We start from the raw sequence: 53,748 nt of genomic DNA on the forward strand, positions 1-53,748 counted from the left end.
ACTACGACCACGGCGAGGTCGTCGACGTGGCCGCCTCCGCGCGATCGCTGTCGCGTCAGATCTTGGTGACCTGGTCGAACGAGAGCTCGACGGGGGTCTCGCGCTCGAAGAGCGAGACGAGCACCGTGAGCTTGCCGCTGGCGGCGTTGATCTCGCTGATCGACCCGGGAAGCCCGGCGAACGAGCCGTCCTTGATGGTGATGGTCTCGCCCACCTCGAAGTCGACCTCGGCCGGCATCGAGCGGCCGGACGTCGCGGCTTTCGCCTTCTCGTCGCCCGCGGCGGCCTTCTCGGCCTCCTTGAGCTCGGCGAGCGGCTTCAGCATGGTGAAGGCTTCTTCGAAACGCAGCGGCGTGGGGTTGTGGGCGTTGCCCACGAAGCCCGTGACACCCGGCGTGTGGCGCACGACCGACCAGGTGTCCTCGTTGAGCTCCATGCGCACGAGCACGTAGCCCGGGATGCGCACGCGCGTGACCATCTTGCGCTGGCCGTTCTTGATCTCGACGACGTCTTCCATCGGCACCTCGACCTGATAGATGTCGTCCTCGACCTCGAGCGTCGACTTGCGCTGCTCGATGTTGGCCTTGACCTTGCGCTCGAAGCCCGCGTACGAGTGGATCACGTACCACTTGCCCTCGAGCGAGCGCAGCTCGGCGCGGAAGGCCTCGTACGGGTCCTCCTCGGCGGGCTGCTCGTCGGCGGTCTCCGCCTCGGCGGCGACCTCCTCGGCCTGCTCGGCCGCGTCGTCGGCGAGGACCTCGGCGGCGGCCTCGACCTCGGCCGTCTCGTCGATGTTCAGTGCGTCGTTCACGATGGCGTCTGCCTCCGGATCCTGGATGGAGATGTCTTCGCTGTCGGCGAGAGCTCCGTCGTCGTCGACATGCATCGCCGAGTGCTCGGCGGCGTCGCTGGCGCGCTGCTCTTCCGAGAGCCGGCTGCCGGTCTGGGCCTCGTCGTCTTCGCTCGACTGCTCTGCCGAAGGGGCCCAGTCGGCGTCGTCGAGGTGCTTCTCAGACACGTGCTTCTCCTTAGCTGGGAACGCCGAACACGATGTCGATGACCCACGAGGAGACGGTGTCCAGCCCGAAGATGAGCGCCATCATGACGACGACGAACCCGAGCACGACGCTCGTGAACTTGACCAGCTCCTTGCGGGTCGGGGTGACGACCTTGCGGAGCTCGGCGATGACCTCGCGGAAGAAGATCACGATGCGCGCGAAGAAGTTCGGCTTCTTCGCCGCGCCCGCGGCGGCCGGGCCACCTGCTGCATCCTGAGCCAATTCGTCACCTTTCGTGGGTCAGCACATCGCGCTGACGCGCAGGGCGGACAGGAATCGAACCTGCAACCTGCGGTTTTGGAGACCGCTGCTCTGCCAATTGAGCTACCGCCCTAGAGACCCGGGGGTCTCTGCGCTGTTCGCAGCCCCTCTCCGCGACGGGCACGGCGAAAGAATGCAGCGAACAACGGCTCTATCGATCATACGGCATGCGACAGGAGGGCGCGAACCGGGCGGAGCCCCCGCGCATGTCGGATCGAGCCGCGCGCTCTCCGAAGAATCCGAAAAGTATCTTGACATCAAGATAAATCGGGTGTCTCGTGGGAGCCAAGCAAGGGCACCCTAAGTACGAGTGCGCGACCCGAGGAGGATCACGATGACCGAAGTGCAGCACCTCGCCCGGTTCGTCGCAGACGCGACGTTCGACGACATCAGCGACGAGGCGGTGGCGCAGCTCAAGATCCGCGTGCTCGACACCATCGGGGTGGCGATCGGGGCGCTCGACGCCGCGCCGATCGTCGCGATCGGCGGCCTCGTCGACGACCTCGGGGGCACGCCCATCTCGACGCTCATCGGCGGCGGGAAGACCTCGCCCGACCGCGCCGCCTTCTACAACAGCGCGCTCAGCCGCTACCTCGACTTCATGGACTCGTACCTCGCGAAGGGCGAGACCAACCACCCCTCCGACAACTTCGGCGCCGTCCTCGCCTCGGCGGAGTCCGTGAACGCGACGGGCGCCGAGCTGCTGACCGCGTTCGCGATCGCCTATCAGGTGCACGCGCGACTGTCCGACGTCGCGCCCGTGCGCGCCCAGGGGTTCGACCACACGACGCAGGGCGCCTACGCGGCCGCCGCCGCGAGCGCGAAGGCCCTGCGGCTCGACGTCGACCAGATCGCGAACGCCATCGCGATCTCGGGCACCGCGAACAACGCGCTCCGCGTGACGCGCACCGGCAGCCTCAGCCACGGGAAGGGCCTCGCCTACGCCCAGGTGTCGAACGAGGGCGTCTTCGCGGCGCTCCTCGCGATGCACGGCATCACCGGCCCCGGGGAGGTCTTCGAGGGCAACAAGGGCTTCAAGCACTCCATCGCCGGAGACTTCGAGATCGACTGGGCGGAGGAGGACCTCGAGCGCGTGCGCCTCAGCATCATCAAGAAGCACAACGCGGAGATCCACTCGCAGTCGGCCCTCGACGCCGCACAGGACGTGCGCGCGCAGGACGGCTTCGACCCGAGCCGGATCGCGCGGGTGCGGCTGCGCACCTTCGACGTCGCCCACGCGATCATCGGCGGCGGCGAGGAGGGAGACAAGCGCACGGTCCGCACGAAGGAGGAGGCCGACCACTCGCTGCCCTGGATGCTCGCCGTCGTTCTGCTCGACGGCGAGCTCTCCCCCGCCCAGTACGCGCCGGAGCGCATCGTCGCCGACGACGTGCAGGGCCTCATGCGGGTGGTCGAGATCGTCCCCGACGACGGCTTCTCGGCCCGCTTCCCCGCGGAGATGCCCGCCGACCTCGAGGTGACCCTCGACGACGGATCCGCGCTGCGAGCGGAGCGCAGCTCGTACGAGGGGTTCCACACGGATCCCCTGAGCTGGGAGGGAGCACGCCGCAAGTTCGACGCGCTCTCCGCGCCCTTCGCCGACCAGGCCCTGCGCGACGAGATCGTCGGGCTCGTGGAGAACCTCGAGAACGAGACGGTCGGCGCCCTCACCGCCGCCCTCGCCCGCGTCTCGAGCATCCGCCGGAGCTGACCCCCACCAGAAGAGAGATAGAGAGAAGAGGACCCCTCATGACGAACGCCGTCCCGCACGACGTCTCCTTCAACTTCGTCCCCCGGGCTCACCGGCCGGCGAAGCCGCGCACCTTCGGGATCACCGAGATCCGCGCACCTTACTACGACACCTTCGGCACCCGCCGTCTTCAGGACGTCTTCGACGTCGCCGGCCCCTGGGTCGACGGCATCAAGTGGGCGGGCGGATCCTTCGCGCTCCTGCCCGCCGAGCAGGTGCGCGCGTTCAGCGACATCGCCCACGAGCACGGCTCGTACGTGTCCTCCGGCGGCTGGATCGAGACGGTCCTCCGCTACGGGGACGACGCCGTCGACCACTACCTCCGCGAGGCGAAGGAGGTCGGCTTCGACGTCATCGAGATCTCGACGGGCTTCATCATGCTCAACACCTCGGGCCTGCTGCGCCTCGTCGACAAGGTCGTGAAGGCCGGTCTCAAGGCCAAGCCCGAGCTCGGCATCCAGATCGGATCCGGCGGCGACTCGAGCGAGGAGGAGCTCGCGTCGGAGGCGAAGAAGGACGTCGGCGACCTCATCGACCGCGGCCGGCGCGCCCTCGACGCCGGCGCCTCGATCATCATGATCGAGTCGGAGGGGATCACGGAGAACGTCCGCGACTGGAACACGGGAGCCGCCTCGATCATCAACGGCTTCGGTCTCGAGAACGTGATGTTCGAGGCCGCCGACGGGCCGGTGTTCGAGTGGTACGTGAAGAACTACGGCAACGGGGTGAACTTCTTCGTCGACCACAGCCAGATCCTGCAGCTCGAGGGGCTGCGGCAGAACATCTGGGGCAACAAGAGCACCTGGGGCCGGGTCATCAACCCCGCGCCGTGAGCACCGAGGGGAGGGCGCCCCGCCCTCCCCTCGACCCCGCGCGCCGTCGCGCCGCGACTTCGAGAACGAAGACGAAGGACCATGAGCACCCACATCCCCTGGAGCGGCGATCTCGCCGCCGACGCCGTCGACATCCTCCGAACGGACGGCGGCATGATCGTCAGCCCGACGAAGGTCGGCTACATCGTGATGGTCTCGGACCGCGACGGCCTCGAGCGCAAGTTCGCGGCCAAGAGCCGCAGGCGATCGAAGCCGGCCGTCGTGCTGTGCGGATCACTCGATGAGCTGCGCACGCTCGCGCGGCTCACCCCCGAGATCGACGAGTTCTTCCAGCGTCACTGGGACGACGACATCCTGCTCGGATGCATCCTCCCCTGGTCCGACACCGGCCTCGCCCTCCTCGACGACGACGCGCGGGAGCTCGCGACCGATGCCCGCGGCACGAGCTGCTTCGTCGCCCGCTTCGGCGCGCCGGGCGAGCAGATCGCCCGGGCGCTGTGGGATGAGCGGCGGATCGTCTTCGCCAGCTCCGCGAACCCCTCGGGGCTCGGCAATCGCGGCCTCGTCTCGGGGATCGGAGACGCGATCGACGACGCGGCCGACCTCGTCATCGACGCCGACGACTACGTGCGCTCCGTGCAGCCGGACGCCTCGCCCGAGACCCGCTACGAGCAGGGCGTGATGGTCTCGTTCGTCGACGCCGAGGGACGGCTGGTGTCCGAGCAGCGCGGCGAGCGCTCGGTCACTCCCGCACCCGTCGTGATCCGCGCGGGCCTCGACATCGACCGGATCATGTCGCACCTCGCCCGTTCGTTCCCCAGCTGGGACTTCCGACACGGAGAGTGCTACTGAACGCCGGCGCGGATCCCTCGGGAACGGCTCACGACGGATCCGCGGCACCGGGGGCCGCGCGACGCTACCCTGGTGGCGTGACTGAACGCGCACCGCTCTCCGACAAGATCTCCGCCATCGCCGAGTCGGCGACCCTGAAGGTCGACGCGAAGGCCAAGGCCCTCAAGGCGGAGGGGCGCCCCGTGATCTCGTTCGCGGCGGGCGAGCCCGACTTCGCCACGCCGCAGACGGCCGTCGACGCGGCGCGCGCGGCGCTCGACGACCCCGCGAACTTCCGCTACTCGCCCGCCGCGGGGCTGCCCGCCCTCAAGCAGGCCATCGCGGAGAAGACGGCGCGCGACTCGGGGCTCGAGGTGCAGCCGAACCAGATCGTCGTCACCAACGGCGGCAAGCAGGCCGTCTACCAGGCGTTCCAGGTCGTGCTGAACCCGGGCGACGAGGTGCTGCTGCCCGCCCCGTACTGGACCACGTACCCCGAGGCGATCCAGCTCGCCGACGGCGTGCCCGTGCCCGTGTTCGCCGGCGCCGAGCAGAGCTACCGCGTCACCGTCGAGCAGCTCGAGGCGGCCCGCACCGAGAAGACGAAGGCGATCGTGTTCGTGTCGCCGTCGAACCCCACAGGCGCCGTCTACACGCCGGAGGAGACCGCGGCCATCGGCCGCTGGGCCGTCGAGCACGGCATCTGGATCCTCACCGACGAGATCTACCAGAACCTCACCTACGACGGCGTGCGCGCCGTGTCGATCGTCGAGGCCGTTCCCGAGGCCGCCGCGCAGACGATCCTGCTCAACGGCGTCGCGAAGACCTACGCCATGACGGGCTGGCGCGTGGGCTGGATGGTCGGCCCCGCCGACGCCATGAAGCTCGCCGCCAACCTGCAGTCGCACCTCACGAGCAACGTCAACAACGTGGCCCAGCGCGCGGCCGCCGCCGCGCTCACCGGCCCTCAGGACGACGCCGAGGCGTTCCGCGAGGCGTTCGATCGCCGCCGGCGGCTCATCGTCGCGGAGCTGCAGAAGATCGACGGCGTGACGGTCCCGACGCCCGAGGGCGCCTTCTACGTCTACCCCGACGTGCGGGGGCTGCTCGGCCGCGAGTGGCGCGGTCGCCGCGTGGAGACCTCGCTCGAGCTCGCCGACCTCATCCTCGACGAGGCGGAGGTCGCCGTCGTGCCCGGCGAGGCCTTCGGCCCCAGCGGCTACCTGCGCCTGTCGTACGCGCTCGGCGATGACCAGCTCCTCGAGGGCGTCCGGCGCCTGCAGCAGCTGTTCGCCTGACGACCCGCCGACGAACGAGAGGCGCCCGCCCGGGGATCCGGACGGGCGCCTCTCGCGTGCGGGCGCGCTACAGCTCGACCCCCACGAACACCGGCTCCGGGTTCAGCTCCAGCCCGTACTCGGCGGCGACGCGGGCCCGGACGAAGCGCGCCAGCTGACCGATCTCGGCGGCAGACGCCCCTCCGCGGTTCGTGAGCGCGAGCGTGTGCTTCGTCGAGAGGGTCGCGCGCGAACCCGGCAGGCCGAAGCCCTTCGTCAGCCCCGCCTGCTCGATGAGCCACGCGGCGCTCACCTTCACCCGGCTGGGCGCGGTGCTGACCGGCGCGAGCGTGCCGTCCCAGGTCGCGAGCGGGATCACCTGCACGGGGTCCTCGTCGGGGTCGACCGGCCAGCGCGGGCACCCCTCGGGCAGCTCGCGCGCGATCTCGGCCGCGATGATCGGGTTGTTGAAGAACGACCCCGCGCTGCGAGTGTCCGGATCCGAGGGGTCGAGCACCATGCCCTTGGACGCGCGGATCTCGAGCACGGTGCGCCGGATCCACGACAGCGAGACCGCGCCCGAGCCGTCCTCGCCCGCGCTGCGCGCGCCGTCGAGGCCGAGCGCCTGACGCAGGCGCGGATCCTCCAGGGGGCGCGGATCCGTGCCGGCGCGTGCGAGGTCGAGCGTGATGCCGAGCACGACGGCGCTGCGCGCGGGCGCCGACCCGTAGTGCCGCTTGAGGTCGGAGGTGCGCGGACCGAGCCCGAGCTCGGAGGCCGCCACCTCGCGCGCCTCGCCCGTCGACTCGTCGAGGAGATCGACCGAGACGAGGGTCTGCACGATCTCCTGGCCGTAGGCGCCGACGTTCTGGATCGGCGCGGCGCCGGCTGTTCCCGGGATGCCGCTCATCGCCTCGACGCCTGCGAGCCCCTGCTCGACCGTCCACGCGACGAACGCATCCCAGTTCTGTCCGGCCTCGATGCGCACGCGCTGGAAGCCCTCCGGCGCGCCGTCCACGGGCGAGAACCCGGTGGTGAGGATCCGCACGACCGTGCCGTCGAACGGCTCGTCGCCCGCGAGCAGGTTCGAGCCGCCGCCGAGCACGAGCCAGTCGTCGCCCGACGCCCACACGTCGCGCAGCGCCTGGACGAGCTCGTCGCGCGAGGCCGCGTCCACCATGCGGCGCGGGGCGGCGCCGACCCCGATGGTGGTGAGCTCGGCGAGCAGGATCGGGTCGATCTCGGTCACGCCGCCTCCGCCTGGACGACGACCTGCGCCTTGCCGAGCACCTTCGTCTCGCCGTGGGCGACCGTCAGGTCGATGCGCGCCGATCCGTCGTCGTTCACGGCGCCCACCGTCGCGGTCACCGACACGTCGGCGCCCTCCTCGGGATCCACGACGACGGGCTTCGTGAACCGCACCGTGTACGAGGCGATCCGGCCCGCGTCGCCGATCCACTCGGTGACGACCGATGCGCCGATGCCCATCGTGAGCATGCCGTGGGCGAGCACGCCCGGCAGGCCGACCCGCTCGGCGACGTCGTCGCGATAGTGGATCGGGTTGAAGTCGCCCGACGCGCCCGCGTAGCGCACGAGCGACTCGCGGGTGAGGTGCACGGTGCGGGTGGCGACGACGTCGCCCTTCGCGAGGTCTGCGAGAGAGGTCATGTCAGTCCTCCGATCCGATGAGCAGGGTCGAGACGGTGGTGACGACGGGAGAGCCGTCGGCGTCGACGACGTCGGTCTCGCTCGTGACCATCGCGCCGTCGCCCATGGCCCGCACGCGCGTGACGCGCAGCCGGCCCGTGAGCTCGTCGCCCGCGACGATCGGCCGCGTGTACCGGAACGTCTGGTCGACGTGCAGCGCGCGCTCGAGCACGACCCCCGTGGTGGGATCCCCGAGCAGCTGCTGCAGGGTGAGGTCGGCGATGACCATGGCGAACGTCGGCGGCGCGACGACGTCGGCGTAGCCGGCGGCGCGGGCCGCGTCGACGTCGACGTGCTGCGGGGCGTCCGCGAACACGGCGCGCGCGAACTCGCGCACCTTCTCGCGCCCCACGAGGTACGGGGGCGTCGGCGGGAACTCGCGGGAGGCGAGATCGGGATCGACGGACATGTCAGTCCTCCTTCTTCTTGCGCGACGCCCTGATGGCCTTCTGCGCCATCTGCGCCGCGATCACGACCAGGAAGCAGACGAACAGGATGTTCGCGAGGAACGGATCCACGACGCCCGCGACGATCGCGCCGAGCGGGGTCGTGACGACGGTCGCGAGGGCGACGACGCCCGCCGCGACGACGTCGATGTTGCGGTTCTTCGCGTTGCGCCACGCCCCCGAGAGGGTCGTGGGGATCATCATGAGCAGCGAGGTGCCCTTCGCGACGAGGTCGCTGGATCCGAACGCGAGGATGAGCACCGGCACGACGATGACGCCGCCGCCCACGCCGATGAGGCCCGACAGGATGCCCGTGACGACGCCGACCGCGACGAGGGCGACGCCCGTCCACACGGTGATGTCGACGCCCGCCGAGCGGTCGGGGACGATGAAGAACAGGCTCGCCATGACGACGACGAGGAAGCCGACGAACACCCAGCGCACGACGGACTCGCTGAGGCGGTGCAGCAGCTGGGCGCCGAGCGGAGCGCCGACGACGCCGCCGATCGCGAGGAGGAGCGCCGCGAGCCAGTCGACCTGGCCGTGCGCCGCATAGCTGATGACGCCGACCGCGGCGGTGAGCACGATCGACGCGCCGGAGGTGCCGGAGGCGAGCTTCTGGCCGAAGAGCGCGAACGTCATGAGCAGCGGCACGATGACGGTGCCTCCGCCCACGCCGAACAGCCCCGACATGAAGCCCGAGACGAGGCCGATGGCCAGGAAGACGACGAGGGCTCGCGGGCCGCGGGCCTTGAGCGCCGAGATCATGCGCGAATCACCCGCCCCACCTTACTCCGCGCGCCGGGGCGGGTCGGGGCGGCGCAGGCTCGCGGAGCGGGCGCGTCAGGGCGCGGAGGTCCAGGAGGCGTGCACGGCGCGCCTGTCCTCGACCCGCTCCGTCGCGTAGAACGCGAGGCCGCGCACGACGAGGAACACGGCGGCGCCGAGCGCGGCGATGCCGGCGCCCAGGACGGGAGCGGAGACGGAGCCAGGCACAGCGGCCTCGTCGGCCAGCAGCCCCGCCTCGAAGGAGAAGACCGCGCAGACGATCGTCAGAGCCAGCGCTCCGGCGGAGAACAGGAAGAGCGACGTGCTCCGTTGCATGGGTGCTCCCTTTCAGATCGCCTCGGCGCGACCGTCCCGCATATTGTGCCGGGTGGATCGCGATCGCACCAGTGCCCCGACGATAGCGGGTCGCAGATGTCCGGCGTGTGACGCGGGCGATCCCCTGGGGCTGGCCGGCTGATCGGCGCCGCCGCCGATCCGCGTCCCCGCGCGCCTCGCGGCCGAATGTATGGATCCGCTCCGAGTCGGCGCGCCGGGCGGGTCGCGGCGCCGCGCACTCGCTGGTCAGGACAGCGGCAGAGGGACCTCCCCGGAACCCGGGCGATACCGGAACCCGGGCGATACCGGAGCCCGGGCATCACTCCCGTGCGATGCCCGCGTCAGCTGTGTCGACCACGGCGCGTACGCCGCCGATCCCCGCCTTCGCCTCTTCCCGAACGCTCGCCAGCGCATCCGCGTCGGCGAGCGCAGCCCGCACCGACAGGCTCGCGGCCGCAGCGGCGTACTCGTGGATGTCCGACCGGTGCGGGCCGCTCACGTGGAACCGATGCTGGCTGCCCTCGTTGAGGCTCAGCGCCGCCCGGACGAACTCCGCGACGGGGACGTCGTTCCGCAGCTCACCCGACGCCACACCGTCCTCGACGATGCTCGTCAATCCGTTGAAGAGCTCCTCGTAGTCCTCCTGGAAACCCGAGAAGACAGCGGGCTGCTGCTTCGCCGCCTCTTCGAGGTCGTAGAAGTTCAGGGGTGCGGAGCACATCTGCACGACGTCCCGATACAGCACGATGTACAGGCGGACGGCCGCCGGCCCTGTGCCCCCCGCAAGCCGTCTGGCTGCCGCCAGCGACACGCGATTCTGGTCCATGATCGCGCGGAGGATGTCATCCTTCGAACGGAACCAGTAGTACAAGGACGATTGGCGCAAGCCCGCCGCACGCGCGATGCCCGTCATGCTGGTGGCGCTGAAGCCCTCCGCGGCGAACAGGTCCGCCGCGACCGCGAGGATGTCTGCTCTCGGATCATCCGTCACCACGCCGCTCCTGCGCGGGCGACCGCCGAACGTCGCGGTTCTCCCCATGCCGTCGATCATATCGTTCGCGATGAAATGCCCGTCGCCTTGGTATTGTGGGAGCCTCCTCCGCCAGATGCGGCGAAGGAGGCTCCCACCGTCTCATTCCCCATCGATGAAGAGCGCCTCGTAGTCCTCGGGCTCGCCATCGATGACCTCGTATTCGGCGGCCGCCGATCCGTATTCCTGAAGACCCTCGACGTCGCGCTCGACCGGAAACTTGGGGAGGTTCACCTCGGCGATCAGATCGAGGTCGTAGCCCATCTCCTCCGCAGCGATCCTCCGGACGTCGTCGGGGTTCTCCTCCGAGAATTCGTTGACCTCGGCGAGCGCATCGCGGAATGCCTTCACGACTTCCGGATTCTCCTCCGCGTACTGCTGCGAGGTCGAGTAATAGCCGGAGACCACGTCGGGGAAGGACTCGACGCCCGGGCCGAGGATCTGCGTCCATCCCTTCTGCAGGCCCGGTGTGCGATCCGGCTCCGAGACCCAGATCGCGTCGACGTCCCCGCGTTCGAGCGCCTCGCCCATGTCCGAGAAGGGGATCTGCGTCCATGTCAGCCCGGAGTGATCGACGCCCAGCTTGTCGAGCGCGCGGCGGATCTCCACCTCGCCGATGTTCTTCAGGGTGTTGACCGCGATGTTCGCCCCTTCGAGGTCCTCCGGCGTCTCGATCCCGCTGTCGGGCAGGACGAGCACGCCGTGATCGTCCTCGTCGGGTTCGCAGCACGGCGCCCACGACGCCTGCACGAACCGGAGCGGGAGCCCCTCGTCGATCGCGGCCAGCTGACTGACCACGTTCGAGTAGCCGAACTGATTCTCTCCGCTGAGCACGCTCGGGATCACAGCCGCCCCTCCGTCGGCGAAGTTCACCTCGACATTCAGCCCATGCTCTTCGAAGATCCCCTCCTCGATCCCGACGAACAGGGGCGCGCTGAGGATGGCGGGGATCGTGCCGACCTTGACGTCGACGAGCTCTCCGCCCTCTCCTGGCGAAGCGGACTCTTCGCCGCCGCCGCTGCTGCAGCCAGCGAGAAGAAGCACGGATGCGGCGAGCGCGCCGATGACGGTGCCGGCGCGCGACGTTCGAATGTTCATCGTTCTCTCCAGTTCTCGGTGTGGTGTTCAGGCGCTGGCGAGCGCGGAGTCGCGGACCATCGCCCGGATGCGCCCGAAGACATGCGCGCGGAGTTCTGCGAACTCCGGGAGCGACTTCGTCGTGATCTGATCTCGCGGGTGAGGGAGGGGGATGTCGACGATCTCGGCGACTCGGCTCGGAGAACGCGTGACGATCGCGACGCGGTCGCTGAGATAGACGGACTCGTCGACGTCGTGGGTGACGAAGACGACCGTCGTGCCCGTCTCCTCGCGCACGCGGAGCAGGAGGTCCTCGAGGTCCGAGCGCGTCTGCGCGTCGACCGATGCGAACGGCTCATCCATGACGAGGACGCGCGGGCGGTAGGCGATGGCACGTGCGATCGCCACCCGCTGCTGCATCCCGCCCGACAGCTGGAAGGGCTTCTTCTCTCCGGCGCCAGCCAGCCCGACTTCCTCGAGCGCCCTGGCGACCCTCTCCTTGCGTTCCGCCGGTTCGCTGCCCTTCTTCATCAGCGGCAGCTCGACGTTCTTCGCCACCGTGATCCAGGGCATGAGGGAACGCGCGTAGTCCTGGAAGACGACCGCGAAATCCCGGGGCGGGCCCGCGACGTCCTCCCCGTCGAAGACCACGGATCCTCCCGTGGCGTCGTCCAGCCCGGCGATGCACCTGAGGAGGGTCGTCTTCCCCGCGCCGGAGGGGCCCACGATGGTGAACATCTCCCCTTCATTGACGGTGAAGGACATCCCGGAGACAGCAGTGAAGCCCCCGTTCTTGCCCGGATATGTCTTCTCGAGATCGGAGATGACGAGCATGGTCGATACCTTTCCGCATCTGTTTTCGATGCATTATCGAAACTTTAAATGCAGCACGTTCCCGGTGAACGTCCGCGGTGCTACGAACAGGTTTCATCTCGGCGAGATGGGAATCACGCTCCCCCGTGCTGCCCGAGAGGGTCGCTCCACCGGAGGAGACGACGCTCGACAAGGGAATAGAGGAAGGTCAGGAGGAATCCGAGCAGACCGAGCACGAGGATCCCCGACCACATCGTGAGCAGCTTGAAGGTCGCCTGGGCCTGGGTGATGACGAAACCCAGCCCCTGATGGACGCCCACCATCTCGCTGGTGACCATGAGGATGAGGCTGAGCGGGATCGCGAGGCGGATCCCGACGAGGATCCGGGGAAGCACCGAGGGAAGGACGACGTAGAGCTGCTTCTGCATCCCGGCGATGTGGAACGTGCGCGCCGACGCACGCAGCGTGCTGTCGATCCTCCTCGCGCCATCAGCGGTGTTCAGCAGGATCGGCCACACGCAGCCGAGTGCGATCAGGAAGATCTTCATCTCGCTGCTCACGCCGAACAGCATCATCGCGAACGGCAACAGCGCCGTGGCGGGGATCGCGCGCACGAACTCGAGCGTCGGAGAGACCGTGCGCTCGACGAGAGCGGACTGGCCGACGGCCAGACCCAGGACGATTCCGCAGAGGACCGCGATCCCGAGGCCGGCGCCGAGGGTGCGCAGGCTCGCGCCGATGTGCCCGATCCCCTCCGGAGACGTCCACGTGGACCACGCCTCGGCGAGGATCGCCTCGAGGGGCGGGAAGTAGGGGTTCTCGCTGCCTCGGGAGAGCAGGAACCACGCGGCGATGGCGCCGACGGCCCCGATGAACGAGAGGATCGCCCGGGATCGTCGCCCTTCGAGCGCGGTCAGGATCCGTCTCATCGTTCCTCCTGGAGTCCATGGGTGGCGAAGAGCCGCTTCTCGACCCGTCGGACCACGGTGTTGAGCACGATCCCGGCGACGCCGCTGAGCATGATGTAGGCGTACATCCGCGGCGGGTTCCCCGTGGTCCGCGACATCGTGATCTCCGACCCGATTCCGGGCATCTGGATGATGATCTCGGCGGTGACGACGAGGATGAGCGAGGTCGACGTGGCCAGTCGCGTCGCGGTCGCGAGGTGCGGGAGCATGGCTGGCAGCCGGATCCACCGCACCCGCTGCCAGGCGGTGAAGCTGTAGGACCGCGCGGTGTCGAGCGCCGTCGGGTGCACGGCGCGCACGCCGGCGATCGCGGGGATGAGGACCTGCCAGAAGGCCGCGAAGACCGCCAGGAACAGCGCGCCCTCGGAGCCGGTTCCGAGGGTGAGGACGACGAGAGGGATCAGCGCGACCGACGGCACGGGGCGGAGGAACTCGATCGCGGGGCGAAGCAGCGCTTCCAGCGGGACGACGAGCCCGAGGATCACGCCGCACACCGTCCCCAGCACGAGGGCCGTGACCAGCGCCATGAGCCACGTCGTGAGGGTCGAGAAGAGCGCTCCGTACAGCGTCGAACCGGTGAGCTCCGCAGCCAGTGCGGCCAGCGTCGCAGAGACGGGCGGGAAGTAGCCGGCTGGCAGGATCCCGCCGCGGGTGAGCAGCTCCTGCAGCACGAGCACGATCAGGATGAAGCCGATGGGCAGGAGGATCCGCCCCGGGACCCTCATCGCGCGGGTTCCCCTGGTCGCGACGGCGATGGCAGTGGTCGTCACGACTCGAACTCCAGATACCGGTCGATCTGCAGGTTGCTCCCCGCCGTGCGGTACTCCTCGCGTGTGCGCTCGAAGTCGAAGTGGAGCCGCGAGTACTCGACCATCTTGTTCGTGACGGGGATCCGCTCGCGCTCGAACGCCTGCAGCGCTCCCGGAACGTCCGACGCGGACTCCAGGTGCGCGGCAAGCGCCTGGCCGTCGATGAGCGCTTGGTTCGCGCCCTGGGCCATTCCCGGATACATCGGGTGAGCCGAGTCGCCGATGAGGGTGACGCGACCGTCGACCCACCGCGAGAGGTGCTGGCGGTAGTGAGCGATCTCGCGCCCGATGATCGTGTCGGGCTCGCTGCTCGCGATGATGGCGGGGACCGGGGTGTTCGTCCAGGTGCCGCAGATCCCCGAGAACGCCTCGACATCGGATACTCCCCCGAGCGTGCCGTACCAGTAGGCGTGCGTCGCGTCGATCGGGATCCACCCGAAGTGCCCCTCGGCCCCGAACACGTCAGCCTGCACGTCGTTCGGGACCCCGGCCGCTGCGCATTCGAAGACGCCGCGCCAGCGGACGACGCCCCGCTCGGTGAACTCAGGAGGCCCGCCCCGCATCGCGTTGCGGATCCTGGATCCGATGCCGTCGGCCCCGAGAAGGACATCTCCCGTCTCGCTGCTTCCGTCTGCGAAGTGAACGGTGACGTCGTCGGGGGTCTGGCTGTATCCGACGGCGTTCATGTCGTAGACGATGTCGCCGGGGTCGAGCGCTCCCGCGAGCATCGCGTTGAGCCGGCGCCGACGCGCGCCGGTGATCGGGGCGCCCAGTTCGGTCTCCCACCCGCTGACGTCGATGTCCGCGTCGACCGTGCCGTCGCTGTCCAGCGCCCACCATCTGCGCATAGAGGCGGCGAATGAGAAGAACTCGTCTCCGAGCCCGAGCTCGTCGATCACCCGGACCCCGTTCGGCCAGATGTTCAGCCCGACGCCCGCCGTCCGCAGCTCCGACTCCTTCTCGAACAGGCGCACGCGCCAGCCCTTCTTCTTCAGGGAGAGCGCGGACGACAGCCCCGCGACCCCTCCTCCGCAGATCAGTGCGGTGCGCATCATCGTTCCCTTCGTCTCTGCGTGCTGCGTCGTCGAGCCGGTGCTCATGTCAGTGCCCATCGGCCGGGATCGCGCTGAGCCGTTCGACAGCCTTGATCAGCGCGGCGTGGTCCTCGCCGCCTTCTCCCGCAGCGCGCAGCGCCACGACGAGCTGGGCGACGACGCCCGTGACCGGCGCGGCGATGCCGGCCTGATCGGCGGCGGCGAGAGCGATGCGCAGGTCTTTGTAGTGGAGGTCGATCCGGAAGCCCGGCGCGAAGTCACGCTCGAGCATCTTGGATGCCTTCGTCTCGAGCACACGGCTCGAGGCGAGGCCTCCGCCGAGCACCTCGAGGGCCGCGGGCACATCGACTTCCGCGCGCCCGAGCAGTGAGAGCGCCTCGCCGACGAGCGCGATGTTGCCGGCGACGATCATCTGGTTGGCGGCCTTCACCAGCTGCCCCGATCCGACCGGCCCGACGTGCGCGGCAGCGGCGGCGACGGGCTCCAGGACCTGCAGCGCCAGCTCCACGGCGCGGCTCTCGCCTCCGAGCATCACGGCGAGGTTCCCGCCGATCGCCCCGGTCTCGCCCCCGCTGACGGGAGCGTCGACGAACAGCACCCCGCGTTCAGCGAGCCGCGCGCCGATTCGGGTGGCCGCCTCAGGCGCGATCGTGCTGCAGTCGATCACGAGGGAACCCGCGGGCAGGGATCCGGACGCGCCGTCCTCGCCGAAGAGCACCTCCTCGACCTCCGGGGAATCCGGCAGCATGGTGATGACGACGTCGACGTCGCTCATGTCGCGCGGCGCGTCGACCCAGACCGCGCCGGCCGCGACCAGCTCATCGGCCTTCTCCTGCGAACGCGTATGGACAGTCAGGTCGTGGCCGGCGCGCAGCAGATGTCCCGCCATGGGCCCGCCCATGACGCCCAGCCCGATGAATCCGATCTTCATGTTCCTTCTCCTTCGCTCGGGGGCGGTCAGTACCCGCGTGCAGGGTCGATGACGTTGCGGAGCGGCTCGCCGGCGACCATGCGGCCGAGGTTGTCGACGAACAGATCCACCTGCCGGTCTCCGAGGAGCTGCGACGCGTGGGAGTCGTGAGGGAGCACCACGGCTCCCGGTGCGTCCCAGAGCGGGTCGTCGGCGGGGAGCGGCTCCTGCACGTGGCAGTCGATGAGGGCTCCGCGCAGGTGGCCGCTCTGCAGCGCCGCGACGAGCGCATCGGAGTCGTGCACGGCGCCGCGAGAGACGTTGGCGACCCACCCCCCCGCCTTCATCGCGTTCAGCGCGGCGGCGTCCACGATCCCGGCGGTTGCGGAGGTCAGCGGCGCGGCGATGACGAGGTAGTCGGACTCCGCCAGAGCGTCATGCAGGGCACCCGCCGTCGCGATCTCGTCGAATCCGTCGACGGCGTTCCCTCGTCGGTTGATGCCGAGCGTGCGGATGCCGAAGGCCTGTGCGAGCCGCGCCGTGCGCGCGCCGATGTGACCGGTCCCGAGGACCGTCATCGTGGATCCCGTCAGCTCCCGCGCGGGGAGCTCCTGCCACCTGTGCGCGTCGTGGTTCGCCCAGCGCTCCCGGAGCATCTTGGCGTCGGCGAGGATCTCGGAGATCACCGTCTCCGCGATCGCGTTCGCGGCGACGCCGGAGGCGTTGGCGAGCGTCACGCCCTCGGGCACGAGACCGACGAGGTGCTCGACGCCCGCGCTCATGGACTGGATCAGCCGGAGCTCGGGGGTGATCAGCCGTTCGAGACCGGGGAGCCGCAGGATGCCCTGCTCCCCCTCGATCCCCGCCTTCTCGCCGCTCGTCTCCACCATGATCGCCTGCGGCGGCCGCTGCGGCCGGCGCCCCGCGTGAAGCTCCGAGACGGGGATGTGCTCCAGGTGGACGTCGGCTGCGACCCCCTCGATACGCGCCCTCTGATCTTCGGTGAGCCAGATGCCTTCGTCAGGGTCCCGCGCATCCTGCACCGCCTTCGGCAGACCGGCGACGACAACGTTGAGCGACATGCTCTTCCTCTCTTCCGTCATGGTGGTGTCGGTTTCCGTCATCCGTCGACGAGCTCGCGCAGGCACTCGTCGACCTGCTCCTGCTCCTGCTCGCGGATGCCGGGTCTCCCGGCGATGTGGCCGAGCGGCGAGTCCAGCGCCCGCAGAAAGCCGTTCGGCAGATGCTCCGCCTCCCAGCGGTTCTCGGCGACCGTGAAGTATCGGTCGGTCGTCGACGGCATGAGGATCGTCCGCGCGTCGAGACCGGCGAGCGCCCTCTCCGTGCCGCCGCGCGCCGCCCCGATGTCGGCCTGCCGCCACATCCGCAGACTCGCCAGAAGATCCCCGGCGTGCATCCGCTGATGATCTCGACCCCACTCGGCGAGGACGTGGCCCGCGTCGGCGTAGCCGAACTGCTCGTAGATGCGCTCGGCGAAGAACTGCTCCGAGTAGGCCCACCCGGCGTACACGCGCCCGAACGCGTCCAGCCCGGCGAGGGGAGGCCGCTGCGGATCCGCGACCGCGAGGTCCGGATCCGCGGCGAGCGCAGACTCGACCCCGTCGAGGAAGACCCTGTTGATCGGCGCGCACCGCGCGGCGGAGCAGACCGCGAGAACCGACGAGACGAGACCGGGGTGGCTCGCCGCGAACTCGAGGGCGTGGATGCCGCCCAGTGACCATCCCGCGGCGAGGGCCACGTGCCGCACCCCGAGGTGCACGAGGAGAGCGCGTGCCGCGGAGACGGTGTCGGCGACGTCGATCCGCGGGAAGGCCCCGGCGTCCGCGACGTTCGACGGCGACGAGGAGACCCCGCCGCCCAGGTGGTCGACGACGACGATGAAGTGGCGGTCGGGATCCAGCGCCCTCCCGGGACCGATCCACGGCTCGTAGCTCGCATCGGTGCCGGTGTAATAAGTGAACAGCAGGACGCAGTTGTCTCGCGCCTCGGAGAGCGCACCCGCGCACCGGTATCCGAGGACACCGCCCGCGAGGGTCTCGCCGGACTCGAGGACCACGTCTCCGAGCGCGAACGTCTCGGCCGTTCCGTCGTTCCGATGCATCTGCTCGTCACCTCGTCTCGTCATGCACGCGGATCAGAAGAACGTCAGGTAGCGCGCGCGCTCCCAGTCGGTGACGGCGGTGACGTAGGACTCCCACTCGCCCCGCTTGTAGTCGATGAAGGACCGCCGGAACTCGGGACCGCAGACGGCCTCCGTCAGCGGGTCGGCCTCGAAGGCGTCGATCGCCTCCTCGAGGGTGCGCGGCAGCAGCTTCAGACCGCGGGCCTCGTAGTCCTCCTGGTCGACCTCGTACAGGTTGTCGGTGTGGAAGTGCTCGAGCTCGAGCTTCTCCCTGATCCCTTCGAGTCCCGCTGCCAGCAGCAGCGCGGCCGCCAGGTGCGGGTTGCAGGCGGAGTCGACGGCGCGGCACTCGACGCGTCCCCCGCCGAGCGGGATCCGGAGCATGTTGGTGCGGTTGTTGTTGCCGCAGGATGCGAAAATCGGCGCCCAGGTCGACCCCGACATGCTGCCCTGGCGCACGAGGCGCTTGTAGCTGTTGACGGTCGGGGCGATCACGGCGGAGATCGCGGCCGCGTGCCTGACGATCCCCGCGGCGAAGTGATATCCGATGTCGCTGAGCCCGGCCCCGCGCGGGTCCTCGACCGATTCGAACAGGTTCTGCCCGCTCTCGGGGTCGGCGAGCGACATGTTGAAGTGCGCGCCCGAACCGGTGCGGTCGGCGAATGGCTTCGGCATGAAGGACGCGAACGCCCCGTGACTCCGCGCGACCTCGTTGGCCATCGTGCGGAACGTGACGACGCGATCCGCCATGGTCATTCCGTCGGAGTACGCGAAGTCGATCTCGAACTGGCTCTGCGCATCCTCATGGTCGAACGAGTAGACATCCCACCCGAGCGTGTTCATGTGATCGACGAGCTCGCCGAGCCAGCCGAGGTTGTCGAGAAGGGACGGGATCGTGTAGCACGGCTTGCCCAGGTCATCTCGGTCGCTGACGTTCTCAGGTCCGTCGTCACCCTGCCGGAAGACGAAGAACTCCGTCTCGACGCCGAGGTTGAACGTGTAACCCATCTCGGCGGCGTCCGCGATCTGACGTCCCAGGATGTTCCGAGTCGACGCCGGGAACGGCACGTCTCCTACGAAGAGCTCGGACGGGAACAGCGCGATGTCGGGCCGCCACGGCAGGACGACACCGCGGTCGAGGTCGGGGTGCGCGGACAGCTCCTCCTCGTTGACCTCCTGGGGAAGTCCGTCGAGCGCCGCACCGGTGAACAGCTCGGATCCCCCGGCCATCTGCACGAAGTGGTCGATCGGAACGACCTTGCCCTTGAGGTTGCCGTGCAGGTCGGTGTAGCCGGCGATCGCGAAGCGCACTCCGTCTTCCTTCAGTCGCCGACCGACTTCTTCGGCCTGTGAGTTTCGAGTCGTCACTGCACACCTTCCTTCGCATGTTTCGATGTCGTATTGAAACCATAGGAAGGCGAGGTTTCGATGGATCATCGATTCCATTAAGAGGGTGTTTCGCCTGCGGAAGCGCGACCGGTCCCCTCGAGGCCGCCGCCGCAAACGCCGCCGCGCCCGCCTCGGAGCGAGGCGGGCGCGGCGGTCGGACCGAGGGCGTCAGCGCGAGGAGAGATCCACGTATCCGGCGGCGATCGTCACGTCGACGAGGTGCGGCGAGCGCGCGTCCTGGCGGAGCGCGTTCTCCATCCCGCCCGCCGAGACGTCCTGCACGAGCGCGTACTCGTCGTCCGGGAGGACGAGGTCGAGGTATCCGGCCGACAGGTCGATCGTCACCTCGTCGGGCGCGTCACCGCGGATCTCCGCGTCGACCTGCCCCGCCCCCATGGTGAAGGACGCGGTGCGCACGCCTTCGAGGTCGAGCTCGGCGTAGCCCGCCGACACGTCGAGGGCGAGCGCCTCGGCTTCACCCGTCATGTCGAGCACGCCGGCTCCGAGCGACGCGTCGACGTCGCCGAACTCGCCGTCGAGCGTGAGCTGCCCCGTGCCGAGGTCGATGTCGATGTCGAGCCCCGCCATCGAGCGGGGCAGCGCGAGCACGGCGCCCGCGTCGTCCCACAGCCCGCCGAGGTTCCACCAGCGCACGCCGCCCCACGGTTCGAAGGGCGTCTCGACGACGATCTCGTCGCCGTCCTGGTCGAGCCGCCACTCGGCGCTGCCTTCCGTGGTGGTGAGGGTCGGCGCGTCGACGTTCTCGTACGAGACGCGCAGGTCGCCGCGCGCCATGTCGACGCTGAGGGAGGATGCGTCGCGCACCCCGTCGAGGGTCTGCACGCTGCCCTCGCCCGGGCCGACCGCCACGTGCACGGTGCTGAACGCGACGCCCGTCCCCGAGACGACGAGCGCGATGCCGCCGAGCACCCCGATCGTGATCGAGAGCGCCTTCGAGCCGATGCGCGCGGTCTCGCTGGGGCCGGAGGGCTCGGAGCCGTCGCCCGCGGGAGGAACGGATCCCCCGCCCGCGGGCGGGACGGATCCGCCGACCGGCGGTGCGGGCGGCGTCGGAAGGGTCGGGGTCTGGCCGCCCGGCAGAGGCGTCGTGGGCTGGGTGTCGGTCATCGGTTCGTTCCCGTCTGCGGGTTCGCGGGCCCGACGGGGCCCGGTGCGGCTGTGGCGTCGAGGTGGGCGAGCGCGGCCAGCACGCGGCGGTTGCCGTGCTGATCCTGCTCGAGATCGAGCTTCGAGAAGATCGACGTGATGTGCTTCTCGACCGCGCCCTCGCTGACGAACAGCAGGCGCGAGATGGCGGCGTTGCTCCTGCCCTCGGCGATGAGCGAGAGCACCGTGCGCTCCCGCTCGGTGAGGCGCTGCATCCGCTCGTCGCGGGAACGGCGGGTGAGCAGCTGGGCGACGACCTCCGGGTCGAGCACCGTCGCACCCTCGCTGATGCGGGCGAGCGACTCGAGGAACTCGGCGACGTCGGTCACGCGATCCTTCAGCAGGTAGCCGACGGCCCCGCCCGGCTGGGCGATGAGCTCGGCCGCGTAGCGCTCCTCGACGTACTGCGAGAACACGAGCACGGCGAGCGCCGGATCCTGCTGGCGCAGCGCGAGCGCGGCGCGGATCCCCTCGTCCGTGAACGACGGAGGGAGCCGCACGTCGACGATCGCGAGATCGGGGGCGGTGCGCTCGGTCTCCTCGAGCACGCGGGTCGCGTCGGGCAGGGCCGCCACGATCTCGTGGTCGGCGTCTTCGAGGAGGCGCACGAGACCCTCCCGCAGCAGCACGGAGTCTTCGACGATCAGGATGCGCATGGCACGGTCACCTCCAGGGACGTGGGACCGCCCGCGGGGCTGTCCAGGCGGGCGGTGCCGCCGAGGGCGAGGATGCGGTTCTGGATCCCGTCGAGACCGCCGCCGGGCACGACGCGGGCTCCGCCCAGTCCGTCGTCTTCGACGCGCGCCCAGAGGATCCCGGCCTCCGGCCGCTCGCGCACCGTCACCCGAACGGCGGCGGCGCGGGAGTGCTTCGCGGCGTTCGTGAGGCTCTCGGCGATGGCGAAGTAGAGGGCGGCCTCGGCGTCGCGGTCGACCCGGCCCGTCATCCGCACGTCGAGGAGGACGGGGATGTGCGAGCGGCTCGCGACCGCGCTGAGGGCGGCGTCGAGCCCGCGGTCGTCGAGGACCGAGGCGTGGATCCCCCGCGCGAGCTGACGCAGCTCGGTGATGGCGGCCTTCGTCGAGGTGTGCGCCTCGGCGACGAGCTCCTTCGCCTTCTCGGGGTCGGTGTCGATCTTCTGCTGCGCGAGGCCCAGGGTCATGCCGACCGACACGAGCCGGGGCTGGACGCCATCGTGCAGGTCGCGCTCGATGCGCGTGCGCTCCACCTCGCTCGCGCGGATCGCGCCCTGCCGCTGCGAGGCGGCGTCTCGGGCGCGGGCGGCGAGCTGCGCCTCGCGGATGGGGGCGACGAGCACGCGGGCGAGCACGCCGTGCAGGGCGGCGACGCCGACGACCGCGGCGAGCGCGAGCAGCGCCATGGCGGATCCGGCCAGCGGCGCCCACCCGAGGTCGATCGGGATGCCGATCATCCGCATGAGGTCGTCCGACGCGTACAGCGGCGCGAAGGCGGTGACGACGCCGAAGACGACGGCCATCACGAGGGCCACGGCGATCCAGCCGAGCACCGTCGCGATGATGACCTGGGCGATCGCGCGCCACATGCCGCCGTCGGAGAGCTGCAGCCAGAGGGTGTGCAGGAAGCCGACGAATCCGGGCTTCGGCGAACGGCGCGGCCGCAGCATCGGCAGGCCGAAGCCGTACAGCCCCTCGACGCGCGCCGTCTCGAGGAAGGCGACGCCGTAGAGCACGTAGAGGAGGATGAGGAGGAGGATCACGCCGACGCCCGCGAACACGAGGCCCGCGACGCCGAAGCCGAGGAGGAGACCGGCGACCGTGAGGACGGCCGCGCCCCAGAGGCTCATGAAGGCGAGGTGGCCGACCGCGGCGAGCAGCCGCAGCGGCGTGCTGGTCGAGCGGATCGCCGCCGGGGGCGGATCCGCGACCGTGATGCCGGATGCCGGCAGAGCTGTCGATGTCATGCTTCCACGCTAGGGAGCGGCGGGACGGGGCGCAGCGGGGACGACCGCCGGATCATCCGGGGGATATCCCGACGGCGCGCGGCCGGGGTCGCCGCGACGCGAGCCCCGCGGGATCGATCCTCTCGCATCTCGCGGCGCGCGGGGAGCCCCCTCCGCGGCGGCGCCGACGTCTCCCGGGAGGCCGGCGCGTGGGGAGCCCCGGACAGGGGCGGGCCGGAGCGTGTCTCGCCTTCTGCGGGAACCGGATCCACTTTCCCGCCGTTCGCGAGACACGCCGCGCGGCGCGCCCCACCCGCGTCTCGCGTTCCGCGGGAATCGGAGCCGCTTTCCCGCGGTTCGTGGGACGCGGTCGGCTCCTCGCGGGACGCCGGCTATGCGATCGCGCGGCGCACGAGGTCGCGCAGGCGGCTCTCGACGGCGTCCGTCACCTCGGCGACGGCGTACGACACCGGCCACATCGGGCCGTCGTCGAGGGCGGCATGCTCGTCGAAGCTGACCGTGCCGTAGCGCGTGCCGAACTTCGACGCCGGCTGGTAGAACACGATGTTCTCGCCGTCGCGGTGATAGGTGGGGAAGCCGTACCAGGTCTTCGCATCGAGGTCGGGCGCCTCCTCCGAGACGATCACGTGCAGGCGCTCGGCGATGGCGCGGTCTGCGCCCTCCAGCGCCTCGATCGCCGCGAGGCACGCCTCGAGCTCCTTGGCCCTCTTCGCGGCGCCCTTGACGCCCCTCGTGGCGCGCAGCTCGTCTGCGCGCTGCGCCATCGCGGCGCGCTCCTCGGCGCTGAAGCCGCTCTTCGTCTCGCTCATGTCAGCCCTCCGTCGGCAGCTGCTGGATGCGGATCAGGTTGCCCGCGGGATCGCGCACGGCCGCGTCGCGCACGCCGTAGTCCTGGTCGACGGGCTCCTGCACGATGTCGGCGCCGCGCGCCTCGAGCTGCGCGAACGTCGCGTCGAGATCGTCGGTGGCGAGGTTGACGCCGAAGTACCCACCCTTGGCGACGAGCCCGGTGAGCGTCGCGCTCTCCTCCGCGGAGAGCCCGTCGCCGAGGCCTGCGGGGTGCAGCACGATCGCCGTGTCCGGCTGGTCGACGGGGCCGACGGTGATCCAGCGCAGGCCCTCGTAGCCGACGTCGAGGCGCACCTCGAAGCCGAGGACGTCGCGGTAGAAGGCGAGCGACGCCTCCGGATCCGTCTGGGGCAGGAAGCTGGAGTGGATGCTGATGCTCATGGGTCCACGCTACGAACCGGCGGCGTCTCGCGCTTCTCGATTCCTGACCGGTCGCGTGACCTGCTTCGCGATGCACGGGAGCATGCCGGGGCGGACCTCCGCGCCCCGCTCGCGGTAGACGCGGGGAGGCACCCCGACGAGCTCCGCGAAGCGCGTGCTGAACGTGCCGAGCGATCGGCATCCGACGGCGAAGCAGACCTCCGTGATAGTGAGGTCTCCGCGGCGCAGCAGCGCCATGGCGCGCTCGATGCGCCGCGTCATGAGGTGCTGGGTAGGGCGACTCTCCGTAGACGCGGCGGAACTGCCTGCTGAAGTGCCCCGTCGACATGTGCGCTCCGCGGGCGAGGGAGGCCACGTCGAGCGGCTGCGCGTACTCGCGATCCATGCGGTCGCGCGCACGACGCAGCAGCGCGAGGGTGTCGAGGTCCGGCCTCGTCGCAGAATCGGCCACCCGCCGATGGTCGCACGCCCGGGCCCGTGGCAGGGTGAGCCTGACCTCGTGCACGACGACGCCATTTTTTCCGAGAGAGGCGCGACACGCCGTGACCCGGGGCTCCGCTGCGAAATCTGGCGTCGTCGTGCACCGGCGACGGGGCATGCTTTGGCGAGGCATGTCTCACCTTGGGCGAGAATCCACGCCCCAAACCATCCCGAGGTGAGACACACTGACGCGCACACCCGAACTGTGTCTCACGTCCGGCGGGAATCCGCGCTCCATACCCGCCCGACGTGAGACACGCCTGGTCGCGGCCGAATGCGCCCCGGCGCGACGCGCCCTACGCGGCGAAGAGGTCGAGCGCGCGGTGCACGCGCGCGTCGAGCGCGGCGGGCTGCGGATCGTCGGCCACCGCCCAGTCCATGAGCGCGCGGCTGAGGCCCGCGATCATGGCAGCCGCGAGCACGCGGGCGTCCGCGGAGTCGGCTCCCCGGGAGGCGAGGGCGTCTTCGAGGTCGCCCTCCGACTCGGCGCTGGAGCGCTCGAGCCCGCCGCGCAGGGTGGGCGTCGACGCCGCGATGCGCAGGATCCCGCGCAGCACCGCCGCCTCCTCGGGCGCGAGCGTGCGCCAGGTGTCGCGGATCCCCTCCGCGAGGGCGGCGAGGGGCGTCTCGTCCTCCGGCCGCACGCGGACCGCGTCGGCCATGTCGGGATCGAACGGGTCGGCGAGCAGCAGCGAGTCCTTCGACGGGTAGTGACGGAAGAGCGTCATCTCGCTGACCCCCGCGCGCGCCGCGATCTGCGCCGTGCCCGTCTTGTCGTAGCCGCGCTCGGAGAACAGCTCCAGCGCGGCCCAGCGCAGCGCCTCGTGCGTGCTCTCCCATCGACCCATGGTCTTGATGTTAGCCGCTCACACGGGATCCGCCCCTCGCCGCGCCGCCGGCGAAGAAGAACCCGCGCCCGCGGTCTCCGGCCGCGACCCCGCGATCACGCCCAGAGGAGAGGCCCGCCCGGCCGCGCAGGGCGCGATCTAGGATCGACGTGCAGGTTGCATCCCTCTTGCACTTCCCGCCCGAAAGGCGCGCCATGACCGAGCCCTCCTCGCTCAGCGCATCCGAACGCGCGTACCGCGCCGTGCGCGATCGCATCGTGGAGGGATCCTTCCCGCCCGGCACCATGCTCGGCGAGGCGACGCTCGCGGGAGACCTCGGCGTCAGCCGCACCCCCGTGCGCACGGCCCTCGCCCGCCTGCAGGACGAGGGGTGGATCACGATCTACCCCAAGCGAGGCGCCCTCGTGCAGGGCCTCACCGAGCGCTCGGTCGCCGAGCTCGCCGACGCCCGCCTCGTGCTCGAGACGACCGGCGTCAAGCGCGCCTCGGAGACGCAGCGCGCGCGGCTCGCGGATCGCCTCGACGCGGCGATCGCCGATCAGCGCGAGGCGTGCGCCGCCGAGGACGTGCGACGGTTCGTCGCGCTGATGCTGGCCTTCCACCGCACCTTCGTCGAGGCGGGCGGCAACGGCGTGCTGCTCGAGCTCTACGATCGCCTCTCGGACCGGCACTCCTTCGTGCTCTTCGCCTCCGGCGAGCGCCTGCTGTCCCGGTGCGAGGAGATCATCGCCGAGCACGAGGCGCTCGTGCGGCATCTGCGGGCGGGAGACGCGGCCGGCTTCGCGGAGGCCCTGCGCGACCACATCTCGGAGACGGGCGCGACGCCGGTCGCCGCGTTCTCGGTCGAGGGCGTCACCTCGCGCGGCTGACGCCCTCCCGACCGCGGGGATCCGCGATCTTCCGGGCCCGCGACGCCCGCACCCGTCCGCCATGTCTCACGCCCTGCGGGAATGCGGCACCCATACTCGCTCACCTCGAGACACGGCCACCCCCGGCCCCGCCATGTCTCACATCCAGCGGGAATACGGCCTTCATACCCGCCCAAATCGAGACACGGTCAGCCCCACCCCGCCACCGCGTCCCGCCTTCTGCGGGAATACGGCGCCCATAACCGCCCGAATCGAGACGCGGCCGGCGGCGGGAGCGCGCGACGCGGCGGGCAGACGCAGAGGGCGAGACCTCCTCGCATCCCTCTAGGATGCAAGATGAACACCAGATCGATCCCGGAGGATCCTGTGCCCGTCTCCCCCTCCCCCGCCGCCGTGCAGCGGCGCACACTCGTCGTGCTCGTCGCCATGCAGGTCATCGGCACGGTCGGAGTCGGCGTGGCCCCGTCGATCGGCGTGCTGCTCGCGGGCGAGGTCGCCGGCGACGAGGCGTGGGCGGGCCTCGCCCGCACGGCGAGCACCCTCGGCGCGGCTCTCTTCGGCCTCCCGCTCGGCACGCTGGCCGCCCGCCGCGGGCGACGTGCGGCCCTCTCGACGGGGTGGTGGACGGCGGCCTCCGGCGGCGCCCTGCTCGTGCTCGCCGCGCAGCTGAGCCTCGTCGCGCCGCTCTTCGTCGGCCTGCTGCTCATCGGCGCGGGGTCGGCGGTCAGCCTGCAGGCGAGGTTCGCCGCGACCGACCTCGCGGAGCCCGCGCATCGCGGCCGCGCGCTCGCTCTCGTCGTGTGGGTCGGCACGCTCGGCTCCGTCGTCGGCCCGAACCTCGGGGTGCCCGGCGAAGCGATCAGCCGCGCGACGGGGCTGACCGTGTTCGCGAGCGCGTTCCTCGTCGCGGCCGTCTGCCTCGCGCTCGCGGGCGTCGTCGCGTTCGCCTGGCTGCGCCCGGATCCCCTCTCGTTCGTCGCCCACGAGGCGGATGCCCTCGACGCCGCCCCGGCGGAGGCTCCTCGCGGCGGACGCATCCGCCTGATCCTCGTCGAGCTGCGGCACAGCCCCGGCGCTCGCTACGCGGTCGTCGCGATCCTGACCGCCCAGATCGTGATGGTCGCGGTCATGACGATGACGCCCGTGCACATCGCCCACGAGGGCGGTTCGGTGACGGTCGTCGGCGTGACGATCAGCCTCCACATCGTCGGCATGTACGCGCTCTCGCCGCTCGTCGGCCTCCTCGCCGACCGCCTCGGCGCGCGGCCGACGATCGGCATCGGGATCGCGGTGCTCCTGGCCTCGCTCGCGATCGGGGCCGCCCTGCCGGACGACATGGGCGCGATCGTCGCCTCGCTGATCCTGCTCGGCGTGGGCTGGTCGTTCGCGAACGTCGCCGGCTCGGCGCTCTTCAGCGCGAGCGTCCCGCCCGCCGCGCGCGCCTCCTCGCAGGGCGGCGTGGACGCGATGGCGAACCTCTGCGGGGCGACGGCGGCGCTCGCCGCGGGTCCGCTTCTCGCGGCCACGAGCTTCGCGACGCTGTCGCTCGTCTCAATGGCGCTGCTCGTGCCGCTCGCGGCGATGACGCTCCGACGCCCGCCCTCCTCCGGCGGGCGCGAGGCGGCACCCGAGCAGGCGTGACCCCCGCAGAGCACGAGGAGACATCGCGGCCTCTCGATGCGGCAGGGTACGGTGCCCGCATGGGATCGTCGCAGGCGCGCCGGGGCCGACCCGGGTGGCTCGTGCCCGCCGGCATCGTCGCCGTCGGCGCGACCCTCGTCGGCGTCGCGCTGTGGGCGGGCCCCGACCGCGGGGAGCAGGCCGCGCCCGCGCCTTCCGAGAGCGTGGAGCCCGCGCCGTCGCACCCGGAGGTCGAGCGGCGCGATCCCGCCGATCCGCTCGCGTGGGGAGAGGTCGACGCCCCGGTGGGCCTCGTGGTGTTCTCGGACTACCAGTGCCCGTTCTGCGCGACCTGGTCCGAGGAGGTCCTCCCCGAGCTCGAGCCCCTCGTCGACGCCGGGGATCTGCGCATCGAGTGGCGCGACGTGAACTTCTCCGGCCCCGTCTCCGACCGCGCCGCACGCGCCGCTGCCGCCGCCGGGAGGCAGGACGCGTTCGCGGCATACCACGATGCGCTCTTCGCGGGCGGCGAGCCGCGATCGGAGAGCGCGCTCACCGAGGAGGCGCTCACCGCCCTCGCCGAGGAGATCGGGCTCGACGTCGACCGGTTCGCCGAGGACTTCGCGGCCGAGACCACGGCGGCCCAGGTGGGCGAGAACGTGCTGCTCGGCTTCGCCCACGACGTGCAGCTCACGCCGACCTTCTTCCTGGACGGCGAGATGATCGCCGGAGCCCAGCCCGCCGAGGTGTTCCTCGCGGGCGTCGAGGAGGCGCTCTCCGCACGCGGGTGAGCAGCCGGGCCCCGCGGATCCCGGTTTGCATTCAGCTTGTATCCTAGGCGGGTGCAGCCAGCCGACATGACCCGCGACGCGCTCGAATCCCGCTACCGCCTCTTCCGACGGCTCACCGTCGTGCTCGGAGCGGCCTGCGCCTTCCTCGTCGTGGTGGTCGCAGGTCAGCTCGCGATGAGCGGCGGAGACGACCCCGCTCCGCCCGCCGCGGGCGAGGAGACGCCCTCCGCGGAGGAGGGAGCCGCCGGATACGCCGACTCCCAGGTCGTGCGGCGCGACCCGGAGGATCCCCTCGCCATCGGCGACGTCGACGCCCCGATCGTGCTCACCGAGTGGACCGACCTGCGATGCCCCTTCTGCGCCGCGTTCGGACGCGACACGATGCCGGAGCTGGTCGAGGAGTACGTCGACGAGGGGCTCGTGCGCATCGAGGTGCACGACGTGGCGTTCTTCGGGGAGCAGTCGGAGGACGCGTCGGTCGCCGCGCGCGCCGCGGGCGAGCAGGGCCGGTTCTTCGCGTACCTCGACGCGGTCTACGAGGCCGCCCCGTCGAGCGGGCACCCGGACCTCGAGCGCGACGACCTCGTCGCCTTCGCCGAGGAGGCGGGCGTCCCCGACATCGCGCGGTTCGAGGCGGATCTCGACGACGACGAGCTGCGTCAGGCGGCCCAGCGCAGCACCGCGACGGCCCAGCAGCTCGGCGTGAGCTCGGTCCCGTTCTTCGTGCTCGGCGACCAGGCCCTCTCGGGCGCGCAGCCCGTCGAGGTGTTCCGGCAGTACCTCGACGAGGCGCTCGAGAAGGCGGAGTAGCGCGTGGAGATCGGCCTGCTCGGCGCCCTCGTCGGCGGGGTGCTCACGCTGCTGAGCCCCTGCTCGGCGATGCTGCTGCCGGCCTTCTTCTCCTACGCGTTCGCGCGCCCCGCCACGCTCCTCTCCCGCACGGGCGTCTTCTACCTCGGCCTCATCACGACGCTCGTCCCGCTCGGCGTCCTGGCCGGCACGCTCGGCGCGTTCGTGAACCGCCATCGCTTCGCGTTCGTCGCCGTCGCGGCGGTTGTCGTGATGATCCTGGGGCTGCTCATGCTGCTGAACGTGCCGCTGCCCTTCCTGCGCTCGCGCGGGGCCGCCGAGGGGATCTCCCCGGCGTCGGTCTACGCGCTCGGCACCGTCTACGGGCTCGCTGGCGTGTGCGCCGGCCCCCTGCTGGGCGCGGTGCTGACGGTCGCGGCGGTGAGCGGCAGTGCCCTCTACGGCGGCGTGATCCTGCTGTTCTTCGCCGCCGGCATGGCACTGCCCCTGCTGATCCTCGCCCTGCTGTGGGGCCGGCTGCCGTTCGTGAGGCGACTCGTGCGCCCGCGGGAGGTGCGGATCGGCCGCTGGCGCAACACGTGGACGGGCATCGTCGGCGGATCCCTCACGCTCGCGCTCGGGGCGTTCCTCCTCATCACGAACGGCACGGCGTCGCTCGGCGGCGTGCTCGGCGCGTCGGAGCAGATCGCCGTGGAGAGCTGGGCGCGCGAGGCGACGGCCGGGGTGCCGGACTGGCTCGTCGCCGTTCTCGTCGTGGCGATCGCCCTCGGCGCCTGGCTGGCGGTGCGGATCCGCGCACGGCGGAAGGCGCCGGTCACGGATGACCGCTGATCCGACCGACGATCTCGCGCGCCTCGCCCGGGAGTCGGTCCGTGCGACCGAGGAAGCGATGCGACTCGTGCGGGCGGTGGACGACGCCGTGCGCAACAGGGTGGCCACAGGTGCAGATGCCCACCGCATCGCCGTCGCGCTCGGGGTGACGCTCGACACCGCCCGCGACATCGTCGACGGACGGCTGCGCTTCTCCGAACTCGTCTGGGCATCGACGCAAGCCGACTCCCTCCCCTCCGAGGAGGAAGCCGAGCGGCGCCGCCGAGCGTTCGCCGCGGCCCGGCGGGATCCCGGCGAGGCGTCTTGAGGGCGATCCTCATCGCATATCTGCGGTGTTCTCCACGCTACGATCAGGCGGTGAGCTTCGAACAGGCGAGATTGCAGCGGGTCGCCCGCCGCATGCAGCAGATCGCCCCGAGCGAGCGCGAGGACATCGCCGTCTTCGATGGCACCGAGGCACCCCTCTCGCTCTGCTGGAGACTCACTCAGGTCTCGCTCGATCGACTTTTCCTCTTCGTCATCCCAACGGCGTGGGGCCTCGAGACATCCCTTGTCCGCGACCGCAACGGCCAGCTCGAGACCGTGAATGCCGATCGCTCACGCCTCGCGAGCCCCATCCATACGGATGACGAGATCGCCCGGAAGATCCTCGCGCAGGGCGCCGTGCTGCTGGAACGCATGCAGACCGCGAGCCAGGCGCTCGGCGCCACCGCGAACGCCGTCGCCTACGAACGACGCCGCGATTCCATCCGACAGGATCTCGCCGCCTGGGCCGCGGGGAGCAGCGGGGGCCAGCCGACGCACGCCGCGACGGGGCCCAGCCCCCACCCATCATCCGCACACCCCCGAGCCGCGAACTCCACCGCACCGAGCAGCGGCGACCCGACCTCGAACCGCGCCCCCGAACGCGGCCCTCAGCTGGACCTCGAACGCGACCGGATCCGGGCCGCGAAGGACCGCAACACCGGCTGGCTCCTCCTCAACATCGTGATCCCGGTGCTGATCCTGCTCAGCACCATCGGGATGTTCGCGTCCGCGGGCCCGGGCGACCGCGTCGCCGTGTGGTGGGGACCGTTCGTGTTCTGCGCGATCAACGCCTTCCGCCTCGGCGCGAAGAGAAGGTCCCTGTTCGTCGCCGAACGCGCGCTGAGCTGACGCGCGGGACAGGGCCAGCCGGAAAGCCCGCGCGGCCGCACAGCCCCCTTCAGGCGAGAACCCCCGGAGACGAGAAGAGCCCCGGCCGAGGCCGGGGCTGATCTGTCGTTCTGTAGCAGGAGCGGGGCTTGAACCCGCGACCTCACGATTATGAGTCGTGCGCTCTCACCAACTGAGCTACCCTGCCGCACGGCATCCTTCGATGCTGCGAGCCCCGAGTCAGGATTGAACTGACGACCCCTTCCTTACCATGGAAGTGCTCTGCCACTGAGCTATCGGGGCGTGATCGTCTTCCGACGACAACCAGAAAAGAATATCAAACCCGAGCGCGATCCTCGAATCACGCGCAGGCCGGGCGTTGCGCGTCAGCCCTCGTCCGAGAGGTCGGCTCCGAGCATCTGCTGCGCCTGCTCCGCGACCGCCGCGCGCTCCTCGTCGGAGTAGCGGGTGTTCGCGTGCTCCTCGAGCCACGGCAGAGGATCGATCGCCGTGCCGCCGATGATGACCTCGAAGTGCAGGTGCGCGCCGTACGAGCGGCCCGTGTTGCCCGTGAGCCCCAGCACGTCGCCGACCTCGACGGTCTGCCCGTTCGTCACCCGCAGGGATCCGTACTGCATGTGCGCGTAGTGCGTCGTCACGACCTGGCCGTCGATGACGTGATCGAGGTAGACGTTGACGCCGTACGCGCCGCCGGCCTCCGTCGCGACGCGGACCACGCCGTCGGCGACGGCCTGGATCGGCGCGCCGTCGCCCGGCGTGAAGTCGACGCCCTCGTGCATGCGACCCCAGCGCGGACCGAAGCCCGAGCTCATGCTCGTGCCGACCGCGAACGGCCACTGGATGTCTGCACGCGGATCGTTGTCGAAGAACGCGCCGGAGGTGCTGATGCCGTCGGCCTCGGCGAGCGCCTGGAAGGTCGACGCCTCGTAGCCCTGGACCGCCACGAGCTCCTCGTTGTGCGCCCCGCTGCCCGAGACGAACGCCTGCAGCTCGCCCTCGGCGGCGTCCGACGTCTCGAGGCTCTGCGCGGCCTCGGCGACCCGGTCGGTCTCGACGACCGACACCTCGGCCGCCGCGAGCGTGCTCGTCGCGAAGGGCATCGTCGTGCCGAGCGCGATGAGCCCAGCGGTCACGACGGCGGCGGCCGACGCGGTCGCCGCGGCGAAGCGGCGGAAGGGTGTGGTGAGGCGCTTCGAGCGGGCCTCGCGGCGACGCACGGGCTCCCGCTCGGCGGCGGTCGCCGCGGCCGGAGGCATCTCTCCGGTGAACTGCAGCGCCTCCGCGGCGGCGGCGAACGCGTCGCCGGTGCTCTCCTCGGCGCGGTCCGCGAACAGCGACGCGGGAGCGGTCTCGGGCTGCGGCACGGGCGGGAGCGGGCTCGACGCGCGGCGCGTGCGACGGGATCCGGCGGTGGCGGCAGGTGCCGCGGACGGGGTCTCGCGGATCTCGGACGTCGACGGCGCGGCACCCTGTCGTGCCGCTCGGCGCGAGCGTCGCGTAGGCGCGGCGTCGGCCAGCGGGGAGTCAGAGGTCACGTTCGGGCGCACTTCCGTTGCTGCTCCGAATGGAGCGGAGATGGGGGTGATCCGTCACGTCCGGGGGACAGAAGTAACGAACAGGTAACCACGATAGCGGCAGAATCCTCCGAGCGCCATCCGAAGCCCGGGGGCGGAGCCTGTGCGGGAACCGTGCAGACCCGGGGCGGCTGCGAGCGCCGCGCCGCCGCCCCGGGTCCGCGTCGCTCAGCGCCCGGCGTGAACCGCCCGGCGACGGGTCAGCGCGAGGATCGCTCCCGCCCCCAGGAGGGCCGTTCCGACAGCCGCCGCGACGGTCAGCCCGGTGGAACCGCCCGTCGGGGCGAGGGATCCGTCATCCGCGGCGCCTTCGTTCTGCTCGGCGGCGCCATCCGCGGATCCCGTCGCGCCGTCTTCGGAACCCACCTCAACGGATCCCTCGGCGGCGTCGGAGACCGACGCGTCGGCGTCCTCCGCCCCGGCCCCGTCCTCATCGGCGCCGGACTCGGCCGCGTCGGATCCCTCATCAGCAGTCGCGTCGGCAGCGTCGTCGGCACCCGCCTCGTCGGCGGCGCTCTCGCCGGCACCGGACTCGTCGGCGCCGGCGTCGCCTTCCGACCCGTCGCCCTCCGACCCGTCGTCACCCGACTCCGCGCCGTCCTCGGCGCCCGCGTCCGACTCGTCCGCGCCGCCCTCCGCCGCGGCGTCGCCCTCCGCCGCGTCACCGGACCCGTCGTCGCCGCTCTCGCCGGCATCCGCACCGCTCTCGTCACCCGACTCGTCCTCGCCGGGCGTCTCGTCGCCGGCGGTGCGCACCACGCCCTCCAGGGGCTCCGAGGCGTTCTCGAAGTCGTCGAACGCCGTCACCGTCACGCGGTAGGTCGCGTCCGGCTCCAAGCCCCCGATCGCGAAGCCCATGTCGTCGGGGCTCATGTCGTAGCGCGAGAGCGCCCGGAAGGATCCCTCGACCTCCCGCGGCTCGTTCCCGCCGAAGTTCGGCACCTGGTTCGCTGTGAACGACACGGACTCGCCCGCCTCGTCCGCGATCTCGACCCGGTAGTGGCTGACGAGCTCGTCGTCCTTCGCGTGGTCGAAGCCGAGCACGAGCGCGGTCTCCTCGCGCTCCGACGCCGTGATCGCAGCGCGCTCCCACCACGGCGCGACGGTGCTGCGGTCCTCGTCGCGGTACGTGAATCCGTCGGTGCCGTTCGTCGTGTCGACCACCCAGGGCATCCCGATCCGCCGGTCGCGGGTCACGTCGTAGCGGCGGATCACCGTCTCGCCCGAGTCGAGCACCGTCACGAAGTTGGCGCTCCGCATCCACGGGGTGCCCGCCTCGGGGTCGCCCTGGTTGCCCTCCATGTAGCCGCCGCCGAGGAAGTCGCCCGCCACGTCCTGGTAGACGTAGTTCATCGACGCGTTCTCGTAGACCGTGAAGTCCTTCTGGTAGATGCTCGTCTCCGGCGCGGACGAGAAGTGCGTGTGCGCGGATCCGAGCACGACCTGCGGGAAGTCGCCGAGGATCTGCGGGAGGTCCGGGCCGGCGAGGTCGTAGTCGGCGTGGAACGGCCCGCCGAGCGAGGTGCCCTCGTAGCCGCTGTGGATGTCCACGAAGATCGGCTTCGCCGGGTCGTAGTCCGGGCGCGCGGCGATCTCCGACAGCGTCTCGCGGAGGAAGTCCTGGTACCCCGTGCGCTGGCCGGCGTAGCCGAACGTCTCGGCGCCGTTGTAGTCGAGGCCGATGAAGTCGATGCCGCTGATCGTCGTGTGGAAGTTGCCGACGCAGTCGTCCTCCTCGCGCGGGTAGAACCACGGCACGTCGGCGCCGGCATCGGCGCGCGCCTCGTCGAGCGTCGCGCCCATCAGGTCGGCGATGTCGTGGTTTCCCTGCGTGAGCAGCACCTGCGCGTCGGGGAAGCTCTCGCGCGTCACCCGCTCGAAGGCGCGATACCAGCCCGCCGCGTCCGTGTCCTCTCCTGCGAGGTGCTCCTCGTACTCCGGCTCGTTCGCGCCGACGACGTCGCCGTTGTCGACGAGCGCCTCGACCGTGAAGTCCTTGGTCTCGGCCCACGCGCGGATCCGCTCGAAGAACGGCGCGTGCCCGTCGTACGCGACCTCCTCCGCGGTCCTGTCGCCCTCGGCGCGACCGGAGAGCTCCGTGTCGGACATCGTCACGCACTCCAGCACCGCGCCGGCGCCGTTGTAGGCGTCGTTCGCCGCGTCGATGCGCTCCTGCGTCATCGCCTCGGGAGGCGCCTCGGCGGCGTGAGCAGGAAGGCCCACGGCGAGCAGCGCGGCGACGCCCGTCGCGGCGGCGGCCGCGCGGCCGCGCGATGCCCGGAGGGGGCGGACGACTCGGATCCTCTTCTGCGGTGTGCGAACATGCGCGCCACGCTAGGAGCCGCGCATGGCGGCGCCGTGGGCTCCCCGTGAACAGGCGCACCCCTCGTGTGAACCCGCGGTGAACGACCGTCCCTTCCGCACGCGTTCGGCACGGAGAGCGGCGCCGGACGACGACGGCCTCGCCTCGGACCCGATGACGAGGCGGGAGGATGCGCCGAGCCGGACCGATCGGGCGCCGACGACTTCCGCCGCCGGCCCCGCCGCCCGGGGCTCAGCCCGCCTCGACGCGCTCCGCGATCCGGTCGACGAGCCCCGCCTCGCCCACGATCGACATGTGGCGCCCGAACGCGTCGGGGGCCAGCCAGCGCAGCACGCCGCCCGCCTCCTCGACGATCAGCGCGCCGGCCGCGATGTCCCACGGCTGCAACCCGCGCTCGAAGTACGCGTCGAGCCGACCCGCCGCCACGTAGCTGAGGTCGACCGCGGCCGCGCCGATGCGACGCTGGTCGCGCGCGAGCGGCATGACCCGCTGAGCGGTCGCCGCGTCGCCCGCGTGCGTCGCGGGGTCGTAGCCGTACCCCGTCGCGATGAGCGCCCCGGCCGGGAACTCGGTCGTCACCGCGAGCGGCGCGGATCCGTCCTCCCCCGTCACCGTCGCGCCCTCGCCGCGGGCCGCGGCGAACGTCTCGCGCAGCACCGGCACGCGCACGGCGCCCGCGAGCGCGCGCCAGCTGCGCGGATCCCGTCCGTCGGTCACGGCCGCGATGCTCACCGCCCACGTCGGCATGCCGTAGGCGTAGTTGACGGTGCCGTCGATCGGATCCACGACCCACGTGATCCCGGACGCCCCCTCCGCGTCACCCGACTCCTCGCCGAGGAACCCGTCGTCGGGGCGCTCGGCGGTCAGCCGTCGCCGGATGAGCTGCTCGACCTCGCGATCGGCGTCGGTGACGATGTCGGCGAGCGTCGACTTGCTCGCCGCGATGCTCACGCCCTCGCGGCGCCGACGATGGGCGAGCTCGCCCGCCTCCTCGGCGATGTCACGGGCCAGGTCGCGCAGGTCGGTCTCAAGGCTCATGCCGTCCACCGTAGCGGGACGTCCGCGCCTGCTCGCCGAACCGCGTCTCGGTTCCGCAGAGAGAGCGCGCCGTCAGCGCGGCGATCGAGCGGAGTCCGACGGTGATTCCCCGGTCCGCGCACCGCGCATCCGCTTCATCAGGAGCATGTCCCGCGAGACGTGAGACGAGCGAGTTCCTCGGGCGTTCGCCCGCTTCAGCGCCGCAGCGCGGAGGGGCGCGGGAGGCCGAGCCCTTCCAGGAGATCGCCGAGGGCGCGGTCGAGCTCGACGCCCGCCTGGGTGATCTTGTTGAGCCCGAAGCCGCCGAGCAGGGCGCTCGGCACCTCGAAGCCGAGCGTCGTCCCCGGCCGGCGCGAGGTGTGCGCCTCGATGCGCAGCGGCGAGGCGAGCGCCGTCGCCGGATCATGCCGGAAGAGCCGTGCGGCGATGCCGTGGTGGACGACCGACCAGACCACGCTGCGCGCGTCGCTCCCCGCACGCCGCATGAGCTCGTCGGGGCGTGTGGCGCTCACGCGCACGAAGCCGTACGGCGCCGTCCACTCCAGGCCGCGCACGAACCCCGCCCAGTCGTCGCCGCGCAGCTCGGTCAGCGCCTCCTCGTCCGGGAGCGCGGGGACGGCCTCCTCGAAGGCCCCGACCAGCGCGTCGAACTGCGCGTTCGTCTCGATCCGCACTCGCCGCCCCGGGTGCTCGAGGACGGTCTCGCTCGCGTCGTAGCTCACGAGGACATCCTCTCGCAGCATCGGACGCGGTTGATGCTCGCGTCTCCCCGACCGGCGGGGAACCCGGCACGGACGGAGGGAGGCATCGCCGCTCCCGTCCCTCCGCGGCGCCCGAGACGACCTGCCGTCTCGACCAGCCGGGCGCGACCAGCGGGGATCCCGCGCTCCTCGGCCAGAACCGCGATCGCCCGTTCGCGGGATCCCGCATCATCCGCGGGATCCCGCCCGCCGCGTCGACCACGGGCGACACCCCGACTCGTGCCCCCACCGCCCCGACCGCGAGACGCGAACAGCGGACATCCCGCGATCCGCGGACCGCACCCCGACCAGTCCTCCGCCGAGTCGCGCACCACCCGCCGGCCCCGCACGCTGCGTCGACAGCTGGCGAGGGCACGCCCCACCCCTCCCCGCGAACGCCGAAGCGCCCGCGACGGGCGCGGGCGCTTCGGGACGGGATTCAGCTCTCGGGACGCGGGGGCGTCGGCGGGAGCGGAGAGAAGGGCGGAGCCGGGGGCGTCGCTCCCTCGGCCTCCTCGCGAGGCGCGTCCTGCACGGACGGAGCCGCCGCGGGCTCCTCGCCGCCGTGCGGCTCCTGCGGCGCGGGCTCCGGGGAGCCCTGATGCGGGGCGGGAGACGGCGCGAAGCCGGGATCGGTCGCGCCGACCGTGGGAGCGGACACCGGCTCCTCCGGCGGAGCGGGTGCCGGTGCGCCCTGCGGAGCCGGAGCGTCCTGCGGCGCGGGGAAGCCCTGCGCCGGGGCATCCGCCGCGGGGAACGGGGCCTGCGGCGCCGACGCCTGCGGGTGCGGGAACGACTGCGGGGCGGGCGCGGCCTGCGGAGCCGGGAACGACTGCTGCGGAGCGGGCGGCTGCGGGGCGCCCTGCGGAGGACGGGGTGCGCCGAACACGCGAGCTCCCGGCGAGGGCACGCCCGTCTGCGCGGCGGCGAAGTCGGGCTGCCCGTTCGGCAGCATCGGCAGCGGCGTGACGCGATCGGCGAAGGTCGGCCAGGGGCGCAGCTCCGCCTGCGCGGGCGCCGGCTGCGGGCCGCCAGGCGCCGGAGCCCCGGGTGCGGGAGCCGCCTGCGGGCGGCGGGGGCCGAAGAGCGCGTTCACGAGCGGCACGAGCGCGGTGCCGACCGCCGCGAGGATCGCGACGGACACCATGATCCGTCCGTAGAGGTCCGAGAAGTCGATCGCGTACGGGAGGGCGAGGGGCAGGATCGCCAGGACGACGAGCGCCAGCACAAGCACCGTCGTGACGAGCACGAGCGTGCGCGTGAAGGCCGTCACGTAGCGGCGGTGCGCCCACCAGATCAGACGCTGGTGCAGCAGCGCGAGCTGCAGCAGCCCCACGATGAGCACGAAGTTCCAGACCTTGAGGAACGCGGTCCATTCCGGCCAGGTCGTCCAGATGAGCGTGAGGCCCGCGAGCAGGGCGATCACCCACGACGCCATGCTCGCGAGGACGAGCCAGGGCGCGCGGCGCGGCGCGAGCTGAGCGTCGAGGAGCGCCGTGCCCGCGAACCCCGCGAGGAGCAGGATCGTCAGGAAGGCGCGCGGGATCACGTTGCCCTCGGGCGAGAGGAGCACCCACACGACGCAGAGGATCGCGGCGGCGATCAGCGCGCCGATCGCGACCCACATGGCGCCCTTGAGGAGCGGCGGGATCGACGATCCCTCATCGGCCTCGCGCTGCGGAAGCGGCTGGTTCGGTGCGGACATCCGATTACCCCCTTGGTGATGTCGGATGCCCATCATCCCATCCCCCGCATCCCTGCGGAGGCATCCGCAGGAGACCGTGGCCGAGCCGACGCGCACGGCGCGGCGGACCGCGATCCGGGAACGCGGAAGGCCCCGATCCTCGCGGATCGGGGCCTTCTGTCATGCGGTGGCGAGTGAGGGATTCGAACCCCCGAAGCATTCCGCGGCTGATTTACAGTCAGCTCCCTTTGGCCGCTCGGGCAACTCGCCAGGTGCGCACCTACCCGACTTTCTCAGACGACCAGAGGCGCGGGAATCAATACTACTGCGCGGGTTCCTGGGAGAGAAATCCACGCCACCGGGCGCGCCGCGCGGCTTCCCCGGGACGCCCGAGAGCCCCCGGGGAGCGATCCCCGGGGGCTCTCGGATGCGAGCGCGATGATTACTTGCTGAAGCCCGCGGCCTCCGCGGCCTCGACCGTGCGGAAGTACACGTCGGCCTTCACCTGCGCGTAGCCGCTGTCGCCGGGCGCGTAGAACTTGCTCGTCTGCTTCTTGCCCTTGACGTCGAAGCCCTCGGGCGCCGAACCGTCCTCGAGCGGCTCCGCCGAGTCGTCGTTCGACTCGGTCGCGGGGGCCTCGGGCGTCTCCTCGACGACCTCGGCCTCGGCGGGCTCCTCCGTCGCGGGCGCGTCGGCCGGCGCGGCCGCCTGCGCCTTCGGCGCGACGGGCTCGAGAACGAGCTCGATCACGGCCATCGGCGCGTTGTCGCCCTTGCGGGGGCCGATCTTCGTGATGCGCGTGTAGCCGCCCTGGCGGTCGGCCACGAGCGGTGCGATCTCCGCGAACAGCTCGTGCACGGCGTCCTTGTTGCCGAGGACCGACAGCGCGCGACGGCGAGCGGCGAGGTCGCCGCGCTTGCCGAACGTCACGAGGCGCTCGGCCACGGGACGCAGGCGCTTCGCGCGGGTCTCGGTCGTCTTGATCGACTTGTTGAGGAAGAGCGACGACGCGAGGTTCGCGAGCATCAGACGCTCGTGGGCAGCGCCGCCTCCGAGGCGCGCTCCCTTAGCAGGCTTGGGCATTCTTCTTACTCCAGTATCAGAAAGTCAGCGGATCAGAGGGTCTCGTCGTCGTACCCGGCGTAGAAGTTGGCGCCGTCGAAGCCGGGCACCGAGTCCTTCAGCGACAGGCCGAGAGAGGTGAGCTTGTCGCGCACCTCGTCCACCGACTTCTGTCCGAAATTGCGGATGTTCATGAGCTGCGTCTCCGAGAGGGCGACGAGCTCGCTGACCGTGTTGATTCCCTCGCGCTTGAGGCAGTTGTACGAGCGAACCGACAGGTCGAGGTCCTCGACGGGCATCGAGAGCTCGTTCGAGAGCACCTCGGCGACGGGCGCGGGGCCGATCTCGATGCCCTCGGCCTCCTCGTTCAGCTCGCGAGCGAGGCCGAACAGCTCGACGAGGGTGCGGCCGGCCGAGGCCACCGCGTCGCGCGGCGCGATCGAGGGCTTCGTCTCGACGTCGAGCACCAGCTTGTCGAAGTCGGTGCGCTCGCCGGCGCGCGTGGCGTCGACGCGGTACGCGACCTTGACGACCGGCGAGTAGACCGAGTCGACGGGGATCTGGCCCGCCTCGGCGTACTCGTTGCGGTTCTGGCCGGCCGAGACGTAGCCGCGGCCGCGCTCGATCGTGAGCTCGAGCTCGAACTTCGCCTCGTCGTTCAGCGTGGCGATCACGAGCTCGGGGTTGTGCACCTCGACGCCCGCGGGAGCCGAGATGTCCGCCGCCGTGACCTCGCCCGCGCCCGTCTTGCGGAGGTACGCGGTGATCGGCTCGTCGCGCTCCGAGGAGACGACGAGCTGCTTGACGTTGAGGATGATCTGCGTGACGTCCTCGACGACACCGGGGATCGTGCTGAACTCGTGGAGCACTCCGTCGATGCGGATGCTCGTGACCGCGGCACCGGGAATCGACGACAGCAGGCTCCGGCGCAGCGAGTTGCCGATGGTGTAGCCGAAACCGGGCTCGAGCGGCTCGATGACGAACCGGCTGCGGAACTCGGAGATCTTCTCCTCGGTCAGGGTGGGACGCTGTGCGATGAGCACTATGTGTTCCTTTCGATCAAGTGCCCGCTATATGACACTTGGTGAATGATGTCTTGAATTGTGACTCCGGCGAGCCGGGGCCCGCCGTTGGAACGACGCTCATCCGAGGCGCCCGGACGAAGCCGGACGCCTCGGCGAGGAGATGCTCAGACGCGGCGGCGCTTCGGCGGGCGGCAGCCGTTGTGCGCCTGCGGCGTGACGTCCTGGATCGAGCCGACCTCGAGGCCGGCGGCCTGGAGCGAGCGGATCGCCGTCTCGCGACCCGAGCCCGGGCCCTTGACGAAGACGTCGACCTTCTTGACGCCGTGCTCCTGCGCCTGGCGCGCGGCGGCCTCGGCGGCCATGCCCGCGGCGTACGGCGTCGACTTGCGCGAGCCCTTGAAGCCCACGCCGCCCGACGAGGCCCAGCTGAGCACAGCGCCCGACGGGTCGGTGATCGAGACGATCGTGTTGTTGAACGTCGACTTGATGTGGGCCTGGCCCAGCGCGACGTTCTTCTTGTCCTTGCGGCGCGGCTTGCGCGCTGCGGTCTTCGGTGCAGCCATGGTGTTCTCCTAAACCCTTACGCGCCTCAGCGTGCCTTCTTCTTACCCGCGACCGTGCGCTTCGGACCCTTGCGGGTGCGCGCGTTGGTCTTGGTGCGCTGGCCGCGCACGGGAAGGCCGCGGCGGTGGCGGAGACCCTCGTACGAGCCGATCTCGACCTTGCGGCGGATGTCGGCGGCCACCTCGCGGCGCAGGTCGCCCTCCACCTTGTAGGTGCCCTCGATGAAGTCGCGGAGCGCGACGAGCTGGTCGTCGCTGAGGTCCTTGACGCGGATGTTCTCGTCGATGCCCGTCGCGGCGAGGATCTCGTTCGAGCGGGTGCGGCCGATGCCGTAGATGTACGTGAGTGCGATCACCACGCGCTTGTCGCGCGGGATGTCAACGCCGGCAAGACGTGCCATGCGGTTCTCCTGTGTTCGATTCGGAGGTGTGGAGCAGAATCGGTGCCCGGGCCTCCGTCCCGGGGTGTCCCCCGCGTGACGCGGGTTCTGATGCTGCCGAGTGTGTTGAGTTGTGGATCCGCGAAGCGCGGTCCGCCCGACCCTCGCCCGCGCTCCGGGAGCGCGAGGAGCCGTCGGCTGAGGCGGGGCCTCAGCCCTGGCGCTGCTTGTGGCGCGGGTTCGACTTGCAGATGACCATCACGCGGCCGTGGCGGCGGATGATCTTGCAGTGGTCGCAGATGGGCTTGACGCTGGGCTGAACCTTCATGGTTTCCTTCTCGCTGTCTTCGTGCGCGCGCCGGATCCGCGAGGATCCGCCGCCCGCCGTTACTTCTCGGTCGGGCCGGTCAGCGGTAGCGGTAGACGATGCGCCCACGCGTGAGGTCGTAGGGGCTGAGCTCCACGACCACGCGGTCCTCGGGGATGATGCGGATGTAGTTCTGTCGCATCTTTCCCGAGATCGTGGCCAGCACCTTGTGGCCGTTCGACAGCTCAACGCGGAACATCGCGTTGGGCAGCGCCTCGGACACCGTGCCTTCGATCTCGATGACACCGTCTTTAGCCATAGACTCGCTAACGCTCGAGCAGACCGACCGGTCTGCGGTGAATGGGGTGATCGGCGTTCACGCGCACGAATAAACGGGCGCAAGACACCAACGATCAATAGTAGACGACACGCCCAGGTAGTTCAACCCGGGCGTGTCGTGCCGTGATAGTCGCGCCAGGAGGCTCAGAGGCGCGGGAACAGCTCCTCGTCCGCGGGGAGCTGCCAGTTGAGCCACTCGCCCTCGAGGAGCACCGACGGGGTGCCCCGGCCGCCCGTCTGCGGGTTCTCCGGGAGCGCGTCGGACACCTGCGCGACGAAGTCGGCGTGCGAGCGCTCGGTCACGCAGCTCTCGAACGCGTCCGACTCGACCCCCACGTCCTTCGCGATCGAGATGAGCTCCTCGTCGTCGAGGCCGGGCGTGCCCTCGCGCGGCTGCTTCTCGAACAGGCGGTTGTAGTACGGGTACGCGGCGTCCGCGTCCTCCTCCGTCACGCAGTACAGCGCGTTCGCCGCGCGCGTCGAGTACTCCGTGCCCTGCGACTGGCTGTCGAGCAGACCCACCGGGTAGATCGCGAGCGTCAGGTCGCCGGACTCCACGGCCTCGGCCATGTCGTCGCCCCACGACTTCTCGAAGTTGCCGCAGAAGGGGCACATGAAGTCGGCGTAGATGTCGAGCGTCTTCCCGCTGTCGCCGACGGTGATCGCCCCCGTCTCCTGGTTGATCGTGCCGGCCGCGGGGGCCGCGACGGGTTCGCGCGCCGTGTTGTTCATCCACACCACGACCGCGCCGATCGCGACGACCGCCGCGATCACGATCACCGACACGACGATCGCGAAGGTGCTCCGGTTCCTGCCTGCTGCTGCCATCATTGCGGGCTCATACTCTTTCGACTGAAGGGGTGGTTCAGGGGATCGGCACGGGCTCGACGCCGAAGGGCGCAAGGCCCGCCGCACCGCCGTCGGGGGCGGTGAGCACCCAGACGCCACCAGAATGCACGGCGACGCTATGCTCCCAGTGTGAGCCGGCGGATCCGTCGACCGTCGACACCGTCCAGTCGTCGTCCTCCACGAAGACCTCTTCGCTTCCGGCCGTCATCATCGGCTCCACGCACACGCACAGGCCGGGACGCACCTCGGCGCCCTGGTCGGGCGTGCGGTAGTGGAACAGCGTCGGCGGCTCGTGCATCCTGCGGCCGATGCCGTGCCCGACGTAGTCGCGCAGGATGCCCGCGGGACGCCCCGAGTGCGACAGCGGGTTCGCCTCGATGAACTCCTGGATCGCCGTGCCCACGTCGTTCAGGTGCCGAGCGGAGGCGAGCGCCGCGACGCCCGCCCAGAGGGACCCCTCGGTCACCCGCGAGAGCTCCTCGCGCTCCGCGACGAGCTCCGGGCGCGACGGATCCGGCACCACGAACGTGCGCGCGGAGTCGCCGTTCCAGCCCTCGGGCGTCTCCGCACCGCAGTCGACCGACACGATGTCGCCCGGCTCGAGCACGCGGTCGCCGGGGATGCCGTGCACGACCTCCTCGTTGACCGACACGCAGATCGTGTGGTGGTAGCCCGGCACGAGCTGGAAGTTGGAGTGCGCGCCGTGGCCGGCGATGACCTCGTTCGCGACGCGGTCGAGCTCGAGCGTGGTGACGCCGGGGCGCACCGCCTCCGCGACGGCGTCCAGCGCGAGGCGCGTGATGCGCCCCGGCTCCCGCATACCGCGCAGCTGCTCGGGCTTCTTGTAGATCGAGCGGCGGAACATTCCCCTCGCCCCGGTCAGACGGCCGCGATGCCGCGCGCCGCGAGGGCCGCGCGGATGCGCGAGGTGATCTCGTCGAGCGAGCCGACGCCGTCGATGCGGTCGAGGATGCCCCGCTCCGCGTAGGTGCCGACGATCGGCGCGGTCTCCGACTCGTAGATCGCCAGACGCTTCGCGACGACCTCTTCCGTGTCGTCGCTGCGGCCCTGCTCGGCCGCGCGCTGCGTGATACGGGCGATGCTCTCCTCGCGCGGCACCTCGAGGAGGATGACCGCGTCGAGCGCCTGGCCCTTGCCCGCGAGATACGCGTCGAGGTCGGCGGCCTGCCCCGCGTTGCGCGGGTAGCCGTCGAGCAGGAAGCCCTGAGCGGCATCGGCCTGCTCGAGGCGGTCGCGCACGACCTCGCCGGTCAGCTCGTCCGGGACGAGGTTGCCCGCCGCCGTGATCGCCTTGACCTTCTCGCCGAGCTCCGTACCGCCCTTGATGTTGGCGCGGAAGATGTCGCCCGTCGAGACCGCGGGGATCCCGAGCGCCTCGGCGATCCGCACGCCCTGCGTTCCCTTGCCCGAGCCCTGCGGACCCACGATCAGAAGCCTGGCGGTCATCGGAGGAGCCCTTCGTAGTGGCGCTGCTGCAGCTGCGCGTCGATCTGCTTGACGGTCTCGAGACCCACGCCGACGATGATGAGGATCGAGGCGCCGCCGAACGGGAAGTTCTGGTTCGCCTGGACGGTCGCGAGGGCGATCAGCGGGATGAGCGCGATCAGGCCCAGGTAGATCGAGCCGGGGAACGTGATGCGCGTGAGCACGAAGTCGAGGTACTCGGCCGTCGGACGGCCCGCGCGCACGCCGGGGATGAAGCCGCCGTACTTCTTCATGTTGTCGGCGACGTCGACCGGGTTGAACGTGATGGCCACGTAGAAGTACGTGAAGCCGATGATGAGGAGGAAGTAGATCGCCATGTACAGCGGGTGGTCGCCCGTCGTCAGATACGTGATGATCCACGTCACCCACTCGGGCGGAGCCGAGCCGTCGGTCGGCGTGTTGAACTGCGCGATGAGTGCAGGCAGGTACAGCAGCGACGAGGCGAAGATGACCGGGATGACGCCCGCCATGTTGACCTTGATCGGGATGTAGGTGTTGCTGCCGCCGTAGGTGCGTCGGCCGACCATGCGCTTCGCGTACTGCACCGGGACGCGGCGCTGCGACTGCTCGACGAAGACGACGAGCGCGACGATGACGATGCCGATCGCGAGGACGAGGAGGAAGATCTCGAAGCCGCGGGCGGCCCAGATCGCACCGAGGGCGCCGGGGAACGTCGCCGCGATCGACGTGAAGATGAGCAGCGACATGCCGTTGCCGACGCCGCGCTCGGTGACGAGCTCGGCCATCCACATGATGAGGCCCGTGCCGGCGGTCAGCGTGATGATGATCATCGCCTGCGTGATCCAGCTGCTGTTCGTCAGCAGGTTGTTGCACTCCGGGATGCCCGTCGTGCCGAACAGCTGACCGCTGCGAGCCACCGTGACGAGCGTCGTCGACTGGAGCAGCGCGAGCGCGATCGTGAGGTAGCGCGTGTACTGCGTCAGCCTCGCCTGGCCCGACTGGCCCTCCTTGTGGAGGGTCTCGAAGTGCGGGATGACGACGCGCAGGAGCTGCGTGATGATCGTCGCGGTGATGTAGGGCATGACGCCGAGCGCGAAGATCGACAGCTGCAGCAGCGCGCCGCCCGAGAAGAGGTTCACGAGGGAGAGCAGCCCGTCCTGACCCGCAGTCTGCTCGAGACAGGCCTGCACGTTGGGATAGCTGACGAACGGAGCCGGGACGTGAGCGCCGAAGCGGTAGAGGGCCACGATGGCGAGCGTGAAGCCGATCTTCCGCCGGAGATCCGGAGTGCGGAAGATCCGCGCGATTGCGCTGAACAAGAAACTGCCTCCCAAACAGGTCGGTGCCGCAGGCGGCGCACACCGTTCACCAGAATAGCGGAAAGGGCCGGGGGCTCGTCGCCCCCGGCCCTTCGCGCGGTGCTGCTGCGGCGATCCGGTTACTTGACCGAACCGCCCGCGGCCTCGATCTTGGCCTGCGCCGACGCCGACACCTTGGTGACGTCGACGTTCAGCGCGACGCTCAGCTCGCCGTCGCCCAGGACCTTGACGAGCTCGCCCGAGCGGACGAGGCCCTTGGCCACGAGGTCGTCGATGGTGACGTCGCCGCCGGCCGGGTACGCCTCGGCCAGCTTGCCGACGTTGACGACCTGGTACTCGGTGCGGAACGGGTTCTTGAAGCCGCGAAGCTTCGGCGTGCGCATGTGCAGCGGCATCTGACCGCCCTCGAAGCCCACGCGCACGGTGTTGCGAGCGCGCGTGCCCTTCGTGCCGCGACCCGCCGTCTTGCCCTTCGAGCCCTCACCACGGCCCTTGCGGGTCTTCGGGGTGTTGGCACCGGGAACGGGGCGCAGGTGGTGCGCCTTGAGCACGCCGGGGCGACCCTCGGTGTTCTCAGCCATCAGTCGATCTCCTCAACCTTGACGAGGTGAGCGACCGCACGCACGTAGCCGCGGGTCTGGGCGTCATCGGGGCGGACGACCGCGTCGCCGATGCGCTTGAGACCGAGGCTGCGCAGCGTGTCGCGCTGGTTCTGCTTCTCGCTCACCTTGGACTTGATCTGCGTGACCTTCAGACGCGCGGCCATCAGGCACCTACCTTCGCAGCAGCGGCGGCCGCCTCGGCCTCCGCACGGACGATGCGCGCCGGCGCCACCTGGTCGAAGTCGAGACCGCGACGCGCGGCGACCGCACGGGGCTCCTCGAGATCCTTCAGGGCGGCGACCGTCGCGTGCACGATGTTGATCGTGTTCGACGAGCCGAGCGACTTCGACAGCACGTCGTGGATGCCCGCGCACTCGAGCACGGCGCGAGCCGGACCGCCGGCGATCACACCGGTACCGGGAGCGGCCGGGCGCAGCATGACGACGCCGGCGGCGTCCTCGCCCTGCACCGGGTGCGGGATCGTCTGGCCGACGCGGGGCACGCGGAAGAAGTTGCGCTTCGCTTCCTCGACGCCCTTCGAGATGGCCAGGGGGACCTCGCGGGCCTTGCCGTAGCCGACGCCCACGAGTCCATTGCCGTCGCCCACGACCACGAGGGCCGTGAAGCTGAACCGACGACCGCCCTTGACGACCTTCGACACGCGGTTGATCGTGACGACGCGCTCGAGGAACTGGCTGTCGTTGCCACGACCGTTGCGGTCGTTGCCTCGACGGTCGCCGCGTCCGCCGCGGTCGCTGCCGCGACGCTGCTGACGCTCCTGGCGCTGGTCGGTCTGCGCCTCGGCGGGCGCGTTCTGACCGGCTTCCGTGGTCACTTCGGTCTCCTTGTTGTCACTCACAGGCTCAGCCCTCCTTCGCGGGCGCCATCGGCGATCGCGGCGACGCGACCGGCGTACCGGTTGCCGCCGCGGTCGAAGACGACCTCCTCGATGCCGGCGGCCTTCGCGCGCTCAGCAAGCAGCTCGCCCACCTTGCGGGCCTTGGCGGTCTTGTCGCCCTCGAACGCCCGCAGGTCGTTCTCGAGGGTCGAGGCGGAGGCCAGCGTGTGGCCCTGGGCGTCGTCGATGACCTGCACGAAGACGTGGCGGGCCGAGCGGGTGACGACGAGACGGGGACGGACGGCGCTGCCGACGACCTTCTTGCGAAGGCGAGCGTGGCGGCGCGAGCGCGCTGCGGTCTTCGACTTCACAGCCATGATTACTTACCAGCCTTTCCGGCCTTGCGACGAACCTGCTCGCCTGCGTAGCGCACACCCTTGCCCTTGTACGGCTCGGGCTTGCGGATCTTGCGGATCTTGGCGGCCGTCTCTCCGACGGCCTGCTTCGAGATCCCGCTGACGGTGAGCTTCGTGTTGCCCTCGACCTGGAAGGTGATTCCGGCGGGAGCCTCGACGACCACAGGGTGCGAGAACCCGAGCGCGAGCTCGATGTTCGAGCCCTTCTGCTGCACGCGGTAACCGGTGCCGACGATCTCGAGGCCCTTGGTGTAGCCCTGGGTCACGCCGATGATGTCGTTGTTGATGAGCGTGCGGGTCAGGCCGTGCAGGGCACGCGACTCGCGCTCGTCGTCGGGGCGGCTGACGACAACCTGGTTGTCCTCGACCGCGACCTGGATGGGCTCCGCGACGGCGAGCGACAGCTCGCCCTTCGGGCCCTTCACGGTGACCTGCGAGCCGTCGACCTTGACGTCGACGCCGGCAGGGATGTCAATGGGGAGACGTCCGATACGCGACATGCTCGATCACCACACGTAGGCGAGGACTTCCCCACCCACGCCCTTCTGCTCGGCCTGACGGTCCGTGAGGAGACCGCTGGAGGTGGACAGGATGGCGACGCCCAGGCCGCCGAGCACCTTGGGGAGCTCGTTCGAGCGGGCGTACACGCGCAGACCGGGCTTCGAGACGCGCTTGAGTCCGACGATCGAGCGCTCGCGGTTCTGGCCGTACTTGAGGGTGAGCGTCAGGGTCTTGCCGACCTTGGCGTCCGCCTCGTCCCAGCCCGAGATGTAGCCCTCGCGGGTGAGCATCTCGGCGATGTTCTTCTTCAGCTTGCTCGACGGCATCGACACCTGGTCGTGGTGCGCCGAGTTCGCGTTGCGCAGACGGGTCAGCATGTCTGCGACCGGGTCTGTCATGGTCATGTGAAATGTCCTTTGTTCATGAGGTATCGGCTGCCGTTACACGACAGACGACCTTCCACGACGTGGATAGCCAATATCCAATTGTCAGCCAGATGCCGGGCTCGGCCAAACCGAGCCCGGCATCCTCAGCTGTTTCGCCGTTTCAGAGGGAACGGCTCACGAGAGTCGGCCGGAGCCGACTCAGGCGTCCTTGACGAAGGGGAAGCCGAGGTGGCGCAGGAGCGCGCGGCCCTCGTCGTCCGTCTTCGCGGTGGTGACGACCGTGATGTCGAAGCCGCGCACGCGGTCGATCTTGTCCTGATCGATCTCGTGGAAGATCGACTGCTCGGTCACACCGAAGGTGTAGTTGCCGTTGCCGTCGAACTGCTTCGGCGACAGGCCGCGGAAGTCGCGGATGCGGGGCAGCGCGAGCGACACGAGGCGGTCGATGAACTCCCAGGCGCGGTCGCCGCGCAGCGTGACGTGCGCGCCGATGGCCTGGCCCTCGCGCAGCTTGAACTGCGCGATCGACTTCTTCGCCTTGGTGACGACGGGCTTCTGACCGGTGATCGCGGTGAGGTCGGCGACCGCACCCTCGATGACCTTGCTGTCGCGAGCGGCCTCGCCGACACCCGTGTTCACGACGACCTTCGTGAGGCCGGGAACCTGCATGACGTTCTCGTAGCCGAACTCGTCCTGCAGCTTCTGACGGATCTCGTTGCGGTAGACGAGCTTCAGGCGCGGCTGGATTTTGCCAGCCTGCGCGACGGTGTTGTCCGTGCTCATGTCTCGTTCCTTACTTTCCCTTGGGGTCGGGGATGTCCTTGCCCGATCCCTTGGCGACGCGCACGCGCACGGTCTTCTTGACGCCGTCCTTGACCTGCTCCTCCACGCGGTAGCCCACGCGGGTCGGCTTCTTGGTCTCGGGGTCGACGATCGCGACGTTCGACACGTGGATCGGGGCCTCGTAGGTCTCGATGCCACCCGTCTTGGTGCCGCGCTGCGTCTGGCCGATGCGGTTGTGCTTGGTGATGTAGTTCACGCCCTCGACGACGACGCGCTTGCCGTCGTCGATGACGTCGAGGACCTTGCCCTGCTTGCCGCGGTCTCCGCCGCGATCCTGCGAGGCGCCCGTGATCACCTGGACGAGGTCGCCCTTCTTGATCTTCGCCATCAGTTACAGCACCTCCGGGGCGAGCGAGACGATCTTCATGAACTTGCGGTCACGAAGCTCACGGCCGACCGGGCCGAAGATGCGGGTGCCGCGGGGCTCCCCGTCGTTCTTCAGGATCACGGCGGCGTTCTCGTCGAACTTGATGTACGAGCCGTCGGCACGGCGCGTCTGCTTCACGGCACGGACGACGACCGCCTTGACGACGTCGCCCTTCTTGACGTTGCCGCCGGGGATCGCGTCCTTGACCGTTGCGACGATGGTGTCGCCGAGACCTGCGTAGCGGCGGTTCGACCCACCGAGCACGCGAATCGTCAGCAGCTCCTTCGCGCCGGTGTTATCGGCGACCTTGAGGCGGGATTCGTTCTGAATCACTGGTTACTCCTTCACGCGAGCCGACGAGGGCTTACTTGGCCTTCTCGACGATCTCGACGAGGCGCCAGCGCTTCGTGGCGCTGTACGGACGGGTCTCGTTGATGACGACCAGGTCGCCGACACCAGCGGTGTTCTGCTCGTCGTGCGCCTTGAGCTTCTTCGTGCGGCTGATGATCTTGCCGTAGAGCGGGTGCTTCCGGCGATCCTCGACCTCGACGACGATGGTCTTGTCCATCTTGTCGCTCACGACGTAGCCGCGGGCGGACTTGCGGTAACCGCGGTCGACGGTCTCCTCCGCGCTGTTCTCGGTGGCCATCACTCAGCCCCTCCCTCGGCGGCCGCGCTGTCGTCGGCCTTCTTCGCCTTCTTCTTGGTCTTCTTCTCGACCGGAGCCGGCGTCGCACGGATCCCGAGCTCGCGCTCGCGGATCACCGTGTAGAGCCGCGCGATGTCGCGCTTCACGGCGCGGATGCGACCGTGGCTCTCCAGCTGACCGGTGGCCGACTGGAAGCGCAGGTTGAACAGCTCTTCCTTGGCCTTGCGCAGCTCCTCCGCGAGGCGCTGGTCTTCGAACGTGTCGAGCTCGGCAGGGCTGAGCTCCTTGGTGCCGATCGCCATTACGCGTCGCCCTCCTCGCGCTTGATGATGCGTGCCTTGAGAGGCAGCTTGTGCATTGCCCGGGTCAGCGCGCCGCGCGCGAGCTCCTCGCTCACGCCGGCGACCTCGAAGAGGACGCGACCCGGCTTGACGTTGGCCACCCAGAACTCCGGCGAGCCCTTACCCGATCCCATGCGGACCTCAGCGGGCTTCTTGGTGAGCGGGCGGTCGGGGAAGATGTTGATCCACACCTTGCCGCCGCGCTTGATGTGACGCGTCATGGCGATACGAGCCGCCTCGATCTGACGGTTCGTCACGTAGGCGGGGGTCAGAGCCTGGATGCCGTAGTCGCCGAACGTCACCTGGGTGCCGCCGGTGGCCTGGCCGCTGCGACCGGGACGGTGCTGCTTGCGGAACTTGACCTTGCGGGGGATAAGCATTACGCCGTCGCTCCTTCCGGCGCCCGCTTCTCGGCGCCGGCGTCGTTACGACGCGGGCCGCGACGGCCGCCACGGTCGCGCGAAGGCTTCTTGGAGGCCTCCTCGCGAGCGAGTTCCTTGTTCGTGAGGTCGCCCTTGTAGACCCAGACCTTCACGCCGATGCGGCCGAAGGTGGTCTTCGCCTCGTAGAAGCCGTAATCGATGTTCGCGCGCAGCGTGTGCAGCGGCACACGACCCTCGCGGTAGAACTCCGTGCGGCTCATCTCCGCGCCGCCGAGGCGGCCCGAGACCTGGATCCGGACGCCCTTGGCGCCAGCGCGCATCGCGCCCTGCAGGCCCTTGCGCATCGCGCGGCGGAACGCCACGCGGGCAGCGAGCTGCTCCGCGACGCCCTGCGCGACGAGCTGAGCGTCGGCCTCGGGGTTCTTGACCTCGAGGATGTTCAGCTGGATCTGCTTGCCGGTGAGCTTCTCGAGCTCGCTGCGGATGCGCTCGGCCTCCGCGCCGCGACGCCCGATGACGATGCCCGGGCGGGCGGTGTGGATGTCGACGCGGACGCGATCGCGGGTGCGCTCGATCTCGATGCGGCTCACGCCGGCGCGGTCGAGGTTCGTCTCCAGCAGCTGACGGATCCGGATGTCCTCGGCGACGTAGTCGGCGTAGCGCTGACCGGGCTTCGTCGAGTCGGCGAACCAGCGCGACACGTGGTCGGTGGTGATGCCGAGGCGGAAGCCGTAGGGGCTGATCTTCTGTCCCATTACTTGCTCGCCTTCTTCTTGCTGCCGTCTGCCGCGTCGGCGGCCTCGGGCGTCGAGAGCACGACCGTGATGTGGCTCGTGCGCTTCTTGATCTGGTCGGCGCGACCCTGAGCGCGGGGACGGAAGCGCTTCAGCGTGATCCCCTCGTCGACGAAGGCGTTCTTGACGAACAGGTCGTCTTCGTTGAGGTACTCGCCGGCCTGATCGGCCTTCACCTGCGCGTTGGCCTTGGCCGACTCCACGAGCTTGTAGATCGGCTCCGAGGCGCTCTGCGCGGCGAACTTGAGGATCGCGAGGGCCTCATCGGCCTGCTTCCCCTTGATGAGAGCAACAACACGACGAGCCTTCTGAGGGGTCACGCGGATGTGTCGCACACGTGCGATGGACTCCACCATTTCTCTCTCCTCTCATGTCGCCGCGTCAGCGGCGACGGCCCTTCTTGTCGTCCTTCTCGTGGCCGCGGAAGGTGCGGGTGGGCGCGAACTCGCCCAGCTTGTGGCCGACCATCGACTCGCTCACGAACACGGGGATGTGCTTGCGGCCGTCGTGCACGGCGATCGTGTGACCCAGCATGGCCGGCACGATCATCGAGCGGCGCGACCAGGTGCGGATGACGTTCTTCGTTCCCGCCTCGTTCTGCGAGACAACCTTGCGAAGCAGGTGCTCGTCGACGAAGGGGCCCTTCTTCAGACTGCGTGGCATCTTCTTGAACTCCTACTTGCGCTTCTTGCCCGCGGTGCGACGACGCACGATGTACTTGTCGCTTTCCTTGTTGGCGTGGCGGGTGCGGCCCTCGGCCTGACCCCAGGGGCTGACGGGGTGACGACCACCGGACGTGCGGCCCTCTCCACCACCGTGCGGGTGGTCGATCGGGTTCATCACGACACCGCGGACGGTCGGGCGGACGCCCTTCCAGCGCTTGCGGCCGGCCTTGCCCCAGTTGATGTTCGACTGCTCGGCGTTGCCGACCTCGCCGATGGTGGCGCGGCAGCGCGCGTCGACGTTGCGGACCTCGCCCGACGGCAGACGGAGCTGCGCGTAGGGGCCGTCCTTCGCGACGAGACGCACCGAGGCGCCCGCGGAGCGCGCCATCTTCGCGCCGCCGCCGGGGCGGAGCTCGATGGCGTGGATCACGGTTCCCGTGGGGATGTTGCGCAGCGGCAGGTTGTTGCCGGGCTTGATGTCGGCGTCGGGACCCGACTCGACGATGTCGCCCTGCTTCAGCTTCGCCGGAGCGAGGATGTAGCGCTTGGTGCCGTCTGCGTAGTGCAGCAGCGCGATGCGCGCCGTGCGGTTGGGGTCGTACTCGATGTGAGCGACCTTCGCGTCGATCCCGTCCTTGTCGTTGCGACGGAAGTCGATCACGCGGTACTGGCGCTTGTGACCGCCGCCGATGTGACGCGTCGTGATGCGGCCCTGGTTGTTGCGGCCACCCGTCTTGGAGAGCGGGCGGAGCAGCGACTTCTCAGGGGTCGAACGCGTGATCTCGGCGAAGTCGGCCACCGACGAGCCGCGGCGACCGGGGGTCGTGGGCTTGTAGTTGCGAATAGCCATATTCGTTCCTTGTCCTTCCCAGCTATCAGGCGACAGCCGTGAAGATGTCGATGGTGCCCGACTTGAGCGTCACGATCGCGCGCTTGGTGTCCTTGCGCTTGCCGAGGCCGAAGCGGGTGCGACGGGACTTGCCCGGGCGGTTGAGGGTGTTCACCGAGGCGACCTTCACGCCGAAGATCTTCTCGATCGCGAGCTTGATCTCGGTCTTGTTCGCGCGGGGGTCCACGATGAACGTGTA

At 70.3% G+C, this 53,748-nt stretch carries 66 protein-coding genes, 4 tRNA genes and 1 pseudogene (1 of these 71 only partly in view); 11 read left to right on the forward strand and 60 right to left on the reverse strand.

The annotated features are described in order from the left end of the window. Positions 1 to 55: 55 nt before the first annotated feature. The 3 genes from nusG to NHL53_RS10705 form a co-directional block, all read right to left on the reverse strand. Positions 56 to 1,018: a transcription termination/antitermination protein NusG gene (gene nusG / locus NHL53_RS10695; protein ID WP_433776856.1), complete on the reverse strand. Its 963-nt coding sequence runs from the start codon at positions 1,016 to 1,018 to the stop codon at positions 56 to 58. Between the two features lie 10 nt (positions 1,019 to 1,028). Then, positions 1,029 to 1,280 carry a preprotein translocase subunit SecE gene (gene secE, locus NHL53_RS10700; protein WP_433776857.1) on the reverse strand — a complete coding sequence of 84 codons (252 nt, stop codon included), beginning with the start codon at positions 1,278 to 1,280 and terminating at the stop codon, positions 1,029 to 1,031. A gap of 39 nt (positions 1,281 to 1,319) precedes the next feature. Further along, a tRNA-Trp gene (locus NHL53_RS10705) sits at positions 1,320 to 1,392 on the reverse strand. Positions 1,393 to 1,653: 261 nt separating this feature from the next. On the opposite strand from NHL53_RS10705, the gene NHL53_RS10710 reads away from it, so the two are divergent. The 4 genes from NHL53_RS10710 (at position 1,654) to NHL53_RS10725 (ending at position 6,031) form a co-directional block, all read left to right on the forward strand. Continuing rightward, a complete protein-coding gene (locus NHL53_RS10710) occupies positions 1,654 to 3,030 on the forward strand; it encodes an MmgE/PrpD family protein (protein WP_433776858.1) in 1,377 nt (458 codons plus the stop codon). Between the two features lie 38 nt (positions 3,031 to 3,068). Continuing rightward, positions 3,069 to 3,902: a phosphosulfolactate synthase gene (locus NHL53_RS10715; RefSeq protein ID WP_433776859.1), complete on the forward strand. Its 834-nt coding sequence runs from the start codon at positions 3,069 to 3,071 to the stop codon at positions 3,900 to 3,902. 81 nt (positions 3,903 to 3,983) lie between these two features. Then, positions 3,984 to 4,754 (forward strand): L-threonylcarbamoyladenylate synthase, encoded by a 771-nt coding sequence (locus NHL53_RS10720; protein WP_433776860.1) that lies wholly within the window; start codon positions 3,984 to 3,986, stop codon positions 4,752 to 4,754. A gap of 77 nt (positions 4,755 to 4,831) precedes the next feature. Next, positions 4,832 to 6,031 (forward strand): pyridoxal phosphate-dependent aminotransferase, encoded by a 1,200-nt coding sequence (locus tag NHL53_RS10725; RefSeq protein ID WP_433776861.1) that lies wholly within the window; start codon positions 4,832 to 4,834, stop codon positions 6,029 to 6,031. Positions 6,032 to 6,098: 67 nt separating this feature from the next. Here NHL53_RS10725 and NHL53_RS10730 read toward each other — a convergent pair whose 3' ends face one another. From NHL53_RS10730 to NHL53_RS10835, 22 genes and pseudogenes are all read right to left on the reverse strand, one after another. Next, positions 6,099 to 7,259, reverse strand: a complete 1,161-nt coding sequence (locus tag NHL53_RS10730; protein WP_433776862.1) for a UDP-N-acetylmuramate dehydrogenase — start codon at positions 7,257 to 7,259, stop codon at positions 6,099 to 6,101. Next, a complete protein-coding gene (locus NHL53_RS10735; RefSeq protein ID WP_433776863.1) occupies positions 7,256 to 7,678 on the reverse strand; it encodes a MaoC/PaaZ C-terminal domain-containing protein in 423 nt (140 codons plus the stop codon). The genes NHL53_RS10730 and NHL53_RS10735 overlap by 4 nt, the downstream gene beginning before the upstream one ends. Before the next feature lies 1 nt (position 7,679). Continuing rightward, positions 7,680 to 8,126, reverse strand: coding sequence for an FAS1-like dehydratase domain-containing protein (locus tag NHL53_RS10740; RefSeq protein WP_433776864.1), 447 nt, complete (start codon positions 8,124 to 8,126; stop codon positions 7,680 to 7,682). A gap of 1 nt (position 8,127) precedes the next feature. Next, on the reverse strand, positions 8,128 to 8,931 hold the full coding sequence (locus tag NHL53_RS10745) for a sulfite exporter TauE/SafE family protein (protein WP_433776865.1): 804 nt from the start codon (positions 8,929 to 8,931) through the stop codon (positions 8,128 to 8,130). Positions 8,932 to 9,006: 75 nt separating this feature from the next. Further along, a complete protein-coding gene (locus tag NHL53_RS10750; protein ID WP_433776866.1) occupies positions 9,007 to 9,267 on the reverse strand; it encodes a hypothetical protein in 261 nt (86 codons plus the stop codon). Between the two features lie 319 nt (positions 9,268 to 9,586). Continuing rightward, positions 9,587 to 10,318 (reverse strand): TetR/AcrR family transcriptional regulator, encoded by a 732-nt coding sequence (locus NHL53_RS10755; RefSeq protein WP_433776867.1) that lies wholly within the window; start codon positions 10,316 to 10,318, stop codon positions 9,587 to 9,589. Between the two features lie 81 nt (positions 10,319 to 10,399). Next, positions 10,400 to 11,395: an ABC transporter substrate-binding protein gene (locus NHL53_RS10760; RefSeq protein WP_433776868.1), complete on the reverse strand. Its 996-nt coding sequence runs from the start codon at positions 11,393 to 11,395 to the stop codon at positions 10,400 to 10,402. A 27-nt stretch (positions 11,396 to 11,422) separates the two neighbouring features. Next, positions 11,423 to 12,208: an ABC transporter ATP-binding protein gene (locus tag NHL53_RS10765; RefSeq protein WP_433776869.1), complete on the reverse strand. Its 786-nt coding sequence runs from the start codon at positions 12,206 to 12,208 to the stop codon at positions 11,423 to 11,425. A 113-nt stretch (positions 12,209 to 12,321) separates the two neighbouring features. After that, positions 12,322 to 13,116: an ABC transporter permease gene (locus tag NHL53_RS10770; RefSeq protein ID WP_433776870.1), complete on the reverse strand. Its 795-nt coding sequence runs from the start codon at positions 13,114 to 13,116 to the stop codon at positions 12,322 to 12,324. Next, the gene (locus NHL53_RS10775; protein WP_433776871.1) at positions 13,113 to 13,925 is read right to left on the reverse strand and encodes an ABC transporter permease; all 813 of its coding nucleotides are present in this window, start codon (positions 13,923 to 13,925) and stop codon (positions 13,113 to 13,115) included. Before NHL53_RS10775 ends, NHL53_RS10770 begins: the two co-directional genes overlap by 4 nt. Then, entirely contained in the window at positions 13,922 to 15,064 is a 1,143-nt protein-coding gene (locus NHL53_RS10780; RefSeq protein ID WP_433776872.1) for an FAD-dependent oxidoreductase, read from the reverse strand. The genes NHL53_RS10775 and NHL53_RS10780 overlap by 4 nt, the downstream gene beginning before the upstream one ends. Before the next feature lies 1 nt (position 15,065). Continuing rightward, on the reverse strand, positions 15,066 to 15,950 hold the full coding sequence (locus tag NHL53_RS10785; RefSeq protein WP_433776873.1) for an NAD(P)-dependent oxidoreductase: 885 nt from the start codon (positions 15,948 to 15,950) through the stop codon (positions 15,066 to 15,068). Between the two features lie 26 nt (positions 15,951 to 15,976). Beyond that, positions 15,977 to 17,011 (reverse strand): D-2-hydroxyacid dehydrogenase, encoded by a 1,035-nt coding sequence (locus NHL53_RS10790; RefSeq protein WP_433776874.1) that lies wholly within the window; start codon positions 17,009 to 17,011, stop codon positions 15,977 to 15,979. A 38-nt stretch (positions 17,012 to 17,049) separates the two neighbouring features. Further along, complete coding sequence (locus NHL53_RS10795) at positions 17,050 to 18,075, reverse strand: alpha/beta fold hydrolase (protein WP_433776875.1); 1,026 nt, start codon at positions 18,073 to 18,075, stop codon at positions 17,050 to 17,052. 9 nt (positions 18,076 to 18,084) lie between these two features. Next, the gene (gene glnT / locus NHL53_RS10800) at positions 18,085 to 19,518 is read right to left on the reverse strand and encodes a type III glutamate--ammonia ligase (RefSeq protein ID WP_433776876.1); all 1,434 of its coding nucleotides are present in this window, start codon (positions 19,516 to 19,518) and stop codon (positions 18,085 to 18,087) included. A 111-nt stretch (positions 19,519 to 19,629) separates the two neighbouring features. Further along, a complete protein-coding gene (locus NHL53_RS10805; protein WP_433776877.1) occupies positions 19,630 to 20,589 on the reverse strand; it encodes a hypothetical protein in 960 nt (319 codons plus the stop codon). Continuing rightward, a complete protein-coding gene (locus tag NHL53_RS10810; protein ID WP_433776878.1) occupies positions 20,586 to 21,284 on the reverse strand; it encodes a response regulator in 699 nt (232 codons plus the stop codon). Before NHL53_RS10810 ends, NHL53_RS10805 begins: the two co-directional genes overlap by 4 nt. Further along, on the reverse strand, positions 21,272 to 22,570 hold the full coding sequence (locus NHL53_RS10815) for a sensor histidine kinase (RefSeq protein WP_433776879.1): 1,299 nt from the start codon (positions 22,568 to 22,570) through the stop codon (positions 21,272 to 21,274). The genes NHL53_RS10810 and NHL53_RS10815 overlap by 13 nt, the downstream gene beginning before the upstream one ends. 371 nt (positions 22,571 to 22,941) lie before the next feature. Further along, positions 22,942 to 23,379: an iron chaperone gene (locus NHL53_RS10820; RefSeq protein ID WP_433776880.1), complete on the reverse strand. Its 438-nt coding sequence runs from the start codon at positions 23,377 to 23,379 to the stop codon at positions 22,942 to 22,944. Position 23,380: 1 nt separating this feature from the next. Continuing rightward, positions 23,381 to 23,800, reverse strand: a complete 420-nt coding sequence (locus NHL53_RS10825; protein ID WP_433776881.1) for a VOC family protein — start codon at positions 23,798 to 23,800, stop codon at positions 23,381 to 23,383. Between the two features lie 9 nt (positions 23,801 to 23,809). Beyond that, positions 23,810 to 24,251: pseudogene (locus NHL53_RS10830) on the reverse strand (helix-turn-helix transcriptional regulator). Between the two features lie 325 nt (positions 24,252 to 24,576). Then, positions 24,577 to 25,128, reverse strand: coding sequence for a TetR/AcrR family transcriptional regulator (locus NHL53_RS10835; protein ID WP_433776882.1), 552 nt, complete (start codon positions 25,126 to 25,128; stop codon positions 24,577 to 24,579). 194 nt (positions 25,129 to 25,322) lie between these two features. Between NHL53_RS10835 and NHL53_RS10840 the strand changes: the two genes are divergently transcribed. From NHL53_RS10840 to NHL53_RS10870, 7 genes are all read left to right on the forward strand, one after another. After that, positions 25,323 to 25,997: a GntR family transcriptional regulator gene (locus NHL53_RS10840; RefSeq protein ID WP_433776883.1), complete on the forward strand. Its 675-nt coding sequence runs from the start codon at positions 25,323 to 25,325 to the stop codon at positions 25,995 to 25,997. A 336-nt stretch (positions 25,998 to 26,333) separates the two neighbouring features. Next, complete coding sequence (locus tag NHL53_RS10845; RefSeq protein ID WP_433776884.1) at positions 26,334 to 27,638, forward strand: MFS transporter; 1,305 nt, start codon at positions 26,334 to 26,336, stop codon at positions 27,636 to 27,638. A 59-nt stretch (positions 27,639 to 27,697) separates the two neighbouring features. Beyond that, positions 27,698 to 28,408, forward strand: coding sequence for a DsbA family protein (locus NHL53_RS10850; protein WP_433776885.1), 711 nt, complete (start codon positions 27,698 to 27,700; stop codon positions 28,406 to 28,408). A gap of 51 nt (positions 28,409 to 28,459) precedes the next feature. Further along, on the forward strand, positions 28,460 to 29,218 hold the full coding sequence (locus NHL53_RS10855; RefSeq protein WP_433776886.1) for a DsbA family protein: 759 nt from the start codon (positions 28,460 to 28,462) through the stop codon (positions 29,216 to 29,218). A 3-nt stretch (positions 29,219 to 29,221) separates the two neighbouring features. Further along, a complete protein-coding gene (locus NHL53_RS10860; protein ID WP_433776887.1) occupies positions 29,222 to 30,049 on the forward strand; it encodes a cytochrome c biogenesis CcdA family protein in 828 nt (275 codons plus the stop codon). Then, positions 30,039 to 30,356 carry a hypothetical protein gene (locus NHL53_RS10865; protein WP_433776888.1) on the forward strand — a complete coding sequence of 106 codons (318 nt, stop codon included), beginning with the start codon at positions 30,039 to 30,041 and terminating at the stop codon, positions 30,354 to 30,356. The genes NHL53_RS10860 and NHL53_RS10865 overlap by 11 nt, the downstream gene beginning before the upstream one ends. A 50-nt stretch (positions 30,357 to 30,406) precedes the next feature. After that, positions 30,407 to 31,204 carry a hypothetical protein gene (locus NHL53_RS10870; RefSeq protein ID WP_433776889.1) on the forward strand — a complete coding sequence of 266 codons (798 nt, stop codon included), beginning with the start codon at positions 30,407 to 30,409 and terminating at the stop codon, positions 31,202 to 31,204. A gap of 113 nt (positions 31,205 to 31,317) precedes the next feature. Here NHL53_RS10870 and NHL53_RS10875 read toward each other — a convergent pair. From NHL53_RS10875 to rplW, 35 genes are all read right to left on the reverse strand, one after another. Continuing rightward, positions 31,318 to 31,391, reverse strand: a tRNA-Met gene (locus NHL53_RS10875). Between the two features lie 23 nt (positions 31,392 to 31,414). Then, positions 31,415 to 31,486: transfer RNA gene (locus tag NHL53_RS10880), tRNA-Thr, on the reverse strand. Positions 31,487 to 31,569: 83 nt separating this feature from the next. Beyond that, the gene (locus tag NHL53_RS10885) at positions 31,570 to 32,568 is read right to left on the reverse strand and encodes a M23 family metallopeptidase (RefSeq protein ID WP_433776890.1); all 999 of its coding nucleotides are present in this window, start codon (positions 32,566 to 32,568) and stop codon (positions 31,570 to 31,572) included. Between the two features lie 378 nt (positions 32,569 to 32,946). Further along, positions 32,947 to 35,001: a hypothetical protein gene (locus tag NHL53_RS10890; protein ID WP_433776891.1), complete on the reverse strand. Its 2,055-nt coding sequence runs from the start codon at positions 34,999 to 35,001 to the stop codon at positions 32,947 to 32,949. Positions 35,002 to 35,332: 331 nt separating this feature from the next. Next, a complete protein-coding gene (locus NHL53_RS10895) occupies positions 35,333 to 36,139 on the reverse strand; it encodes an inositol monophosphatase family protein (protein WP_433776892.1) in 807 nt (268 codons plus the stop codon). Between the two features lie 194 nt (positions 36,140 to 36,333). After that, positions 36,334 to 36,861, reverse strand: coding sequence for a hypothetical protein (locus NHL53_RS10900; RefSeq protein ID WP_433776893.1), 528 nt, complete (start codon positions 36,859 to 36,861; stop codon positions 36,334 to 36,336). A gap of 457 nt (positions 36,862 to 37,318) precedes the next feature. Beyond that, positions 37,319 to 38,584 (reverse strand): hypothetical protein, encoded by a 1,266-nt coding sequence (locus NHL53_RS10905; RefSeq protein WP_433776894.1) that lies wholly within the window; start codon positions 38,582 to 38,584, stop codon positions 37,319 to 37,321. Between the two features lie 167 nt (positions 38,585 to 38,751). Next, positions 38,752 to 38,833, reverse strand: a tRNA-Tyr gene (locus tag NHL53_RS10910). Between the two features lie 172 nt (positions 38,834 to 39,005). Continuing rightward, positions 39,006 to 39,647 (reverse strand): 50S ribosomal protein L17, sunset domain variant, encoded by a 642-nt coding sequence (gene rplQ, locus NHL53_RS10915; RefSeq protein WP_433776895.1) that lies wholly within the window; start codon positions 39,645 to 39,647, stop codon positions 39,006 to 39,008. A gap of 32 nt (positions 39,648 to 39,679) precedes the next feature. Then, positions 39,680 to 40,669 (reverse strand): DNA-directed RNA polymerase subunit alpha, encoded by a 990-nt coding sequence (locus NHL53_RS10920; protein ID WP_433776896.1) that lies wholly within the window; start codon positions 40,667 to 40,669, stop codon positions 39,680 to 39,682. A gap of 146 nt (positions 40,670 to 40,815) precedes the next feature. Continuing rightward, the gene (gene rpsK, locus NHL53_RS10925; protein ID WP_433776897.1) at positions 40,816 to 41,214 is read right to left on the reverse strand and encodes a 30S ribosomal protein S11; all 399 of its coding nucleotides are present in this window, start codon (positions 41,212 to 41,214) and stop codon (positions 40,816 to 40,818) included. A 26-nt stretch (positions 41,215 to 41,240) separates the two neighbouring features. Beyond that, entirely contained in the window at positions 41,241 to 41,615 is a 375-nt protein-coding gene (rpsM, locus tag NHL53_RS10930) for a 30S ribosomal protein S13 (protein WP_433776898.1), read from the reverse strand. A 190-nt stretch (positions 41,616 to 41,805) separates the two neighbouring features. Then, entirely contained in the window at positions 41,806 to 41,922 is a 117-nt protein-coding gene (gene rpmJ, locus NHL53_RS10935) for a 50S ribosomal protein L36 (RefSeq protein ID WP_433776899.1), read from the reverse strand. A gap of 79 nt (positions 41,923 to 42,001) precedes the next feature. Beyond that, positions 42,002 to 42,220 (reverse strand): translation initiation factor IF-1, encoded by a 219-nt coding sequence (gene infA, locus NHL53_RS10940; RefSeq protein ID WP_165134758.1) that lies wholly within the window; start codon positions 42,218 to 42,220, stop codon positions 42,002 to 42,004. 164 nt (positions 42,221 to 42,384) lie between these two features. Continuing rightward, entirely contained in the window at positions 42,385 to 43,071 is a 687-nt protein-coding gene (locus NHL53_RS10945) for a DsbA family protein (protein ID WP_433776900.1), read from the reverse strand. Positions 43,072 to 43,105: 34 nt separating this feature from the next. After that, complete coding sequence (gene map, locus NHL53_RS10950; RefSeq protein WP_433776901.1) at positions 43,106 to 43,954, reverse strand: type I methionyl aminopeptidase; 849 nt, start codon at positions 43,952 to 43,954, stop codon at positions 43,106 to 43,108. 14 nt (positions 43,955 to 43,968) lie between these two features. After that, positions 43,969 to 44,556 (reverse strand): adenylate kinase, encoded by a 588-nt coding sequence (locus NHL53_RS10955; protein WP_433776902.1) that lies wholly within the window; start codon positions 44,554 to 44,556, stop codon positions 43,969 to 43,971. Continuing rightward, a complete protein-coding gene (gene secY, locus NHL53_RS10960; protein ID WP_433776903.1) occupies positions 44,553 to 45,875 on the reverse strand; it encodes a preprotein translocase subunit SecY in 1,323 nt (440 codons plus the stop codon). The genes NHL53_RS10955 and secY overlap by 4 nt, the downstream gene beginning before the upstream one ends. A 119-nt stretch (positions 45,876 to 45,994) precedes the next feature. Further along, positions 45,995 to 46,456 (reverse strand): 50S ribosomal protein L15, encoded by a 462-nt coding sequence (rplO, locus tag NHL53_RS10965; RefSeq protein ID WP_433776904.1) that lies wholly within the window; start codon positions 46,454 to 46,456, stop codon positions 45,995 to 45,997. After that, on the reverse strand, positions 46,456 to 46,641 hold the full coding sequence (gene rpmD / locus NHL53_RS10970; RefSeq protein ID WP_114118767.1) for a 50S ribosomal protein L30: 186 nt from the start codon (positions 46,639 to 46,641) through the stop codon (positions 46,456 to 46,458). Before rpmD ends, rplO begins: the two co-directional genes overlap by 1 nt. Next, positions 46,641 to 47,336: a 30S ribosomal protein S5 gene (gene rpsE, locus NHL53_RS10975; protein WP_433776905.1), complete on the reverse strand. Its 696-nt coding sequence runs from the start codon at positions 47,334 to 47,336 to the stop codon at positions 46,641 to 46,643. Before rpsE ends, rpmD begins: the two co-directional genes overlap by 1 nt. After that, positions 47,333 to 47,692, reverse strand: a complete 360-nt coding sequence (rplR, locus tag NHL53_RS10980; RefSeq protein WP_433776906.1) for a 50S ribosomal protein L18 — start codon at positions 47,690 to 47,692, stop codon at positions 47,333 to 47,335. The genes rpsE and rplR overlap by 4 nt, the downstream gene beginning before the upstream one ends. A 2-nt stretch (positions 47,693 to 47,694) precedes the next feature. Next, entirely contained in the window at positions 47,695 to 48,231 is a 537-nt protein-coding gene (rplF, locus tag NHL53_RS10985) for a 50S ribosomal protein L6 (protein WP_433776907.1), read from the reverse strand. A gap of 6 nt (positions 48,232 to 48,237) precedes the next feature. Beyond that, on the reverse strand, positions 48,238 to 48,636 hold the full coding sequence (rpsH, locus tag NHL53_RS10990; RefSeq protein ID WP_433776908.1) for a 30S ribosomal protein S8: 399 nt from the start codon (positions 48,634 to 48,636) through the stop codon (positions 48,238 to 48,240). 180 nt (positions 48,637 to 48,816) lie between these two features. After that, entirely contained in the window at positions 48,817 to 49,401 is a 585-nt protein-coding gene (rplE, locus tag NHL53_RS10995; protein ID WP_433776909.1) for a 50S ribosomal protein L5, read from the reverse strand. Positions 49,402 to 49,411: 10 nt separating this feature from the next. Next, positions 49,412 to 49,789, reverse strand: coding sequence for a 50S ribosomal protein L24 (gene rplX / locus NHL53_RS11000; protein WP_433776910.1), 378 nt, complete (start codon positions 49,787 to 49,789; stop codon positions 49,412 to 49,414). 3 nt (positions 49,790 to 49,792) lie between these two features. Then, on the reverse strand, positions 49,793 to 50,161 hold the full coding sequence (gene rplN / locus NHL53_RS11005) for a 50S ribosomal protein L14 (RefSeq protein ID WP_433776911.1): 369 nt from the start codon (positions 50,159 to 50,161) through the stop codon (positions 49,793 to 49,795). Positions 50,162 to 50,192: 31 nt separating this feature from the next. Further along, positions 50,193 to 50,477, reverse strand: a complete 285-nt coding sequence (gene rpsQ / locus NHL53_RS11010; RefSeq protein ID WP_433776912.1) for a 30S ribosomal protein S17 — start codon at positions 50,475 to 50,477, stop codon at positions 50,193 to 50,195. After that, complete coding sequence (gene rpmC / locus NHL53_RS11015) at positions 50,477 to 50,779, reverse strand: 50S ribosomal protein L29 (RefSeq protein ID WP_433776913.1); 303 nt, start codon at positions 50,777 to 50,779, stop codon at positions 50,477 to 50,479. Before rpmC ends, rpsQ begins: the two co-directional genes overlap by 1 nt. Continuing rightward, a complete protein-coding gene (gene rplP, locus NHL53_RS11020; protein WP_433776914.1) occupies positions 50,779 to 51,198 on the reverse strand; it encodes a 50S ribosomal protein L16 in 420 nt (139 codons plus the stop codon). The genes rpmC and rplP overlap by 1 nt, the downstream gene beginning before the upstream one ends. Then, a complete protein-coding gene (gene rpsC / locus NHL53_RS11025) occupies positions 51,198 to 51,956 on the reverse strand; it encodes a 30S ribosomal protein S3 (protein ID WP_433776915.1) in 759 nt (252 codons plus the stop codon). The genes rplP and rpsC overlap by 1 nt, the downstream gene beginning before the upstream one ends. Then, the gene (gene rplV, locus NHL53_RS11030) at positions 51,956 to 52,351 is read right to left on the reverse strand and encodes a 50S ribosomal protein L22 (RefSeq protein WP_433776916.1); all 396 of its coding nucleotides are present in this window, start codon (positions 52,349 to 52,351) and stop codon (positions 51,956 to 51,958) included. Before rplV ends, rpsC begins: the two co-directional genes overlap by 1 nt. 25 nt (positions 52,352 to 52,376) lie before the next feature. Further along, the gene (gene rpsS / locus NHL53_RS11035) at positions 52,377 to 52,658 is read right to left on the reverse strand and encodes a 30S ribosomal protein S19 (protein ID WP_433776917.1); all 282 of its coding nucleotides are present in this window, start codon (positions 52,656 to 52,658) and stop codon (positions 52,377 to 52,379) included. A gap of 12 nt (positions 52,659 to 52,670) precedes the next feature. After that, on the reverse strand, positions 52,671 to 53,510 hold the full coding sequence (gene rplB / locus NHL53_RS11040; protein WP_433776918.1) for a 50S ribosomal protein L2: 840 nt from the start codon (positions 53,508 to 53,510) through the stop codon (positions 52,671 to 52,673). A gap of 25 nt (positions 53,511 to 53,535) precedes the next feature. Further along, a protein-coding gene (gene rplW / locus NHL53_RS11045) for a 50S ribosomal protein L23 (RefSeq protein WP_433776919.1) crosses the window boundary here: on the reverse strand, positions 53,536 to 53,748 show its 3' portion. 87 nt of this gene lie beyond the right edge of the window; 213 of the gene's 300 nt are visible here — the last part of the coding sequence; its start codon lies beyond the right edge, outside the window; it ends in the stop codon at positions 53,536 to 53,538.

The sequence above is a fragment of the Microbacterium sp. gxy059 genome, assembly GCF_050958665.1.
Taxonomy (GTDB): domain Bacteria; phylum Actinomycetota; class Actinomycetes; order Actinomycetales; family Microbacteriaceae; genus Microbacterium.

Bases quoted from the DNA above. Each gene is read 5' to 3' on its own strand.
- NHL53_RS10710 (WP_433776858.1), top strand. From the start codon at position 1,654: ATGACCGAAGTGCAGCACCTCGCCCGGTTCGTCGCAGACGCGACGTTC.
- NHL53_RS10715 (WP_433776859.1), top strand. From the start codon at position 3,069: ATGACGAACGCCGTCCCGCACGACGTCTCCTTCAACTTCGTCCCCCGG.
- NHL53_RS10720 (WP_433776860.1), top strand. From the start codon at position 3,984: ATGAGCACCCACATCCCCTGGAGCGGCGATCTCGCCGCCGACGCCGTC.
- NHL53_RS10735 (WP_433776863.1), bottom strand. From the start codon at position 7,678: ATGACCTCTCTCGCAGACCTCGCGAAGGGCGACGTCGTCGCCACCCGC.
- NHL53_RS10740 (WP_433776864.1), bottom strand. From the start codon at position 8,126: ATGTCCGTCGATCCCGATCTCGCCTCCCGCGAGTTCCCGCCGACGCCC.
- NHL53_RS10745 (WP_433776865.1), bottom strand. From the start codon at position 8,931: ATGATCTCGGCGCTCAAGGCCCGCGGCCCGCGAGCCCTCGTCGTCTTC.
- NHL53_RS10750 (WP_433776866.1), bottom strand. From the start codon at position 9,267: ATGCAACGGAGCACGTCGCTCTTCCTGTTCTCCGCCGGAGCGCTGGCT.
- NHL53_RS10755 (WP_433776867.1), bottom strand. From the start codon at position 10,318: ATGATCGACGGCATGGGGAGAACCGCGACGTTCGGCGGTCGCCCGCGC.
- NHL53_RS10760 (WP_433776868.1), bottom strand. From the start codon at position 11,395: ATGAACATTCGAACGTCGCGCGCCGGCACCGTCATCGGCGCGCTCGCC.
- NHL53_RS10765 (WP_433776869.1), bottom strand. From the start codon at position 12,208: ATGCTCGTCATCTCCGATCTCGAGAAGACATATCCGGGCAAGAACGGG.
- NHL53_RS10770 (WP_433776870.1), bottom strand. From the start codon at position 13,116: ATGAGACGGATCCTGACCGCGCTCGAAGGGCGACGATCCCGGGCGATC.
- NHL53_RS10780 (WP_433776872.1), bottom strand. From the start codon at position 15,064: ATGAGCACCGGCTCGACGACGCAGCACGCAGAGACGAAGGGAACGATG.
- NHL53_RS10785 (WP_433776873.1), bottom strand. From the start codon at position 15,950: ATGAAGATCGGATTCATCGGGCTGGGCGTCATGGGCGGGCCCATGGCG.
- NHL53_RS10790 (WP_433776874.1), bottom strand. From the start codon at position 17,011: ATGTCGCTCAACGTTGTCGTCGCCGGTCTGCCGAAGGCGGTGCAGGAT.
- NHL53_RS10795 (WP_433776875.1), bottom strand. From the start codon at position 18,075: ATGACGAGACGAGGTGACGAGCAGATGCATCGGAACGACGGAACGGCC.
- glnT (WP_433776876.1), bottom strand. From the start codon at position 19,518: ATGGAATCGATGATCCATCGAAACCTCGCCTTCCTATGGTTTCAATAC.
- NHL53_RS10805 (WP_433776877.1), bottom strand. From the start codon at position 20,589: ATGACCGACACCCAGCCCACGACGCCTCTGCCGGGCGGCCAGACCCCG.
- NHL53_RS10810 (WP_433776878.1), bottom strand. From the start codon at position 21,284: ATGCGCATCCTGATCGTCGAAGACTCCGTGCTGCTGCGGGAGGGTCTC.
- NHL53_RS10815 (WP_433776879.1), bottom strand. From the start codon at position 22,570: ATGACATCGACAGCTCTGCCGGCATCCGGCATCACGGTCGCGGATCCG.
- NHL53_RS10820 (WP_433776880.1), bottom strand. From the start codon at position 23,379: ATGAGCGAGACGAAGAGCGGCTTCAGCGCCGAGGAGCGCGCCGCGATG.
- NHL53_RS10825 (WP_433776881.1), bottom strand. From the start codon at position 23,800: ATGAGCATCAGCATCCACTCCAGCTTCCTGCCCCAGACGGATCCGGAG.
- NHL53_RS10835 (WP_433776882.1), bottom strand. From the start codon at position 25,128: ATGGGTCGATGGGAGAGCACGCACGAGGCGCTGCGCTGGGCCGCGCTG.
- NHL53_RS10840 (WP_433776883.1), top strand. From the start codon at position 25,323: ATGACCGAGCCCTCCTCGCTCAGCGCATCCGAACGCGCGTACCGCGCC.
- NHL53_RS10845 (WP_433776884.1), top strand. From the start codon at position 26,334: ATGAACACCAGATCGATCCCGGAGGATCCTGTGCCCGTCTCCCCCTCC.
- NHL53_RS10850 (WP_433776885.1), top strand. From the start codon at position 27,698: ATGGGATCGTCGCAGGCGCGCCGGGGCCGACCCGGGTGGCTCGTGCCC.
- NHL53_RS10865 (WP_433776888.1), top strand. From the start codon at position 30,039: ATGACCGCTGATCCGACCGACGATCTCGCGCGCCTCGCCCGGGAGTCG.
- NHL53_RS10895 (WP_433776892.1), bottom strand. From the start codon at position 36,139: ATGAGCCTTGAGACCGACCTGCGCGACCTGGCCCGTGACATCGCCGAG.
- NHL53_RS10905 (WP_433776894.1), bottom strand. From the start codon at position 38,584: ATGTCCGCACCGAACCAGCCGCTTCCGCAGCGCGAGGCCGATGAGGGA.
- rplQ (WP_433776895.1), bottom strand. From the start codon at position 39,647: ATGCCCAAGCCTGCTAAGGGAGCGCGCCTCGGAGGCGGCGCTGCCCAC.
- rpsK (WP_433776897.1), bottom strand. From the start codon at position 41,214: ATGGCTGCACCGAAGACCGCAGCGCGCAAGCCGCGCCGCAAGGACAAG.
- rpsM (WP_433776898.1), bottom strand. From the start codon at position 41,615: ATGGCACGTCTTGCCGGCGTTGACATCCCGCGCGACAAGCGCGTGGTG.
- rpmJ (WP_433776899.1), bottom strand. From the start codon at position 41,922: ATGAAGGTTCAGCCCAGCGTCAAGCCCATCTGCGACCACTGCAAGATC.
- infA (WP_165134758.1), bottom strand. From the start codon at position 42,220: ATGGCTAAAGACGGTGTCATCGAGATCGAAGGCACGGTGTCCGAGGCG.
- NHL53_RS10945 (WP_433776900.1), bottom strand. From the start codon at position 43,071: ATGATGGCAGCAGCAGGCAGGAACCGGAGCACCTTCGCGATCGTCGTG.
- map (WP_433776901.1), bottom strand. From the start codon at position 43,954: ATGTTCCGCCGCTCGATCTACAAGAAGCCCGAGCAGCTGCGCGGTATG.
- NHL53_RS10955 (WP_433776902.1), bottom strand. From the start codon at position 44,556: ATGACCGCCAGGCTTCTGATCGTGGGTCCGCAGGGCTCGGGCAAGGGA.
- rplO (WP_433776904.1), bottom strand. From the start codon at position 46,456: ATGGCTGAGAACACCGAGGGTCGCCCCGGCGTGCTCAAGGCGCACCAC.
- rpmD (WP_114118767.1), bottom strand. From the start codon at position 46,641: ATGGCCGCGCGTCTGAAGGTCACGCAGATCAAGTCCAAGGTGAGCGAG.
- rplR (WP_433776906.1), bottom strand. From the start codon at position 47,692: ATGGCTGTGAAGTCGAAGACCGCAGCGCGCTCGCGCCGCCACGCTCGC.
- rplF (WP_433776907.1), bottom strand. From the start codon at position 48,231: ATGTCGCGTATCGGACGTCTCCCCATTGACATCCCTGCCGGCGTCGAC.
- rpsH (WP_433776908.1), bottom strand. From the start codon at position 48,636: ATGACCATGACAGACCCGGTCGCAGACATGCTGACCCGTCTGCGCAAC.
- rplE (WP_433776909.1), bottom strand. From the start codon at position 49,401: ATGAGCACGGACAACACCGTCGCGCAGGCTGGCAAAATCCAGCCGCGC.
- rplX (WP_433776910.1), bottom strand. From the start codon at position 49,789: ATGGCGAAGATCAAGAAGGGCGACCTCGTCCAGGTGATCACGGGCGCC.
- rpsQ (WP_433776912.1), bottom strand. From the start codon at position 50,477: ATGGCCACCGAGAACAGCGCGGAGGAGACCGTCGACCGCGGTTACCGC.
- rpmC (WP_433776913.1), bottom strand. From the start codon at position 50,779: ATGGCGATCGGCACCAAGGAGCTCAGCCCTGCCGAGCTCGACACGTTC.
- rplP (WP_433776914.1), bottom strand. From the start codon at position 51,198: ATGCTTATCCCCCGCAAGGTCAAGTTCCGCAAGCAGCACCGTCCCGGT.
- rpsC (WP_433776915.1), bottom strand. From the start codon at position 51,956: ATGGGACAGAAGATCAGCCCCTACGGCTTCCGCCTCGGCATCACCACC.
- rplV (WP_433776916.1), bottom strand. From the start codon at position 52,351: ATGGTGGAGTCCATCGCACGTGTGCGACACATCCGCGTGACCCCTCAG.
- rpsS (WP_433776917.1), bottom strand. From the start codon at position 52,658: ATGCCACGCAGTCTGAAGAAGGGCCCCTTCGTCGACGAGCACCTGCTT.
- rplB (WP_433776918.1), bottom strand. From the start codon at position 53,510: ATGGCTATTCGCAACTACAAGCCCACGACCCCCGGTCGCCGCGGCTCG.